At 35.2% G+C, this 57671-nt stretch carries 48 protein-coding genes (2 of these 48 cut by a window edge); 9 read left to right on the top strand and 39 right to left on the bottom strand.

Annotated elements, in window-relative coordinates; genetic code table 11:
* From CLOST_RS01225 to CLOST_RS13370, 3 genes are all read left to right on the top strand, one after another.
* Nucleotides 1-88, top strand: partial view of a baeRF7 domain-containing protein gene (locus CLOST_RS01225; protein ID WP_013360435.1) — the end only. It extends 1058 nt beyond the left edge of the window; only the last 88 of its 1146 coding nucleotides appear in the window; the start codon falls outside the window, past its left edge; its stop codon occupies nt 86-88.
* A gap of 215 nt (nt 89-303) precedes the next feature.
* Entirely contained in the window at nt 304-1560 is a 1257-nt protein-coding gene (locus CLOST_RS01220) for a DUF1343 domain-containing protein (protein ID WP_013360434.1), read from the top strand.
* 249 nt (nt 1561-1809) lie between these two features.
* A complete protein-coding gene (locus CLOST_RS13370) occupies nt 1810-2358 on the top strand; it encodes a lytic transglycosylase domain-containing protein (RefSeq protein ID WP_013360433.1) in 549 nt (182 codons plus the stop codon).
* Nucleotides 2359-2499: 141 nt separating this feature from the next.
* Here the strand turns inward: CLOST_RS13370 and CLOST_RS01210 are convergent, their stop codons facing one another.
* The 26 genes from CLOST_RS01210 to CLOST_RS01085 all read right to left on the bottom strand — a co-directional run bounded on the left by CLOST_RS01210 (nt 2500) and on the right by CLOST_RS01085 (nt 29893).
* Nucleotides 2500-3702, bottom strand: a complete 1203-nt coding sequence (locus tag CLOST_RS01210) for an ATP-binding protein (protein ID WP_013360432.1) — start codon at nt 3700-3702, stop codon at nt 2500-2502.
* Nucleotides 3703-3865: 163 nt separating this feature from the next.
* A complete protein-coding gene (gene buk, locus CLOST_RS01205) occupies nt 3866-4933 on the bottom strand; it encodes a butyrate kinase (RefSeq protein WP_013360431.1) in 1068 nt (355 codons plus the stop codon).
* Nucleotides 4923-5579 carry a hypothetical protein gene (locus tag CLOST_RS01200; protein ID WP_013360430.1) on the bottom strand — a complete coding sequence of 219 codons (657 nt, stop codon included), beginning with the start codon at nt 5577-5579 and terminating at the stop codon, nt 4923-4925. Before CLOST_RS01200 ends, buk begins: the two co-directional genes overlap by 11 nt.
* Before the next feature lie 10 nt (nt 5580-5589).
* Nucleotides 5590-6159 (bottom strand): indolepyruvate oxidoreductase subunit beta, encoded by a 570-nt coding sequence (locus CLOST_RS01195; protein WP_013360429.1) that lies wholly within the window; start codon nt 6157-6159, stop codon nt 5590-5592.
* A gap of 1 nt (nt 6160) precedes the next feature.
* Nucleotides 6161-7942 (bottom strand): indolepyruvate ferredoxin oxidoreductase subunit alpha, encoded by a 1782-nt coding sequence (gene iorA / locus CLOST_RS01190; protein ID WP_013360428.1) that lies wholly within the window; start codon nt 7940-7942, stop codon nt 6161-6163.
* Between the two features lie 23 nt (nt 7943-7965).
* Nucleotides 7966-8871 carry a bifunctional enoyl-CoA hydratase/phosphate acetyltransferase gene (locus CLOST_RS01185; protein ID WP_013360427.1) on the bottom strand — a complete coding sequence of 302 codons (906 nt, stop codon included), beginning with the start codon at nt 8869-8871 and terminating at the stop codon, nt 7966-7968.
* 81 nt (nt 8872-8952) lie between these two features.
* On the bottom strand, nt 8953-9177 hold the full coding sequence (locus CLOST_RS01180; RefSeq protein ID WP_013360426.1) for a hypothetical protein: 225 nt from the start codon (nt 9175-9177) through the stop codon (nt 8953-8955).
* A gap of 27 nt (nt 9178-9204) precedes the next feature.
* Complete coding sequence (locus CLOST_RS01175) at nt 9205-10062, bottom strand: hypothetical protein (RefSeq protein ID WP_013360425.1); 858 nt, start codon at nt 10060-10062, stop codon at nt 9205-9207.
* A gap of 28 nt (nt 10063-10090) precedes the next feature.
* Nucleotides 10091-11053, bottom strand: a complete 963-nt coding sequence (locus CLOST_RS01170) for a flavodoxin family protein (protein ID WP_013360424.1) — start codon at nt 11051-11053, stop codon at nt 10091-10093.
* Nucleotides 11054-11276: 223 nt separating this feature from the next.
* Nucleotides 11277-12818: a sigma-54 interaction domain-containing protein gene (locus CLOST_RS01165; protein ID WP_013360423.1), complete on the bottom strand. Its 1542-nt coding sequence runs from the start codon at nt 12816-12818 to the stop codon at nt 11277-11279.
* A gap of 134 nt (nt 12819-12952) precedes the next feature.
* A complete protein-coding gene (locus tag CLOST_RS01160) occupies nt 12953-13573 on the bottom strand; it encodes a hypothetical protein (protein ID WP_013360422.1) in 621 nt (206 codons plus the stop codon).
* 28 nt (nt 13574-13601) lie between these two features.
* Complete coding sequence (locus CLOST_RS01155; RefSeq protein WP_013360421.1) at nt 13602-14435, bottom strand: beta-keto acid cleavage family enzyme; 834 nt, start codon at nt 14433-14435, stop codon at nt 13602-13604.
* A 26-nt stretch (nt 14436-14461) separates the two neighbouring features.
* On the bottom strand, nt 14462-15400 hold the full coding sequence (locus tag CLOST_RS01150; protein ID WP_013360420.1) for a cyclase family protein: 939 nt from the start codon (nt 15398-15400) through the stop codon (nt 14462-14464).
* 28 nt (nt 15401-15428) lie between these two features.
* The gene (locus CLOST_RS01145) at nt 15429-16388 is read right to left on the bottom strand and encodes a 3-hydroxyacyl-CoA dehydrogenase family protein (RefSeq protein ID WP_013360419.1); all 960 of its coding nucleotides are present in this window, start codon (nt 16386-16388) and stop codon (nt 15429-15431) included.
* 21 nt (nt 16389-16409) lie between these two features.
* A complete protein-coding gene (locus CLOST_RS01140) occupies nt 16410-17198 on the bottom strand; it encodes an SDR family NAD(P)-dependent oxidoreductase (RefSeq protein WP_013360418.1) in 789 nt (262 codons plus the stop codon).
* Nucleotides 17199-17210: 12 nt separating this feature from the next.
* Complete coding sequence (locus CLOST_RS01135; RefSeq protein WP_013360417.1) at nt 17211-17558, bottom strand: cupin domain-containing protein; 348 nt, start codon at nt 17556-17558, stop codon at nt 17211-17213.
* 413 nt (nt 17559-17971) lie between these two features.
* Entirely contained in the window at nt 17972-19384 is a 1413-nt protein-coding gene (locus CLOST_RS01130; protein ID WP_041487063.1) for a hypothetical protein, read from the bottom strand.
* Nucleotides 19374-19934: a PilN domain-containing protein gene (locus CLOST_RS01125; RefSeq protein WP_013360415.1), complete on the bottom strand. Its 561-nt coding sequence runs from the start codon at nt 19932-19934 to the stop codon at nt 19374-19376. Before CLOST_RS01125 ends, CLOST_RS01130 begins: the two co-directional genes overlap by 11 nt.
* A 14-nt stretch (nt 19935-19948) precedes the next feature.
* Nucleotides 19949-20968, bottom strand: coding sequence for a type IV pilus biogenesis protein PilM (pilM, locus tag CLOST_RS01120; RefSeq protein WP_013360414.1), 1020 nt, complete (start codon nt 20966-20968; stop codon nt 19949-19951).
* A gap of 51 nt (nt 20969-21019) precedes the next feature.
* Entirely contained in the window at nt 21020-23104 is a 2085-nt protein-coding gene (locus tag CLOST_RS01115) for a prepilin-type N-terminal cleavage/methylation domain-containing protein (RefSeq protein ID WP_013360413.1), read from the bottom strand.
* Between the two features lie 25 nt (nt 23105-23129).
* Nucleotides 23130-24530: a VWA domain-containing protein gene (locus tag CLOST_RS01110; protein ID WP_013360412.1), complete on the bottom strand. Its 1401-nt coding sequence runs from the start codon at nt 24528-24530 to the stop codon at nt 23130-23132.
* 45 nt (nt 24531-24575) lie between these two features.
* Entirely contained in the window at nt 24576-25004 is a 429-nt protein-coding gene (locus CLOST_RS01105; RefSeq protein WP_013360411.1) for a type IV pilus modification PilV family protein, read from the bottom strand.
* 340 nt (nt 25005-25344) lie between these two features.
* A complete protein-coding gene (locus CLOST_RS14180; protein ID WP_013360410.1) occupies nt 25345-25734 on the bottom strand; it encodes a type II secretion system protein in 390 nt (129 codons plus the stop codon).
* A 64-nt stretch (nt 25735-25798) separates the two neighbouring features.
* The gene (locus CLOST_RS01095; RefSeq protein ID WP_013360409.1) at nt 25799-27016 is read right to left on the bottom strand and encodes a type II secretion system F family protein; all 1218 of its coding nucleotides are present in this window, start codon (nt 27014-27016) and stop codon (nt 25799-25801) included.
* Between the two features lie 12 nt (nt 27017-27028).
* Nucleotides 27029-28087: a type IV pilus twitching motility protein PilT gene (locus CLOST_RS01090; protein ID WP_013360408.1), complete on the bottom strand. Its 1059-nt coding sequence runs from the start codon at nt 28085-28087 to the stop codon at nt 27029-27031.
* A 126-nt stretch (nt 28088-28213) separates the two neighbouring features.
* Nucleotides 28214-29893, bottom strand: a complete 1680-nt coding sequence (locus tag CLOST_RS01085) for a GspE/PulE family protein (RefSeq protein WP_013360407.1) — start codon at nt 29891-29893, stop codon at nt 28214-28216.
* 347 nt (nt 29894-30240) lie between these two features.
* Between CLOST_RS01085 and CLOST_RS01080 the strand changes: the two genes are divergently transcribed.
* Nucleotides 30241-31284, top strand: coding sequence for an FAD:protein FMN transferase (locus CLOST_RS01080; protein ID WP_013360406.1), 1044 nt, complete (start codon nt 30241-30243; stop codon nt 31282-31284).
* Here CLOST_RS01080 and CLOST_RS13365 read toward each other — a convergent pair.
* From CLOST_RS13365 to CLOST_RS01060, 4 genes are all read right to left on the bottom strand, one after another.
* Nucleotides 31281-31649 carry a hypothetical protein gene (locus tag CLOST_RS13365; RefSeq protein WP_013360405.1) on the bottom strand — a complete coding sequence of 123 codons (369 nt, stop codon included), beginning with the start codon at nt 31647-31649 and terminating at the stop codon, nt 31281-31283. The two genes, CLOST_RS01080 and CLOST_RS13365, sit on opposite strands and share 4 nt — an antisense overlap.
* 131 nt (nt 31650-31780) lie before the next feature.
* Nucleotides 31781-33211 (bottom strand): YfcC family protein, encoded by a 1431-nt coding sequence (locus CLOST_RS01070; RefSeq protein WP_013360404.1) that lies wholly within the window; start codon nt 33209-33211, stop codon nt 31781-31783.
* 446 nt (nt 33212-33657) lie between these two features.
* Entirely contained in the window at nt 33658-36327 is a 2670-nt protein-coding gene (locus CLOST_RS01065; protein ID WP_013360403.1) for a M14 family metallopeptidase, read from the bottom strand.
* Nucleotides 36328-36469: 142 nt separating this feature from the next.
* Nucleotides 36470-36781 carry a hypothetical protein gene (locus CLOST_RS01060; RefSeq protein ID WP_013360402.1) on the bottom strand — a complete coding sequence of 104 codons (312 nt, stop codon included), beginning with the start codon at nt 36779-36781 and terminating at the stop codon, nt 36470-36472.
* Between the two features lie 276 nt (nt 36782-37057).
* Between CLOST_RS01060 and CLOST_RS01055 the strand changes: the two genes are divergently transcribed.
* Nucleotides 37058-37675: a glycoside hydrolase family 73 protein gene (locus tag CLOST_RS01055; RefSeq protein WP_013360401.1), complete on the top strand. Its 618-nt coding sequence runs from the start codon at nt 37058-37060 to the stop codon at nt 37673-37675.
* Between the two features lie 10 nt (nt 37676-37685).
* Here CLOST_RS01055 and ptsP read toward each other — a convergent pair whose 3' ends face one another.
* The gene (gene ptsP, locus CLOST_RS01050; protein WP_013360400.1) at nt 37686-39380 is read right to left on the bottom strand and encodes a phosphoenolpyruvate--protein phosphotransferase; all 1695 of its coding nucleotides are present in this window, start codon (nt 39378-39380) and stop codon (nt 37686-37688) included.
* 156 nt (nt 39381-39536) lie between these two features.
* Here ptsP and CLOST_RS13360 point away from each other — a divergent pair, with 156 nt between their 5' ends.
* Nucleotides 39537-41282, top strand: a complete 1746-nt coding sequence (locus CLOST_RS13360) for a methyl-accepting chemotaxis protein (RefSeq protein ID WP_013360399.1) — start codon at nt 39537-39539, stop codon at nt 41280-41282.
* Between the two features lie 212 nt (nt 41283-41494).
* Here CLOST_RS13360 and CLOST_RS01040 read toward each other — a convergent pair whose 3' ends face one another.
* The 3 genes from CLOST_RS01040 to CLOST_RS01030 form a co-directional block, all read right to left on the bottom strand.
* Entirely contained in the window at nt 41495-43456 is a 1962-nt protein-coding gene (locus CLOST_RS01040; protein WP_013360398.1) for an endonuclease MutS2, read from the bottom strand.
* Nucleotides 43457-43872: 416 nt separating this feature from the next.
* Nucleotides 43873-45372, bottom strand: coding sequence for an alpha-amylase family glycosyl hydrolase (locus CLOST_RS01035; protein WP_013360397.1), 1500 nt, complete (start codon nt 45370-45372; stop codon nt 43873-43875).
* Complete coding sequence (locus CLOST_RS01030) at nt 45365-47626, bottom strand: ATP-dependent Clp protease ATP-binding subunit (RefSeq protein WP_013360396.1); 2262 nt, start codon at nt 47624-47626, stop codon at nt 45365-45367. The genes CLOST_RS01035 and CLOST_RS01030 overlap by 8 nt, the downstream gene beginning before the upstream one ends.
* 281 nt (nt 47627-47907) lie before the next feature.
* On the opposite strand from CLOST_RS01030, the gene nox reads away from it, so the two are divergent.
* Together nox and CLOST_RS01020 are read left to right on the top strand one after the other, a co-directional pair.
* Nucleotides 47908-49242 carry a H2O-forming NADH oxidase gene (nox, locus tag CLOST_RS01025; RefSeq protein ID WP_013360395.1) on the top strand — a complete coding sequence of 445 codons (1335 nt, stop codon included), beginning with the start codon at nt 47908-47910 and terminating at the stop codon, nt 49240-49242.
* A gap of 244 nt (nt 49243-49486) precedes the next feature.
* Nucleotides 49487-50509, top strand: coding sequence for a branched-chain amino acid aminotransferase (locus CLOST_RS01020; RefSeq protein ID WP_013360394.1), 1023 nt, complete (start codon nt 49487-49489; stop codon nt 50507-50509).
* A 118-nt stretch (nt 50510-50627) separates the two neighbouring features.
* On the opposite strand, the gene CLOST_RS01015 is transcribed toward CLOST_RS01020, so the two are convergent.
* Nucleotides 50628-51209 carry a 50S ribosomal protein L25 gene (locus CLOST_RS01015; RefSeq protein ID WP_013360393.1) on the bottom strand — a complete coding sequence of 194 codons (582 nt, stop codon included), beginning with the start codon at nt 51207-51209 and terminating at the stop codon, nt 50628-50630.
* Nucleotides 51210-51388: 179 nt separating this feature from the next.
* On the opposite strand from CLOST_RS01015, the gene CLOST_RS01010 reads away from it, so the two are divergent.
* Nucleotides 51389-52885: a leucyl aminopeptidase gene (locus CLOST_RS01010; protein ID WP_013360392.1), complete on the top strand. Its 1497-nt coding sequence runs from the start codon at nt 51389-51391 to the stop codon at nt 52883-52885.
* Nucleotides 52886-53017: 132 nt separating this feature from the next.
* Here CLOST_RS01010 and CLOST_RS01005 read toward each other — a convergent pair whose 3' ends face one another.
* The 4 genes from CLOST_RS01005 to CLOST_RS00990 form a co-directional block, all read right to left on the bottom strand.
* The gene (locus tag CLOST_RS01005) at nt 53018-54754 is read right to left on the bottom strand and encodes a Crp/Fnr family transcriptional regulator (protein ID WP_013360391.1); all 1737 of its coding nucleotides are present in this window, start codon (nt 54752-54754) and stop codon (nt 53018-53020) included.
* Between the two features lie 37 nt (nt 54755-54791).
* Nucleotides 54792-55985 carry a glycosyltransferase family 4 protein gene (locus CLOST_RS01000; RefSeq protein WP_013360390.1) on the bottom strand — a complete coding sequence of 398 codons (1194 nt, stop codon included), beginning with the start codon at nt 55983-55985 and terminating at the stop codon, nt 54792-54794.
* Between the two features lie 17 nt (nt 55986-56002).
* Entirely contained in the window at nt 56003-57211 is a 1209-nt protein-coding gene (locus CLOST_RS00995) for a hypothetical protein (protein ID WP_013360389.1), read from the bottom strand.
* Nucleotides 57212-57317: 106 nt separating this feature from the next.
* Nucleotides 57318-57671, bottom strand: the 3' portion of a protein-coding gene (locus CLOST_RS00990; RefSeq protein WP_013360388.1) for a hypothetical protein. It continues 45 nt past the right edge of the window; the window shows 354 of its 399 coding nt (coding positions 46-399); its start codon lies beyond the right edge, outside the window — the gene reads right to left on this strand; the stop codon is at nt 57318-57320.

Genomic DNA, 57671 nt, shown 5'->3' with positions numbered 1-57671 from the left:
GACCTTGCTTGCTGGTGGAAAGATTTATTATCTAGATCATGCTCATATGCCAGAGCATAAACCTATAGCAGCTATACTTCGCTATTAGATTTAATTGAATTGTAATTTTATTTATCAATCTGCATGATACAATTAAAATATTAGTAAAGCGCCAAAAGCACCCAGCTTTATGGCGCTTTTTTAAATTAATTTAATGCTTCTTCTATTTATGACGAAATACTTATATGAGCTAGAAATAGCAGATTGTTTTTTTACAAAAAGGAGGTAATTATTATAAAAAAGCTATTAACCCTTTCACTTATCATGACTCTAGCTATGGGAAGCTTAGCATTTTCAAATCCCATCACAGAAGATGAATACAGCTATCTAAGAGAAGTTCTATTATCTCTTAATGATACACAAGCTACTAATCCTATAGCTGAGGCTCCTGCTCAAAACGTAGTGCCTTACTATCAGACAGTGCTTGGAAATGAAAGACTTCTCAGTGAATACTCCCATCTAATAGATGGCAAACGTGTAGGTATAGTCACAAATCATACAGGCGTGAACTCAAAGCTAGAAAGAACTGTAGATGTGCTAAGTGCCTATCCAAAGATTAGCCTTACTTCCATCTACTCACCAGAACACGGCTTAGATGGCACTGTAGCCGCTGGCAAGTACGTAGAGTCATATACGGATGCAAAATTAAACCTTCCTGTATATAGCCTCTATGGCAAAACTAGAAAGCCTAGCCCTGAAATGCTTACTAATGTAGATGTCCTAGTATTTGATATGCAAGACATCGGCTCTAGAACCTATACTTATATGTCTACGCTTAATTACTGCATGATAGCAGCTAAAGAAAATAATAAAACCCTTATAGTACTCGACAGGCCTAATCCAGTAGGTGGACTTAATGTAGAAGGCTATGTGCTAGAAGATAAATACAAAACCTTTGTAGGCGTCGATAATATGCCTATGGCTCATGGCATGACTGCCGCAGAGCTAGCTCAGTTTTTCAACAGAAACATAGGCTGCAAGTTAGAAATAGTGCCTATGAAAAATTACACTAGAGCTATGGTATGGCAAGATACTGGGCTTCCGTTTGTACAGACCTCACCAAACATCCCGAATATAGAATCAGCTTTTGCCTACATGGCTACAGGCATAGGAGATGGAACTGGACTCGGTCAAGGCGATAAATTCACCTGGGTAGGTGGCAAGGGCTTTAATAGTCAGACTCTAGCAAACGCTCTAAATGCTTATAAGCTTCCAGGAATAGTATTTGTTCCAGAAGATAAAGGCGACAAAGGCGGAGTAAAGCTACAGGTAACTGATTACCATAGCTTCAATCCAGCAAAAACTGGAGTATATATTCTAGCAACTGCAAACCTTCAAAAGAAACTGACTGTTCCAGTAGAAAAAAATGGAGTTATACCTATGTTTGAAAAAAATATGGGTGGAAGTAGATTTGGACAGGACCTACTAAACAATAGAAGTCCCGACCAGATAGTAAAAAGCTATTCTAACGAAGTTGAAAACTTTAAAAATCTCAGAAAACAATATCTAATTTATAACTAAATTTAATATTTTATTAAACCGAGTAGTGCTGATTGTAAAATTGGCACTATTTTTTTCGAAAAAAGTTACAACTTGTATCCAATGAAGAATGTGCATTTCATGGGATTTGTAGGGAAATGTTGTAAATATTCTGTTACTTCTTTGTAACTTTTTTGCTCAAAAAGGTTGATAAACGGTTTTCTTTGCACTATAATAAACAAATACTTGGCTAAGCAATTTAGAAATAATAAAAAATAGAGGAGTGAAAGAATGAGAAAGCTTATCGTAGTTTTCGCTTTCATCCTAGCATTGTTAGGTTCAAATCTTACATATGCAGAAGTACAGGATGATAGCATCAAAAGTGACGACGCCCTAAAAACTTTCATGTCGAGCAAAAATTCTAAGCTTAGCGATCAGGCATTAAACAATCTTATGAAATCGATAAACAAGGCAAGTGCTAATTACAACGTAGATAAAGAGCTAATTGTCGCAGTAATGTGGCAAGAAAGTAATTTCAACCCAAGCCTTACTTACAACAGATGTATCGGCGCAATGCAAATCCATGTCAACACAGGAAAAGCATACGGCTATACTAGCGAAGACTTATACAACTCAGATATAAATATCGATTTTGGTACGCGTTATCTTAGCGGACATATTCAGTCATATGGTGGAGATGTGCTTAAAGCACTTAGCGCATACAACCAAGGTACAACTAGAGTAAACAAAGGAAACTACTCTACGAAATACCAAAGCCAAGTATCTGCAAAAATGGAAACCATAAAAACTTATGTTGCAACTTATGTAGCAAGTCACTAAAAATCGTGTAAAAAGTTTTTTGTTTTTAATTGATTGTTTTAATTTTTAAAGGGCAAAAAAAGACGCTGTGGATTCAGCGTCTTTTTTAATTTAAGCGTAAAATTCAGCACATATATAACAAATGTCCCTTTCTTACTTACACTACTCGAGCAAAAAGTCTATGATATTTTTAACCCTAATCCCAGAGTAGTCGTTAAAGACCGTTTTGTCCATGGTCAAAATATATTTTGGATAGTTATCTGAAATAGATTCTAGAGGTCTAAGTTCTCGCTCTCTCGTTTTCTCATCCATGATTGTAGCTGAAACTTGATAGTAGATTTTTTCTTTTGGTTTTGAGGCTACAAAATCAACTTCTAACGAGCCTATTTTTCCAATAGTCACCTCATAGCCCCGTCTTAATAGTTCTAGATAAACTATGTTTTCTAAAACATGACCATAATCTGTATTACGTAGGCCAATCAGTTTATTGCGGATACCTATATCTACGATGTAATACTTTTCTAGGGTTTTTAGAAACATCTTTCCTTTTAGATCATATCTGTTTGCCTTGTATATAATAAATGCGTTTTCAAGCATCTTCATATAATTATCAATCGTGTCACTCGTTGTTTTCCTTCCACTACTGGTGAGATAGTCACTTATTTTTTTAGTGGAGACGATACTGCCAATATTAGCAGCAATAAATTTCAAAATGCTTTCAAGAAGGGCTGCATCCCTAACTCCATTTCGCTCTATAACATCCTTCATAAGCACAGTATTATATATGCCTTCTAGGAAAGGACCAATCGTATCAGGATTATCTAATAGTTCAACTATAGTTGGAAGACCTCCGTACTCTAGGTATTGATTAAATTTCTCTTGAAGACTCATTTCTTTATCTGAGTCTAAGAACTCTAAATACTCTTTAAACGATAAAGGCTGCATTTTAATCTCAACGTACCTACCAGATAGCAATGTAGACAGTTCAGAAGACAAAAGATAGGCATTTGACCCAGTTATAAAGATGTCAACATTGGCATCGACAAAGAAAGAATTAATAACTCTTTCCCATGAGGATACCTGCTGGACTTCATCAAGAAGGATATAATGTCGTTTATTGGGGTCAAGAATGCGCTTATTAATATATTCATGTAGTTCCTTGTAATTGGTAATTTCATCAAACTCAAATGACTCAAAGTTCATCCGGATAATATGGTTTCTATCAACACCACTAGTAATCAAATGATTTTTAAAAAGTGAGAGTAGGGTTGATTTACCTGAACGCCTTAAACCCGTGATTACCTTAATTAATTTTTTATCCTTGAACTGAATGAGTTGATTAAGATAAAGGTCTCTATTTTTCAAAACGTCACCTCCTAAATAGAAGTATACCCACAAAAAAAAATATTATCAATATTTATTCGATTATAGTCGAAAAACTTTTAAAAAATTATTTTTTTAAGATTATAAAAGACGATGCATCAGCATCGTCTTTATTTATACCTCTAAATAATTATTTATAGTTCTTCTACTCGCTATATTCAGATGCTTCTTCTTCTCCTTTTAGCACCCTTAGTATTCCCATAGCAAGGGACTCCATTTCATTTTCTCCTGGCATTATCTCAACTGGAGCAATAAACTCTACTCTTTTTTTAATCAAAGCTGTAATTCTCTTAGAATAAGCGATTCCTCCTGTAAGTACAATAGCATCGACTTTACCTTCAACAACTGTCGAAAGATCGCCAATACCTTTTGCAACTTGATAAGCCATCGCTTCTAAAATAAGCTTTGCTTTTTCATCATTTCTTTCAATCATTTCATCAACTTCTCTTACATCAACTGTATTTAGATAAGCTTTAAGTCCGCCATTTCCTCTTAATTTTTTGTTCATAGTTTTTTTATCAAATTCCCCTGAGTAACATAAATCTATTAGCTCTTTACAGGGCACTCTTCCTGCACGTTCAGGCGAAAATGGGCCTTCGTCATCTGCTAAAATATCCACCATTCTTCCTTTTTCATGAACACTTACAGATATTCCTCCACCAAGATGGGCAACTACAAAATTCATATCAGAATATTTCTTGCCATTCATTTTAGCTACTTTCATAGCCATAGCTCTTGAATTCAAAGCATGACTTGTACTTGTTCTAGAAATTTCAGGCATTCCAGAAATTCTTGCCACATCGTTAAGCTCATCCACCCTGACAGAATCATATATATAAGCAGAAATATTTACCTCGTTTGCTATTTCATAAGCTATTAAAGCGCCTAAATTCGATGCATGTTCTATGACAGGATTAAACTTAAGTCTATCCACCATCGTTTCATTGACTTTATAGGCTCCAGATTTCACTTTCGGAACCATGCCCCCTCTTCCGACTACTGCAGATAAGCTTTTAATGTCATATCCTTTCTCAAGGAGAGAAGAAATTACTAGATTTTTTCTCATTTCAAATTGATCTTGTATTTTATCGTATTTCTCAATTTCCTCTGCAGAATGCTCCAAAGTATTACAAAAAATTTCTTTATCATTCTCATACAAAGCTAACTTTGTAGATGTTGAACCAGGGTTTATAGCTAAAATATTATACTTCATTATGACTCTCCTTTTTCGCAAAAGCAAGCAACAAGCCAAGAGCTATTGATAAAAATGCTGATACAATAACTCTATAATGTGATGGAAGTAAAAAAACTATTGTATGGGCAGGTATCCAAAAGAAAGGGCAGGTTTTAAGCCAACTAAATTCAACTAAAGAATTCCAATCATTCTTTTCAATAAGCTCTCTCATAGTAACTTTAACTTCTTTATTATCGCATTTGCTATCTATATACATATCTGTGAACCTGTGAAATACCATCATCATAGGGCCAAAAGTGACATTCATAATACTGCTTCCAAAAAAAGCCTGTGCCAAAATTGAACCATTAAAAGGCAATTTCCCTGATGCTTGAGCTGCTGCAGCTCCACCCATAAAAACTGTAAACACAAGAGTTACCATTAATCCAATAATTCCCCATACCAAGGCTTTATACATAAGGCCTTTCGGAGCAATCCACTCACCTTTTATAACTCTAATTCCCAGCATGTCTCCCATGCTTGCTAAGATAGCAAACTTTATAAATCCTCCTGCATAAGGGTGAGCATCAGTTACACTTATAAACAAAGCTCTAGAGGAAGGCACTACTAAAATAAGCACCCAAACCAATAAAGCTGCTATCCATACAAAATCACCTTTTTTCATCTTTCACCTCTTATAATAAATTCATTCCTACTTCAATTGCTTTTAAATTTACTTCTACAAATTGAGGCTTCACATTATCTCTAACTATCTTTTCCCAATTTATAGCTTCAAGCTCCATAGCTTTAATTATGCTTCCAAGCAAAATTACATTCATTACCTTTGAATTTCCAAGTTGCAGAGCATATTTTTGAGCATCTATAACTATAGTCGAAGCTCTACTTGAAATTTCATCTATTATTCCTTGAGAATACTCTTCTTTTCCTGAAAGAATAGGCATAGAGTCAATTTCATAATCATTTACAATTACTTTTCCATTTGGTTTTAAATATTTAAACCATCTCAAGGCTTCCATTTTTTCAAATGACACAAGTATATCTGCTCCTCCAATTTCTATCACTGGTGACTGAATCTCATCTCCATATCTAACCTGAGAGGATACAGAGCCTTCCCTTTGTGACATACCATGAATTTCGCTCATTTTCACATCATAGCCTGCTTCCATAAGTCCAGTAGTCAGTAATTTACTCGCAAGAATTGTGCCTTGGCCACCTACTCCTACCAACAAAATGCTCTTTACCATTTTATACTTCCACCTTTCCAATAGCTTTTACTGGGCATACTTGAAGACATACCTCGCATCCTACACAAGAATCTGGGCTTATGCTTGATTTCTTATTATCCTTGTCAAATGATATAGCTGGACACCCAGTTCTGATACACGCTTTACACCCAATGCATTTATCTGTATCTACTTTGCACTTACTCATAAAAACTCCCTCAAACTCTTTTTCATCTTCAATTGAAAGATTTTTAAGTATGCATGGCCATCTTGTGATAATTACTGAAGGCTCATCTAAGCTAAGTGCCCAATCAAGAGCATTTTTGACCGCAGTTAAATCATTAGGATCTATCACTACTACATTATCCATGCCAAATGCTCTTACTACCTTTTCTATATCAACTTCTTTAGTTTTTTTACCTTGTAAAGTATAGCCTGTTCCTGGATTTTCTTGATGTCCAGTCATTCCAGTAATTCTATTATCCAGTATTACATTGACAGTGTTGCTAGAATTATAAACTACATCCAAAAGCGAATTCATTCCTGTATGAAAGAATGTTGAATCTCCGAGCATTGAAACAACTCTAGTATTTGAGTTTTCTTTCATATTGAAAACTTGCTGTGCTCCGTGGCCCATGCTTAGGCTTGCTCCCATAGCTATGCACCAGTCTCCTACATTATATGGGTCAGCATGACCTAGACCATAGCAACCTATATCTCCTGACACTACAACATTTTTCTTCTTTTTTAGTTCTAAGAAGAAACCTCTATGAGGACATCCGGCACATAGTGTAGGTGGTCTTGGAACTACCTTGGCACTATCGTAATCTAAAGTATCATTTGTCTTGCCATAAACAGTATTTCTGATTACATCTGGAGTCATCTCTCCTGTATATGGAAAGAAATTATTTCCTAAGCAATCAAAGCCTAATATTCTAACTTGGTCCTCTATATAGGAATCATTTTCCTCAATAACATATATTTTTTCTACTTCACTGCAAAACTCTACTAGCTTTTCGTTAGGAAGAGGATTTGTAAAGCCCAATTTCAAATAAGAAACTGAATCCCCAAAAACTTCTTTTGCATATCTGTAGCAAGCTCCTGATGCAATTACTCCAATCTTTTTATTATTCCACTCAATAAAGTTAAGCTTTGTATTATTTGAATACTCCTGTAGCTTTGTCAGTCTTTCTTCTACTCTTTTTCTCATCCCGCCAACATTTGATGGTACTGGATATCTATTTAAATCCTTAGAATATTCCTTTATTCCTGCTTCTTGTCTATCACTACACTTAACTATGCTCTTTGAATGACATACTCTAGTAGTTACTCTAAGCATAACAGGAGTGTTATAATCTTCACTTATCTCAAAAGCCAGCTTCATCATATCTTTTGATTCTTGACTATCTGATGGCTCTAGCATAGGAATTTTTGCAAATTTTGCATAGTTTCTATTGTCTTGTTCATTTTGAGAAGAATGATAACCTGGTTCATCAGCAGAAATTAAAACCATCCCTCCATTTACTCCTGTATAGGAAAATGTAAACAATGGATCTGCTGCTACATTTACTCCCACATGCTTCATAGCGGCAAAAGTTCTTGCTCCAGCAAAAGATGCTCCTATCACTGCTTCTAGTGCGACTTTTTCATTTGGTGCCCATTCAGCTAAAATATCTTCTTTATATAATGCTGTATTTTCAAGTATTTCTGTACTTGGAGTTCCTGGATATGCAGATGCAAATTTCACTCCAGCTTCCCAGGCTCCACGAGCAATAGCTTCATTTCCTGTCAGTAATTTTTTCATATATCTCTACCTTTCCTTCCATCTTATTTTACTGCTGATGCAGATAATGCTAGTGACAAGTATTTTTCTTCTGAAGTAGAACCTCTCGAGGTTAAAACTATTGGAACCTTTGCTCCAACTATAAAACCTGCCATTTTTGCTCCAGCAGAATACACTAAAGACTTTCCTAGAATATTTCCTACAGTTATATTTGGAACCACAATAATATCAGCTTCACCAGTTACAGGGCTCACAAAGCCTTTAATACTTGCTGATTCCTTGCTCATTGTTAAGTCATAGGATATAGGCCCTTCTACTATGCAGTTTTTTATTTCACCTTTTATATTCAATTTTTTAAGCATATCTGCATCCACAGATTCTTGCATTTTAGGATTCACAGTTTCAACAGCTGCCAATACAGCTACTTTGGGATTTTCATAACCAAGTGCTAAAAATGTACTTACAGCGTTTTCTAAAATCTGCTTTTTCTCATCAAGGCTTGGATACATCATCATTCCACCATCTGTTACTGCAAGAAGCTTGTGATATGTAGGAATTTCATGAATAACTATATGTGACATAACCTTTCCAGTTCTTAGTCCATTTTCTTTATTTACAACTGCTCTTAATAAATCCGCTGTTTGAATTTTACCCTTCATAATAAAATCAGCTTTATTTTCATTTATCAGCTCTACTGCTTTTTCTGCCGCTTCTGAATCACTTTCTACATTTATAATAGATTCCTCTAGCACACTTTCATGTAACCCACTTAGAATCTCTATTATTTTTTTCTTGTTTCCTATTAAAATAGGCTCTACTATATTATCTTTTTTTGCCTTAAAAACTGCTTCTAAAGTGTGTTCATCTTGAGCTGAAACTACTGCTACTTTTTTCATTGAATCTAAGTTTTGAACTTTTTTAATTAAGTCATCAAAGCTTTTATATTCCATTTATATTTTTACCCTCCATAAAAAAGACGGTTATGTTCCAAATTTTATATTCTAGAACATAACCTTCTTATCATTTTTAATTTAAGAAATCATTTTTGAATCTGATTTATTTTCCTTTGACAGATAAATCATAAATCCAATAAATGCTGCTAGAAAACCACTAATTAAGCCGCTTATTAAATTACCAAATCCATTTTGCAGTGCGTTTTGTGGCACAGGCACTAGGAAATAGTTAATAACAAAAGATATTATCCCACCGATAGCTCCACCGATTATTCCGTTAGTAATAGATATTTTTAGCTTCATAATATCGTACCCCCATATAATATTTATTTAGCGCATAGTAATATAACCACGGTACTGACTATAATTGTCACTTTCTGCAATATCAGTTAAAAATAAGCTTGCAATTTCAAACTTCGGTTTTAAATATGGAAACGCATCATATTTTGCCCATGAAGGTTTTTTGATTTCTTTTGCTTTTTCTACAGCTGATCTATACCAAGCTGATGGACAGTTAAACCACATCTCAACCACTCTGTGATACGGACATCCATTTACTTGCTGAATGATTTTACTTGATAAAATTCTAAGTACATCTGGCATACCTTTGAACTTAGGAATCATTTCCTCATAAAACCACTTATCTCCTTCTTGCATAGTAACTCCCTCTGGATATTTCATAACAAACTGCCAGCGGTAATTTGGACCATCTTCTACAGTTCGCTGAGAGCCTTTAAAATCTTCTTCCCAGCAAATAGGTACAAATGCAAAGATAAATGGAGGGCAACCATTGTCACCACCGCTTGCTCTAGCATCATCGCCTTCTAGTTTAACTACTTCTTCTCCTTCCAAAGCAGCCACCTTACTGTCATCAGGAATATTTCCTTGCCATTTTAAAATGTCTATAGGAAAAAACTCTGTAAATGCTTTATTTTTAAAGTTACTAGTAAATGGATTGACCGTCCAGTAATGCTCTGTTAACTGCATTCTTATAGTTCCAAATCTGTCACCCTCTGGTGGAGTTGGAAGTGCTGGATAAAATGCATACTTCGTTACATAGGGTCCAAATTGCGAAATGCTATCTGGAATATGATGACGATATAACCAATGCTTTAACATGTGCCTATAGTCTTCTTTTACTACATCTACATAAATAAGACTCCTCATAGGATTAAATTCAATTGACATAATTGCACTCTCTCTTTCTATTTTTTATTTAACTTATAGGTCTTGAAGGAGTTAAATAGGTTTTATATTTTTCTAACCTTTGAGGTAGTTCATGCACATTTGGTGCTGGTTTTAGTGAAACATTTTTTAGTTCATCGCAATGCTCAAATTTACCAGAAAGTCTAATATGCGAATGAGCTTTGTCTTCCTCTTTAACTTCAAACTTAACCTTATTATCAACAACGCTAAGTGTTCCTTTAACTCCACAAATTCCACATATAATAGGATAATTACTATCCCCATTTCTAACTTCTAGTAATTTTGAATGACAAAGTGGACACATACCTTCTTCTCCTATATATTCAGCTTCCTCTATAGGCTTCATCAACGTCTTTGCAACATGACGTCCAGATTTTCTAGCTCTTGCTAGCTCATCATCCTTAAGTGCTACCATACCTGGAAGAGCTACCCAGTTTACTAGCATCTTGTCTACAACTTCCATTTGCATTGATAAAGTAAACAAATGAAGCATTGGCAAGGCTAAATTATCCCATTCACTTCCTCCCACTGCTATTAGAGATGCAGCTCTAGTTTTAAAAGATCTTTCGTCTGGACCATTTCCTGTAGTTATATTTTTTTGTTCACGGATTTTTTTAGCTATCATTCTCATAGCCACATCGTGAGAAGGTCCCATTCTATCGTTTAGTATTTTTAACTGTCCGCTTGGAGTTTTTTCATATATTGGTGAGCCAACAATTATTCCGTCACAGTCCATAATTTTTTCATCTATGAACTTGAAATCATCATCTCTTATGACGCAATCTCCTGTTCCACCTTTTTCCATAAGGCTTACTACACAGGCATTACATCCTGTACAAGGCTTGAGATTCAAATCCTGTAGACGTACAAACTCTACTTCAGCGCCTAACTCTTCTGCGCCCATCAAGGCTTCTTTTACAAGAATCTCGGTATTACTCATTTTTCTTCCACAGCTTATTCCTAGTATCTTCATATGAATCCTCCTATGTAAATTTCTAATTTCTTATAATTTACTTAAAGCAACTTATATGCCAAACTGTTAAAGTTTTATCTACAAATTCTAAGCCTCTGTATTTTCCTTGCAATTACAACACAAACAAAAAATTACTTATTAAATAAAAAAAATCGCAACTCTGTAAACCATACAGAATTGCGATTTAAAATGCAAAAACGCATTAAAAAAATGCGTTTTTGCATTACCACTCAGTTATTCCTAAAGCCTTTGCTTTTCTTACTACCGTAGACTGAGTTATCCCTAATATTTTGGCCGCCTTATAGGTGCTTCCGCAACTTTTTAGAGTCTTTTCTAGAATGTTTCTTTCAAACTTATCAACTGCTTCTTTCAAAGTACCATCAATAGTTTCAGTAGATGCCTCGTAAAATTTATCCTGACCTAGTACACTCAAAATAGTATTTCTAGTTATAAGGTGTTCATCCCCTATTACAACCAATCTTTCAATTGAGTTTTCTAACTCTCTTACATTTCCTGGCCAACTGTAGTTTTCCAAAATTTCTAAAGCTGTAATATCAAAGTCTTTAGTTCTGCCATAGGCTTTATTGAATTTCCCTAAAAAATTATAAACTAGCAAGGATATATCTTCTTTTCTTTCCCTAAGTGGAGGAAGCTCGATGGGAATTACATTGAGTCTATAATATAAATCCTCCCTAAAATTGCCTTTTTTAACTTCATCTTCTAAATTCAAATTTGTGGCAGCTATTACACGCACATCTATTTTTATATTGCTTGTCCCACCTATGCGCTTTATTTCCCTCTCTTGAAGTACTCTTAGCAGTTTGGGTTGAAGCTTAACAGGAATTTCTCCTATTTCATCAAGCAAAATAGTTCCATTGTTTGCCATTTCAAAAAGTCCTAGCTTTCCATTTTGAGAAGCTCCTGTAAATGAACCTTTTTCATAACCAAATAGCTCTGATTCCAATAGATTTTCTGGTATAGCGGCACAATTCACTCTAATGTAGGGACCATTTGCTCTCTTGCTGTTTTTAAAAATGGTTCTAGCTACCACTTCTTTTCCTACTCCAGTTTCTCCAGTAATCAGTATGGTTGCATCCGTTTTGGATACATTTTCTATTAGCTTTATCACCCTGTCCATAGAGCTACTTTTAGAAATCAAATCTTTATACAATTGTCTTTCCTTGATATCTTTCTTTAGATTCTTTATTTCACTAAGGTATTTAGCTTTTTCCTTTTCGACCTCTTCTAGCTTTTCTCTCAAAACGAACAGCTCCGTCAAATCCTTTATAATAGTAAGCACCTGAACTACATTTTTGTCTTCATCTAAAAATGGCGTGCCTGTAATTAACACTCTTTTATTCATTCTATCTATAGTGGTCAAAACAGAAATGGGCTTTTTCTCTTTCAAAACCAGTAAAGCTATAGAGCATGGCTTCCTAGTTTTCAAAGTCTTTTTCTTTCCGTTATTAAACATATAAAATACATTCGCTTTGTCTTCTGGCTTAATTTCTATAAAAGCAGGATCCGAATTTAAAACTACGTTGTTCCATACCTGCTGCATATTTTTGCCTACAATATCTGCAGCCTTGATTCCCGTAATTTCTGTAAAAGCTTTATTAATAGCTGTTACTACTCCATTTTTATCTGTTATATAAATTCCGTCTGAAATTGAGTCAGCTATAGCAAGAGCATCTGCTTCTCTTTTCTTAAACAAATCCTGTTCATCTGACTTATAACCGATTTCATTCATATTTACATTATCCATATGCTTCCCCTAACTTTAACTTATAACGAATTATTGATTAGTATTTTAAGCACAATTATAACATATACTTCTGTATACATAGCAAAAAAGACTGATAAAATCATCAGCCTTTTTTATTAGTTCATATTACTCTGCTATCTTATATACTTATAGTTCAAATCTTTACCTTTGCCTTCAACAGTTAGATCTGCATACGGATTATAATCTGTGTTTGTAACAACTTGATATAAGTTGTATAGCTGAGGTAAGAAGGCTCCCCAGTTTCCAATTTCTTCAGCACAATGCTCAGACCAAGTAATCCCTTGCTCAGGAGTTTCCTTCTTTTTCATACCTATAGCTGAAGATTTCCCTACCACACCATAGTCAGTTTTTTCCCACTGGTGTATGCGATACCCCATAACCTCTTCTACCTCTAGGCTCTCTGGACCAAATCCCAGTCCTGCAACAACAACGCAGTGCTCATAAACAATATATTCCTTTACATTGGCTGGCACTGTAGCTAAATCCTCAAATCTTATATAAAGATTTTGGCGTGTTCCATCATTCCAGGTTTGTGGCGCTATATGTACAGAGCCTATGGGATTGCCATGTTTAGGTGCTACAGCCCACTCTAAAGTTTCGTGCTGAGATGGATGCCATAAAATAAAACCTTTTTCCATATTGCTCCAAAACCAGTCTATCATCTTTGGAGTAATTCCCTCATGTTTCCAATCTAAATGCGTTCCCATTGAGTCTTGCGTTACTTTCATTTCCATAACATTTTCCTCCGAATTATATATAAGTCTATTTCAATCCCAATATCTGTCTAGCTTCATCTGGAGAAGCAATTTCCTTATTAAGCTCTTTAACTATTCTCTTAGTTCTTTCTACAAACTCTACATTGGATTTTGCCAGTACTCCCTTAGAATAAAAAACATTGTCTTCCATTCCTACTCTGACATGTCCACCTAATGCAAGAGCTGCATACATTATAGGAAGATGTCCTTTTCCTATACCCAGTGCCCCCCAGGTGCAGTTTTCAGGCAGAAGGCTTTTTAAAAATACAAGATTTTCAACAGTCGCATCCATTCCACCTGCAGCTCCTAGCACAAATTGAAAATGTAGAGGAGCTTTTAATATTCCTTTTTTAAGATAATAAAGAGCATTGTAAATCATTCCTGCATCAAAAATTTCTATTTCGGGCTTCACATTATTTTCCTGCATAGCAAGTCCCAGCTTTTCTAAAAATCTAGGGCTGTTTTCAAATACTGAGCTGTGCATCCAATTCATTGAGCCACAATCATAAGAAGCAATGTCTGGTTTTAGCTCTATTACATGCTTCATTCTTGCTTCATCATCTAGACCTAGCTGTCCTGATGTAGTAAGATTTATAACTATATCACAATCAGTTTCTCTTATATATCTAACAGTCTCTTCAAACTTTTCAAAGCTCATTGAGGATTTATCTTCATCATCCCTAACATGGATATGGGCTATAGATGCTCCAGCTTTCCAGCAAGCATAGATTTCATCTGCTATTTCTCTAGGCTGTAGTGGCACGTATGGAGTTTCTTTTTTTGTCGGCCAAGCTCCAGTAGGAGCAACAGTTAAGATAACCTTATTGTCTAAATTACTCATTATTTTCTTCCTTTCAATATCGTATATTAGAATCCACCGTAGTTGTATACTCTGTCTGGAACATCATTTATATCGTCTTCATCAATTTCCGCTACACAGCGAACCATTGAACCATCACCTAGCCACCAGCGAATAGGAAATGCCATGAACTTAAATCTTTTATTAACTACCTTGTCCAAATCTCCACCTAGGTTCTCAACCCCTACAATACCATTGCCCATCATAAGCTTGTGGCAAGGCTCCCAGGTTCCTTCTAACCCATGATTTTCTAACATTCCGTAAGCTTCCATATATTTATCTTTTCCAAATACATCTATAAATGTATCCTTATTAAACTCCGCATAAGCCTCAATGCCAAATTTTTCTATATATTCATCCGTTATTGGCTTTCCAGAGTTTCCAATAAGATTCATTCCTACATATCCACCGTTTTTGCCCATAGTAGTATGAAGAGGATGGTCTAGAGCTTGCATATCCATAGCTACACATTTAGGCTTGTACTTTGCAAACCATTCTCCAGCTTCTCTTCCTGTTCCACAAGAATAGTGATAGTACTCTCTAGTATCATCAAACTTAAGATGCATACCTGTTCTAAGGCATATAACCATTCCTTCTAATTCCTCTGGCTTGATATTTGCACGCTTACAAGCATCATAAAGATGGTCTGCCGTGATAAGCCCCCATCTATCTACCTTGATATCTAGGCAAACAGCATCACCATAATAAGCATCTAGTGGCATTTCATGAGTATATCTTGCACGCTTTCCATCAAACTCATACTCCATGACATGACGAGGGGCATCAGCATGAGTACCACAGTGCATTACTACATCAATTTTCTGAGTCAAAACTCCACTTTTTGCTAAATTGTGCATAGTGTCAATCTTAGGCTTTGCAAAATAAGGCCATACTGGAATATCTGCATGAAACGGATGTGTCAAATCAACTAATACTTTCTTTGCCATTATAAAAACCTCCTAAGTTTTATCAAAATTATTTATTATAAAGTACCTTAATCAAGTATTCAGACAGCCTTTCTCTAGAGCTGTCTGCTTCTTCTTTAGTCCAGCTTTGAAAGCCTTGACCTGTCTTGAAGCCTAGCTCTTCTTTTTCCACTAGCTCCTTTAAAAGCTTTGATGGCTCATGGGAATCTTCAAGGTATTTCAATATATAACTATGAATAGATAAGGTAAGATCTAATCCCACCATGTCAGCATTTTCTATAGGTGCAAGTATAGGCAGTCTAAGTCCTGGTCCAAACTTCAAAGCCTCATCTACTGTCTTAGCATCTGCTATTCCTCTTTCTACTATAGATATAGCTTCTCTCCATAGAGCGTGCTGTAGTCTATTTGCTACAAATCCAGGTACATCCTTTTTTACATATATAGGATGCTTTCCAGCTTTTTTTAGTAGCTTCATGGTGAGGTCCATAGTTTCCTCTGATGTTTCATCACCTTTTACAACTTCTACTAGAGGAATCAGATATGGTGGATTCCAAAAATGAGCTCCTACCACCCTATCTTTCTTCTTGGTTTTCATTGCAATCTCAGAGATACTCATAACAGAGGTATTTGTAGCTAATATAGTATCTTCGCTACAATAGCTCTCAAGCTCTGCAAATAAATTTTGCTTTAGCTCCATGTTTTCTGGTATGCATTCGATAATAAAATCTGCATTCTTTGCAGATGCTTCCCTATCGTCGCTTATTCTTACTCTAGATATAAGATTAATGGCATAATCCTCAGTGTATATACCTTTATCTATAAAAGGCTTTAGATTCTGGCTCATGCTTTCATGAATCTTTGAATTAGCTATATTTCTAGTGCAAATAGTAACATTTAGATTTTCATCAGATGCAAATACTTGAGCCAAACCACTTCCCATAAGACCAGAACCATAAATAGTAATGTTTTTAATCTCTTTTTTAGCTTTTTCTTTTATTTCTTCGCTCATGCTTTCTCACCTTTCTAGGATTTAGCCTGCTGTACAGCCACCATCTACATAAATTATCTGACCAGTTATAAAGTCTGATGCTGCAGATGAAAGATATACAGTAGTTCCTACCATGTCTTGAACTAGCGCTGCTCTTCCCATAGGAATTCTATCTAAAAATATTTTCTTAAGCTTTTCATCTTCTAATACCTCTTGAGTAAGTGGTGTCCAGAAAATAGTAGGAGCTACTGAATTTACATTAATATTGTATTTAGCCCACTCTGTAGCAAGTTGCTTTGTAAGTAGTGCTACTGCACCCTTGCTGGTTCCATAAGCAGCATATCCTCCAGGATGCCCTGCAAAAGCCCTTACCGAAGATACGGTAATTATCTTTCCATGGCCTTGCTCTTTCATCACATTTCCTATAACCTTACAAGGAATAAAAGTCCCAGTAACGTTAATATCCATCACCTGCTCAAAAGCTTCTACTGGAAATTCTTCAGCCGGAAATCTCTTTGCTATGCCTGCAACAGTTACTAAAATATCTATTTTGCCAAATGCATCCACAGCTTGCTTTGCCATAGCCTTTACTTGGTCTTCATTTGTAACATCACAAGCTATAGCAAGTGCTCTTTTACCTAGTTCTTCAACTTTTTTTACTGTACTTTGAAGAGTTTCTATTGTTCTTCCTGTAACTACTACATCTGCACCATGAAGAGCTAAGCCTGTAGCTACACCTTCTCCTAGTGAACCTGCTCCACCAGTTACTACTGCTACCTTTCCTTCGAGACTAAACATATTCTTCATCTCTTGATTACTCATTTCCTTCATATACTTTCCTCCTTATGCTTCTGGATAATTGACAACCACAAGCATAGTGGCTGGCATATTAGTTTTATTAATTATTTCTCTACCTTCATTAGGTCCTATAAATATAGAGTCCATCTTTTTAAGTAAAAATTCCTCAGTTTTTGACTTAACTAGCACCTCTCCTTCCAAAACTATGTATACTTTTTCAGTAGGAGAATCTTCATATGCATACTCTGCTCCTCCACCTGGCAGAAAGTGAGTAACTCCCATCCAAAACTTAGATGCTCCAGTTTCTTCTAGTCCTTGAAGCTTAAGAGTCGCACAATCAAAATGAAGCGGTGCTTTGTAAGGCATACCATCTTTAAAATCAACTTTTTTCATTTCATACACCTCCATTTAACTTATTGAATTTCCATAAGCCTTAAATCATAAATTATTATCAATTCTTTAGCTGTAAATCCTCTTATGTCTTAAAAATATTTTTTTGATGTTAATTTCTTAACCAATGCAATTCTATACAGCAAGTCTCATGCCAAATCTTAAATTAAAATTATTTTTCAGCATTTTCATTGATATTCCAAGCTTTTTATCAGCATTTTCATACTTCTAAATCTTCTAGAAAAATAGAAAAAGTATAAATTTAAGTCATTTTTGACTTACATATAAATCAAAAAATAAAAAAAGTGCAGACTGCACTCTTTATATCTCGATTCAAATATAAATCATGGAATTTAATTGTGAATTATATAAACATATCAAAAAAGACGATGCGTCTGCATCGTCTTTTTGTATATCTACTTCATATATGCTACTTTTAATTCATCAAAAGATAGCTTTGCATTTTTTGTACTAGTATCAGAATTATCTCTTACAAATACATTTTTAACTGTAAGTGGATAAGCTATACTTTCTGGTAGTACTCCTCTTAGCTCTTTTTTATTTGTCCAGTCGATTTTGTTAGCTAAAAATACTCTGTAGTCCATACCTTTGGCGTCAGTAACAATAAGTCCGAGTATATTATCTAGCTTTTTATCAGCATTTACAAATAAAGAAAGGTACTGAGGGTGCTTATCAATGGTTAGTTTTTTGCTTTGTAAATCAAGATATACTTCTGTTTCAGCTTCTTCACCATCAAAGGTGTAAGTAATGCTATAAAGATTTTCTTCAGACTCTAAATCCTTCTCTAGCTTGCCCGAAATAGTGTTTCCTTTATCTAAGGCAAATGTCTTTAGAATCCTATCTTCAAAGCTATAAAGTAGCTTTTCATCAAATATATTAAGGGCTAACGGAAGAGGATTCTGTGCTCCTAATTCCATTGTCTTTTCCATACTTATAGGATCTTCCTTTGTTTGCTCAGGAAGATAATACATGCCTAGTTCACTAGGTCCTACTATTATCCCTTGCTGACTAACTGGAGATGTAATAACGCCAGGAATTGTAGTAATCTTGTATGACCATGAATATGCTTCAAAAGGATTGTCCTTTGATGAGCGAGGAATAAAGTTATATTCCAAAATACTAGGATCCTGAGGAACATATTTATCAACACTGTCCACGCAGTGAAAATTCATAAATATAGTGCCTGAAAGCGGTTTATCTAAATCGGATTTTAGTTGCATAGAATATGAAGAAATACGTTTATAATAGCTTCCTACCTCAACTAAATAATCCATAAGCTTGTTGTAATTGCCTTCAAACTCTACCTCTACAGGTCTAGTAGTAAAATTATCAGATACAGCTGGTGGAGCAGCTACTTGAGCCTGAGTCCCTTCAGGAGGAGCAGTATTTTCTGCTGGTGCTGGTGCCGGAGGCTGGGCCTCTCCAGAAGCTGAAGCTTCATTTGCTTTCAGCTCAGTTAGACTAGTTTTTACAGGCTCAGAAAATCTGATACCTTTGATATCCAAATCAGCTTTTTGAGCAAAGTCATCTAAAATAACTATAGTTTCTTCCTGGTCTATATCCCCAAAATAAGTTCTAGCTACAGGAAGAAGCTGGTTCTTAATAGTTTCTATTTCTAAATCTACATTACCTTCAGAGCTTATAAGTGCTTGCATCTGAGCATACTCGTTTTGTTTAGCTTGCTCTTCTTGCTTTAGGGTTTCTAGCTTTTCAGTCTGAGGCGTATACACAAAGGTAAAGAACAAATATCCACCTACAGCTATAAAAAGGAGAAGTAAGAGATTTTTCTCTCTGTTACTAATTTTCATCAGTCTCATCCCCCTTTGCCTTAAGCATGATGCTAAAATTATAGTATGCTTCTTCTTTAACCATTTCAGATACGAAAAGGTTATCAAATTCTTCTGTCTGTCTTAGATTGTGCTGAAACTGTGCTACAGCAACTTTGTTGTACGACTTGCCTTTAATGTCTATCTTGTCTTCAACTATAGATAAATCTGTAAGGTGAAGATTATCAGGTACCTGCTCAGCTATAAGTCTAACTGCCGCTTCATTTACCTTGTTTTGCTTATCCATAACTATATCTAGAGCTTCAAAGAAAACTTGGTCAGTTTTTAAAGAATTAAGCTCAGCTTGCTTTGCCTGAACATTTGCAACCTTTGCTTTAAAATCTGGCTCATTCATATTCGAATCTAGATTGGTAATAGACTTTTCAAGAGACATAAGAGTCATAGTATTAAATATCACTAAAGCCAAGCATAAAGCAAGTAATCCAGCTGCCACTATCATAAGGACATTACTACCTGAAGCTTTTTTCTTAGGCTCCTGCTCATAGGGTGCAAAAAAGTTAAAATCTCTCATATTATGTCCACCCCCTACAGCCTGATAATCGCACTGATAGCATTTAAGCTCTGTGCCAAAGTATATTCATTGCCAGCTACTATCTCTACGTTATCTATGGATTTGATTAGCTCTACAGGGATATTTACTCTTTCATGGATATATGTATCCAAGCCCTCCATCACAGAAATACCTCCATAGATAAAAATCTTATCTATAGTATTATCTACGCTTCTACTAGTATAGTACTTAAATACCTTGTCGATTTCCTCTATCCATCTGTCTACTACATCAAGATGTTGAGAAATCTCATCGATACTTTTGAACTCAAACTCAGTAGTAAGCTTTTCAAAATCTCTAGTTCCATTTTTTATAAGTCTATTAAACTTATATTGACCTTTTTCAACTATAATTACGTTGATATTCTCATGACCTAAATCCAAAAATGCTGCTGTATTTTCTTTGATACTAGCTTCGTTAAACAGTTCATACTCAGCTGCTATCTTGTCAACTGCATTTGAATGAATATCAAGTGCATATGGATCTAATCCCATCTCGATAAGCATAGAGTAGATGTTGTGAACTATTTCTTTTGGAAGGGCAGCTACAAGGAGTTCATATTTTTTTACATTTTCCTCCTCAAACTCTCTCACAATTTTGTACTGCAGTACATAACTATTGATATCAATAGGCAGGTACTGACCGATTTCATAGCTTACCATCTCTGATAAGTCTTCAGGTGCAACAGCAGGAACTACTAGCTCTCTTTTGATTGCATCTGTGGATTCAAGGGTGCAAATAACGTCTTTTAGCTTTACAGCATTTGCATTTAATGCTCCTTGAATTATGGATTTCATTTCTTGGATATTGTGCATATGTCCATTTTCATATACACCAGCTGGCAGTCTCGCTTTAAATGTCTTTTCAACCTTAAGGCGCCTGCCCATTTTTTGTCCTACAGCAAACTTTATATAGCTGCTTCCTATATCAATGGACAGGCATTTTACATCTTTTTTCTTGGATGATAAGCCTAGCTTACTCTTGTTTTGCTTCAAATAAGCCCTCCCCCTTTGCTAGATTAGTTTCCATATTTTAAATCTCCACTTCTAATTTGTTATTGTTATTGGTTTAGGAATGGCGATTTCAACTGGCATATTATTTTTATCCTTTATATATTTATCCCTTACTGTTAAAGTAGCTGAAACAGGAATTGTAGGATTATTTAAAGTTCCTGTAACAGTAAGTGTTTGACTTCCGTCAAATGATACTTGAATATCCTTCACATTACTAACATCAGTTATATCAATTTTATATTCTAAATTAGTATTCCCACTTCCAATATTTTGGAATACTCCATTTACAAAGCTACTAGTGCTTGCATCCGCATAACCAATATTTCTACCATAATTAGAAGTTATATTCATCTGATTTATTCCGATATCAGTAAGTGTCAACTCTAGTGGATTTTCTAAATCTTCAATCATACTATTTGCAAATTGAATTGAGCCAGTATTACCAAGATTTAGACTTCCAACATTGTTAACTTTAGTACCGTCATCCATTTTTTCAAATTTCAATATTGAACCATCATCTACTTTGATCGAAGAAAGACTATCCCAACTTCCACCTTTCATTAAGCTTGGGCCCTTTATAAAAGTAATCAAGTTCTTAATTATGGAGTTATCGAATATATTTCCTTCTTTAGATGAAATATTTAATATGCTACTAGGATTCTTACCATCTAGCAATGTGTCTTTTAAGAATACTATATTATTCGATAATAAATCTACTCTTTTGCCACTTGTTAGATTGTCCTCAAGTTGAATAAAGGCATTATTCATCCGAATATTTCTATTACTTAAAATGCCTAGTTTTTTTGTAGTATCAATAGTTATAGAAGTCTTTGCCTTCATAAAAGCATTGTTATCTAGCATCACTATACCATTTGCTTTGATAAATATATTATCTCCTAAGTTTATTCCACTGTATGGTTGTAAAATTATATTGCCCGCTCCTTCACTAGTAAGATAAACATCTCCCTGCGTATTTATTTTACTTCCATCATTAATATCTATAGGATTACCATTTGAGCCTAGTACAACTTGACCATTTGAATCAAACTGAATATATCTGTGTAATACTATACTTCCATTTCTAGTTAATAAATTAATATCGGACTCCCCAGTTGAATAAATATTGGTTGAAAGGAATATAGAATCATCTACCTTCCAATCAATAAAACTGATACCCACTAAATTTATATCTGATACTACTTGCGTGCCTGCATCTATTCTTCTTGGAATAAACAGAGCACTATTTTTTATATCTACACTTGTTTCAGGATTTATAAAATCTTTTAAAGGATTTTGTGTATCAAATAAACTAAACAGATATTCAGTTTTTATCCTTGCATCACCTTGGGAATCATCAAATTTTGTATCTAGATTCTTATCTGCCCATGCATTAGTTCCTGCCCTCCACTCAACTCCTACGACTAAAACAGTATTATCACTAAATACTTCACTTCCTCTAACTCCATGTTTATCTACTGGAGTAACCGAGAATCTAAGGAATCTATTTGCATATGGATTAAGGTCAGTTATTTTAATTTGATTTGGAGGTATTACGTACTGACTTATTTGCTTATAGTCATCAGGAAATAAAGGATTACTAATTCCCGGATCAGAAACATACCATTTATATACGTTTGTATACCAAGTAGAATCAGTAATTGCATCTACCTTTCCTTCTAAGCTCGGTGTTCCAGACGCTAAATTTGCAAAATCATTGCTTGTGCCTCCAACAACTTCAATCCTTACATTATTAGCTGTCAATGAACTAAATTGTTCTCTTTCTGCTAATTGCTTTGATAAAAAAATATCTATAGTTCTATTCCCAAACTTAGAAGATGTAACTTTTAAATCATATGCGTTTACATTAACTCCCAATATATTAAAATTCTGAATTGGAGAAAAATCATTTATTGTTTTTGTTTTATCTCTTAGTTCAGTCCTTTTGCTTACTACTTCATTTTCAACTTTACTCTGAGAGTCAAATGAGTCAACTGTTATATTTTTAGTCTTATGCACCATACTATACTGAGCTGAAATAGCAGGTAATATTCCGAATGCAATAATCCCTATTAGAGCAATAGAAATAATAATTTCTATTAATGTCATACCTCTTCTCATATGATCTCTCCTTTCCATCAAATTATTAATCATCACTTTCATCGTCTACATATGGTCCATAAATATGCCACATTTCTTTCAATATAGTCCCACCTATTTCATCAAATACTGCTTCTAATTCTACATCACTATTCGCACTGTGATATTCTGCATTAATATAATTTGCAATGGTTTGAGCATTAGTAGCATCATTTGAAAAACCAATAACATGAGACTTTATTTCTAAATCTCCTCCTACAACTAAGTTCTGACCAATATATTCAGAATATCCCATAGAACTCCATTGACTTGTATTTTTGGATTCACTGTCATCTGATATTCTATCAGAAATAACATATCCAGAATCTTGTTTATATCCACTATATTCATAATGACCAAATATCCACCATCCAACCCATTCTCTCGTTGTAGCACTAAAAACTGTTGGATCTCCATCTGATAGTAAAATCATGTATGGTATAACTTTCGTGTCTGTTGGCAACGTATTATCAATTGAATTTGGACTATCTTTAAATTGTTTTGTTGCATAATAAGATACTCTCATAGCATCTCCTGTATTAGTCATCCCTTGTGCTGTCAATGAGTCAATTTTATTTTTTATGGTATTTACATTAGTTCCATTTGCAAGGACAAAACTTTTCGTTCCAGAAATATAAGCATCATCAGAATATGGTATTATACCTACATAAATATTCCCTAACCCAGAAAATTGATCAATCAATGCTTTAGCTCTATTTCTTAATATAGATATTCTGCTTGGATTACTAGAAGTAACCCTTCCCCCTGACATGTTGTTAGCCATACTTCCAGATTCATCTAATACCAAAGTAATTGCTGCTACCACTTTTTTTCCAGCTTTAGTCTGAGGCCCTGGAGTGTCATCTGTTCTGTATGCTAGCGCTGTTGCTGGATATGATGGACTTCCGCCATCTTCAACCACTACAGAGTTAAATGCCTCTATCTCAGATTTAATTGTCATTTTAGGATCTGTTTTCCCATCTATATAGCCTTGTAAAGTGAATTCAATCAACTTTGAATTAGGAGTAAGTTGTTTAAACATAAGGTTAAGAGAAATGTCTTGGTCTGATTTATATAGTTCTATTCTGTCATGTCTACTATCAGCTTCATTCCAAGTATATTGAACTAGAGTTTTAGAATCTTCCAACCCTAGATAGTTCCACATTGCTTTTTTATTATTAAACGTGTCTTGTGGCACAGCAAAGACAACAGTGCTATTTCTTATTTCATTATTAACAACTTGAGAACTTTGTCTCATTTCGGATTGAAAATCAAATTCTTCTAGGGTCTTAGCTTGAGCATTTCTAGAAAAAAGTATCATATTCACTGCTATCCCAATACCAAAGGTAAGTAATGCCAATACTATAACTAATTCTAATAAGGTCACACCTTTATTTGATTTTTTCATGGTTAGCCCTCCTTTACTTTAAGATTTCTATATTTACATATGGAATCAATATATCCACCTTATATCTCCATATGTACTAGCGTCAAATTCTAAATAAATTGTCTTTGTTACGTTGTTTAATTTACCTGTCGATTCTATTTTTATTCTCTTAACAGTGTCTATGTTATATGAGGTTACTTTAATATCTGCATTTCCTTCTCCTATTACTATATTGTTCTGTGTAAGTGTATGTGTGTTTCCAGAATTACTCGAGGAAGTAAATGGAATAAGCAAACTAGGGCTAGATGTAATCAATGCTTCATAAGTTAGCTCTGCTCCAGATCTCGCTATATAATATGCTTGAAGTGTATCATCTTGTCTTTTTGCTTGAAGTATATTTGATTGAGCTATCGTTGAGATAGACATAGTCATTATGCTTACAAAGACTAATGCTATGATAACCCAAATTAAGCTAACTCCTTTTCTATTTTTCATTGCTAACACTCCTTAATATTTATAAATGAATTTGTCCATATATATTTTTCATCAATCAATAACTTTCTGTTATAGAGTATATTTCAGAGGAATAATTAATAAAAAATATATAAATACAAACTTTATATTCCTAGAGCAGAGAGGAAAATCTCTGCTCTAGAAAATTCAAGAAATTAGTCTTTGATAAATTAGTGCAAGACGCTTATGATTTAGAATCCCACCCACTATTTGATTAGTCCTTATCTTGACGCACTATCTTACACTCAATACTTTCCAAGTTACATGAGGAAAGAAAATAGCCTTAGTACTCCAATGACTTAAAGTCCGTGCTAAGTATACTTTATTTTGAGGTGGATACAATAGCACTATCAGTGATGGTTACAGTCCATCCTTTGAAAACATATGTCATGTCAATGGATCCATTAGTGCTATCTGTAACAGTAAATGTTCCATTTAGTTTTCCTGTTAAATCTGTAACTGCTGTTGTTGCCTCTGTATACCCTTCAATTGCTGTATCAGTAGTAGTAGTTGGATCTTCTGCATAAATTGTAGATAATGCAGTTATAACAGTTCTAGCTTCTGCTTCAGCAGTTGCTTTATTTGCAGTGTCTGTAAACCCTCCTAATCTAGGAATCGCTATCGCAGCCAAAATCCCCAAAATTACAATTACTACAATAAGTTCAATAAGAGTAAAACCTTTCTTCTTTTTGTTTCTCATTTTTTCCATCATACAAATCTTCCTCCTTTAAAATATAAGTATAATATTGCAATATATTTTAACGCTATTTCTTTTATTACTGCACCGTAGATGATAAATCAAAAATCGGCAGCATCATAGAAATAACGATAAAACCAACTATAACACCCATAAAAAGTATGAGCATAGGTTCTAGTAACGAAAGCATTTTCTGAATAGAAGCATCTAGCTCTTCATCATAGTAGTCAGCAGTTTTTGAGAGCATTTCTTCTAGGGAGCCTGATTCTTCTCCTATTCCTACCATAGATATAACCATAGGAGGAAAGAAGTGCATGCTTTTTAACAAAAAGCTTATGCTCAGTCCCTTTTTTACATCCTCTATTACTTTGTTCATTCCATCTATTACCACTTGATTGTTTGTTACATTTGCTGCGGCTTCCATAGCTGGCACTATAGGAATACCACTTGCCATAAGTGTAGATAGAGTTCTAGTAAATCTAGATGTAGCTATTTTTGTAACTGAGGTGCCTATTACAGGAATCCTAAGTTTTAGTGTGTCATATTGTCTTTTCCCTGCGGAAGTCTTTATATATCCCCTAAACAGAACTATTATTGTACCTATTACAGCTATGAATATATACCAGTAATTTTTAAGTGCGTCACTTATGCTCATAAGTAGCTTAGTTGGCCCTGGTAGCTCTACTCCAGACGATGTAAACATCTCTGTAAATGTTGGCATTATGAAAGTGAGTAGAAAGATTACTACTCCGACAGCTGCCACGCTTAGGATAGCTGGATATACCATAGCTCCTTTTATTTTTGAATTTATTTTATTCTCTTTTTCATAATGCTCTGACATTTTGGCGAGCACGTTGTCTAGGTTTCCTGTCATCTCTCCAGCTTCTACCATGGTTATTAAAAGATTTGGGAATACTTTCTTATGCTTTTTCATAGCTTGTGATAGGATAAGTCCAGTTTGCACTTCTGAATATACTTCTTTTACTGTTCTTCTAAGTACTTTGTTTTCAGTCTGGTCACCTAGCACATCTAGTGCGTTTGAAAGTGGCATACCCGCGTTTAGCATAGTGTATAGCTGTTTACAAAATACTGAAATGTCTTTTATTTTTACTCTACTTTGAAACAGACTCATATCTCCTACATCCTTTGATTTTTGCTCTTCTGCCTGAATTCTTATAGGAGTGAAGCCTTTTTCTCTTATCATCTTAAGAACTTCTTCTTTTGTATTTGCTTGATGAGTATATTCCACTACTCTACCCGAAGCATCTACTGCTTTGTATTTAAAACTAGTCGCCAATTTTATCCCCCCTTAGTAGTAGCCTATCTGCTTGTTTATCATATCTATATCAACTGCATATTTTCTAAGGTTTTCATTGTCTATTACACCATCTTTATACAGCTTGATAAGAGCTGAATCCATGGTGTTCATACCAAATTTCGAACCAGTTTCTAGCGAGGTCATCAGTTGATGAGTTTTGCCCTCTCTGATTAAGTTTCTAACAGCTGGTGTAGCTATTAGTAGTTCAAATGCCGCTACTCTTCCGTTTCCATCAGCTCTAGGTATAATCTGCTGAGATATGATTCCCTCTAGTACTGATGCTAGCTGAGTGCGTATCTGTTGCTGCTGATATGGCGGAAATACGTCTATGATACGGTCAGTGGTTTTTGTTGCTCCTACTGTATGTAGAGTTGATAGTACTAAGTGACCTGTTTCTGCAGCTGTTATAGCTGTAGATATGGTTTCTAGGTCTCTCATCTCGCCTACTAGTATTACATCTGGATCTTGCCTTAGAGCGGCTCTTAGTGCATTTGAAAATGTTTTTGTGTCATTCCCTATTTCTCTTTGATTTATCATGCACTTATTATGTCTATGAAGATACTCAATAGGATCCTCTATCGTTATGACATGAGAGCCTCTATTGTTATTCATATGATTTATCATTGCTGCTAGTGTAGTTGATTTACCACTTCCTGTAGGTCCAGTAACTAGTATTAATCCTCTTTGCTTCATAGATAAATCCTTTAGTATTGGTGGAAGATTTAATCCCTCTATAGTAGGCACATACATAGGTACTACTCTAAGTGCTACACCATAGCTTCCTCTTTGTTTGTAAATATTAGCTCTAAACCTTCCTATACTTTGCTCAGAGTAGGAAAAATCTATCTCTCCTTTTTCTTCAAGCTCGTCTCTTTGCTTGCTTTTTAGCATTTGATTTACTATGTTTAGGCTATCTCTAGGGGTGCATGGAGTTTCTTGCATCTTGATAAGTGCTCCGTTCACCCTCATTATAGGAGGTAGTCCTACTGTAATGTGAATATCAGAAGCATTTTCGCTTATGGCTTTATCTAGTAACTCTAAAACATTCACATCCATCCCCCATTTCACTTTAAAATCAATATATATTAGGAATTAAGTTTTATTATATAAATATTTATACCCATATTTTTTAATTTAAATTAAGTCAAACGTTCTTCTCTTATAAACTTTTGTTTTTTATATATCGACACTATAGGTAATTTTTATTAGCTGCTCCATAGTGGTGATTCCAGAAAGCACTAGCTCTTTGCAAGATTCATTCAGTGTCTTTAGTCCCTTGCTTCTAGCTTTATCTTTAATTTCATCTATACTTTTCTTTTCATTGATTAGATTTCTTATTTCTCTATCCATTACTAGCACTTCATGAATGGCAGTTCTTCCAGAGTATCCAGTGCCTGAGCAGGCATTACATCCCTTTCCTTTATGAAGAGTTACTTTTTCATTTATTCCTAGAAAATGAAGTTCTTCATCTGTTGCCTCATATGATTCCTTACATTTGGTACAGATTTTTTTTACTAGTCTTTGAGCTATGATTCCCATAACTGATGAGGATACCATGTAGGTTTCTATCCCCATGTCTATCAGTCTTGATATAGAGCTAGCTGTGTCATTGGTATGCAGAGTTGAGAGCACAAGGTGACCTGTTATCGCTGCTCTAGTCGCTATTTGCGCAGTCTCAGCATCTCTTATCTCTCCTACCATTACTATATCTGGATCCTGTCTTAATATAGATCTAAGACCTGATGCAAAAGTAAGTCCTGCCTTGGTGTTGACCTGTACTTGATTGACTCCATGAAGTCTATATTCTACTGGGTCTTCCACTGTGATTATGTTTTTGTTAATTTGGTTTAGTTCTTTTAATATGGTATACAGTGTAGTGGTTTTACCGCTTCCTGTAGGCCCTGTAAGTAATATTATTCCTTCTGGAGCTTTGATTATCTTGTCAAAAAGCTCTAGGTTATGAGCTGTAAATCCTAGCTCCTCTTTTCCAACTATTATTGCATTTCTATCTAGTAGCCTTATTACTATTTTTTCTCCATAAACTGTAGGCAGTACAGATATTCTCATATCTATTGCATGGTTTTCGATTATGGTCTCTACCCTACCGTCCTGTGGGATACGCTTTTCTGAGATGTCCATTTTTCCCATGATTTTTATTCTAGTAACTAGAGCAGAGTGTGTAGATTTTGCCGGTGACATTACTTCTTTTAGTTCTCCATCTACTCTGTATCTGATTCTTACGTTTTTTTCAAACGGCTCTATATGTATATCACTAGCTTTTGAGCGCACTGCTTGGCTTATTATTGTGTTTACGAGTCTAACCATAGGTGCATTTATTATATCTTCATCTTCTATATCGTCATCTATTTCTTGAACATCTGACTGAGATTTGAACTCTTCTACTGCTTTTTCTGCTAGCTCTGTAGAGTCATAGTATATATTTATTGCTTTTTTGATGTCATTTTTGGAACTGATTACTAAATCTAACTCAAGCCCCGTAGTAATACGAATGTCATCCGTAGCTATCATGTCGAGTGGATCTGACATGGCTAGCATAAGCTTTCCTCTATTCATCCCTATAGGTATGAGGTTGTGTTTTTTTGCTAGTGATTCTGATATTATCTTTGGTGCTTTTGGATCTATGTAATATTTATTTAAATCCACATAAGGAATTCCTAGCTGATATTCAAGTACTCCTAGAATCTGCTCTTCTGTTAGAATTTTTTCATCTATTAAAAGCTCTCCGAGCTTTTTATTTTTTTGTTTTTGAAGTACAAGAGCATCTTCTAGCTGGTCTATAGTTAAAATCCCAGCTTCGATTAAAATATCTCCTAGTCTCATTTTTTTATTTGGCATATTGTCCTCCCTGCTGATTTTAAATCAGTTAATTAACAAGAATTAATTTATAGTTTTTTAGTGTTTAATTATAAAGATTTTAATAAAACTTATTAATTAGGCATAAAAAAAACCGTACTGATTTATAATTCAGCCGGTTACGCCACTGCATCCCTATAGCGTAAGGCGTCCATATCTAGCTATAGTTCATCTGCTCTTATTATGTATATAAGGCTAAAGCCCTATATTCTAGTTTTTATGTCTTTATTATATTATAAAATTGTCAAAGAATAAAGAATTAAATAAAAATTTTATATTATTATTTTTTGGTATAATAATTCTATCACTAAAAAAACGAGGTAGATTCAATGAAAAAAAGATTATTTTTATTTGTATTATTATTTGTTTTTTCTATATTAACAACAGGATGCCAAATGAAACCAGAGCAAAAGCTCATATCTACTGGTCCCAATTTCTTTTTGAATTCTGTATTGGATGTAAAGATTTTGGATGAAGGAAAGGATATAGAGAAGATAAACGAAGACATTACAATGAAAGTTCAGAGCCTTGAAAATGTTCTTACTTCAAAAACTTCAAGCAGTGAGGTTTCTAAAATAAATCAAAATGCTGGGATTTCTCCTGTTTCCGTATCAGATGAAACTTTTTTAGTTATATCAGAGGGTATCAAGTATAGCGAGCTAGCTGATGGAAGCTTTGACATCACTGTAGGTCCACTTGCTAATCTCTGGGGTATAGGAACTGAAGCTGCAAAGGTTCCAACTGAAGATGAATTAAAAAAAGCCCTTTCACTTGTAGGATACGAAAAGGTGGTTTTGGATAAAAATGCAAAAACTGTATACCTGACAGAAAAAGGTATGGCTCTTGATGTAGGCGCTATAGCAAAGGGCTATGTAACTGATGAAATAAATAGTATCTTGGCAAAATACGAGGTGAAATCTGCAATTATCAATCTAGGCGGCAATATCTATGCTAGAGGAGATAAAAACGGCAGTCCATTTAGTATAGGTATTCAAAACCCTTACTCTGAGCACGGAGATTATTTAGGTATCTACAGAGATACTGATTTTTCTATGGTTACTTCTGGAACCTATGAGAGATATTTCGAGCAAGATGGTAAAAAATACCACCATATTCTATCAACTACTGACGGCTACCCTGTGGAAAATGAAATAGCCGCTGTTACAATAATTTCTAAAAACTCCATGATGGCAGATGCTTTATCGACTTCTGTTTTTGCTTTAGGAACAGAAAAAGGCTTTGAGCTTATCGACTCTCTGCCTGATTCAGATGCTATAGTTATAACCAAGGATAAGAAAATAATTCTTTCAAAATCAATGGCTGATTCATTTGAATTAAAAAATACTGAGTTTACTATAGAATATAGGGATTAATCTTCAACTAGAGAGCCTTCTTCTTCAAAGCCATGATAATCTAGCACTGGAAGTACAAACATAAAGCCTTTGCCTGTTTCACTTTCTAAATGAAGCTCAGTTTTTATCATGGCAACTGCTTCATCTAGCACAGACTTTGTTCTTATCACGCTAAAAACTGTTTTGTTGTATGGTCTGTTGCCCTCTACCATCTGCTGGATGGTCCCAAAGAATGGAATCTTAATATCTGACTCTAAGAGAAATTTTCCCATTCCCATGCTGTCTACTGAGGTCGCACCTATACCCATATCAAACAGTTTTTTTAATATCGTTTCATATTTTGCTATATCATTTATCACTAGCACCATGCAATATGCACTATTCATAACGTTTCCCTCCTTTAAAAAAGCAGCAAGGCTATCCCTGCTGCTTTTAATTATACACCCTTTTTATTTAGTTTGACCATACTGCGCATAGCCACATATATTTAAGTTAATATCATAATGGTTTTTTATAACTACAATATTCCAAGCGCTCCTATAGCAAGTGCAGCCACAGTTATAAGGAAGATTATAACCATGAATTTTCCTACGAATTTCAGCCACTTATCATATGGCACTCTTCCTATAGCAAGACCACCCATAACAACAGCACTAGTAGGAGTAATGAGGTTTACTATACCAGATGCTGACTGATAAGCTGTGATTACTACATCTCTTGCTACTCCTGCAAAATCTCCTAAAGGAGCCATGATAGGCATAGAAAGTGTAGCAAGTCCTGAAGTCGATGGAATAAGGAATGACATAGGAATATAGAATAAATAGGTCAATATAGTAAAGGCTACGCTTCCTGTGCTAGCAAGAGTTCTTTCACCTAAATTAAGCACTGTAGCAGTCATATTACCTGCGTTCATAACTACTGTGATACCTCTTGATAGACCAACTATAAGAGCAACTCCTAGTAAATCCCTAGAGCCATCTACAAAAGCCCCAATCAATTCCTTTTCGCTTAGTCCAGCTACTAGCCCTATAATTATAGACATAATTAAGAATAATGAAGCTAGCTCTGTAAACCACCACCAAAGAGTAGGAATAGCTGTGATTCCCATATCTTCAAAAGGAATAACTCCGTAAATCATAATTGCAAAAGTAAGAGCGAATAATCCAAGAATCAGTTTACGCTTTCCTGTAAGCTCTGGGAAAGACGTTCCTTCTTGCTGAGCTCCAAAATGTTTTATATCCTCTTCTCTAGTAGCATAAGTTATAGATTTAGTTGGATCTTTTCTTACTTTTTCTGCATATCTCATGACATAAAGTATAGCCGCTATTTCTCCTACTACTAGAATTAATAATCTAAGCACTATACCCTGTCCTAGAGAAACTCCTGCAAATCCAGATGCTATACCTGTAGCAAAAGGGTTTACTGTAGAGCCTAAAACTCCAACACCTGCTCCAAGAAGTATTACAGCAACTGCTGTCACTGTATCATAACCTGCCGCTACAAACACTGGTATCAGTAGCGGATAAAAGGCTATGGTTTCCTCTGCCATACCATAGGAAGTACCGCCTACTCCAAAGAGGACCATCAATATAGGAATCATGATTTTCTCTTTACCTTTTAGCTTGTTTGTAACCTGAGCAATTCCTGCATCGATAGCTCCAGTTTTCATTACTACTCCTAGGAATCCTCCTATGATTAGAATAAATAATGCAACGTCAACAGCATCCTGATAACCTTTTGCTGGAGATGTTATTATGTCAAATATACCTTGAGGTGTTCTTTCAACCTGCTGATATGTTCCTGGTACTGGTACTTCTTTGCCGTTTAGCTCTGTCATCTCGTACTGTCCAGCCGGCACTATCCATGTTAAGATAGCTACAACTACAATAATTGCAAATAAAATAGTGTAGGCTGAAGGCATAGAAAATTTCTTCTTATTTTGTTCCATAAGTCTTACCTCCTTTAAAATAGAAACGATTTCACACATATAGCAATAAGACCACTCATAGGCATTTTAAATAAACATAATTAAAAGCTCACCTCATAATAATTACCCATAACAAAACACTAACCACATCAGTAGTCATTAAAGCTACATATTAATTATACCTCTCTTAACTGGTCTATAAAACTTTTTTTGCATAAATTAATATATTTTAACTTTTGCAAATATTTCCAATTTTGTGTTAATTGAGTTTATTTTATAAATTTATTTGCTTAAATTACATTAAAGCTTAATAAATTAAGTTTATAAACTTAATTGTAAAATACAAAAGAGACTAATCTAAAAAGAAGAATATAATATGTTTAATTTTGCTATAGACAAAACCAACATATTATATTCAATTTTCTTTTCATAATAGTCTCTTTTTATTTTTTGATTCTTATAAGCTCTTACTGAAGTTCATAAACTGCATTACTAATCCATCTATATAGATACTGAGTATGAAGTCTATTTGTTAGGTTTCCAGCATATAGAACTGTTTTTTGTCCATTTACCATTCCTACTGTTGACATAACCTTGCCTTTAACTTGTTCATGTCCTGGCCACCAACCTGCTACAAAGTAATCTCCAGTATTTTTAACAGTTGATAATGCCGTAAAGCCTGCTGGTAATTTTTCTAGCCATGTTCCAGAAGAGCTATACATAGTATCATCTGAAGAATAGCCTAGGCTATACATACTAGAAGCGTTATTTGTAGATTTTAGTAGACCTTCGTGATAGAAATCGGTAGTTTTAACTTCTAAACCTGCTATCTTTCCACTTTCGCCTATAGCTGCCATAGCAGAGCCACCGATAGCTACCATCGGCTTTGTTCCGATTAACTCTGGATCTAATGAGCCTGAATCCGTAACTAAAACATCAGCCTCATTCGCATCAGTTACTACATCAAAGCCCATAGCCTCTAGAGCAAAATAAGCTGTACTCATAGCTGGTGCATATACTGTTTTTGAAGTTATTTCTTTGCCTTCAGGCATTTTATCAAGAGCTTCAAATTTAAGCGCATGCTTGTCAACTAGCATCTCTAGGCAAGCTTTATCAACTGCAAAGCCTTCTTTGCCCTGTCCTAAATCTGCTCTTACAACTTTATGTCCCATTTCAATTGCATGGTTTACAGCCTTTACTGTTTCCAGTGAATTGTTGTGAATCAAGTAGAAATCAGCATCTGTAATACTGCTTGATGGAGCTTTACTAATAGTTACATCTCCTAGTTTTCCTGTGAATAAATTTGCATCTCTAACTTCCATCACATCAAAGCCTCTTTGCGCAGGAAAATTAGTTACTATTTCTGCATACATCTCTGCCCATTCTGACTCGTCTACTCCAGAATAAAGCACTTGATTTGCATAGCCACGTTTAGCTTGAGCCATATCTACTACTATGTCGCCTTTTTTGTAAGCTCCAGCATCTGATTTTAGCTCATGAACCTTAACTCCATTTCTTTCAAGATATGCTATCATATCAAATGCAGCTACTGCATTTTTCTGAGCATCTAATCCCATAGGAATTACATAGTAATCAGGGAAGAAGCTTTCGTTACTTCCTCTTGGACGACCTTTTATTTCGTTTTGAGCATTAACGATTGCTTTATCAGCTTCTCTTGAATCTAGTTTTTCTACTCCACGCTTATAGTATTCTAGTTTGTTTAGCATAAGCACGTCTTTGTTATTGATTGCATAATCTGCCGCTGCATATCCTGTATGGATAGCTGCTTTAAAAGAATCTTCATTCATTTCTGGAACTTCTATAGTATGTCCTAGAGCTCCATGATGCATAGCGTAAGTTGCTGTATAGGCTGAAGTTGCATCATCCCATCCAGTTCCATAGTCTATCATAGGAATAATATAATCTTCGTATTTAGAGTTTTCAACTCCTGCTCTACCCATGATATTAGCAAGCTCTAGCATAGTAGAGTAAAGTAAATCTGTCTCATAGTTAGGGTCATGAGGTGGTGTACAAGGCTCAATTAAAAACTCCTGTACAAATCCGTGATAGTCTAAGAATATTAGAGGATTGTACTTAGAAATCTGCGCTACCATAGCCTGAGTCTCAGGTTGAGTTTGGAAGCCATTATCTCTATTTAAATCCAAGTTGTTAGCATTTGCACGAGTATTTGCTACTCTACCATCTGGATTTTGAGTAAAGCTAAATACTAGTATAAAATCCTCAAGTAAATTATCTACATTTATTCTCTTATTTACTTTCTTACCATTTTCGTCAGTAGTTGCATAATCAATGAAATCTTCCTTAGCATAGTCATTAAATAGCTTCACCACTGCGTCTACTCCAGGCTGCTCGTCTGGGTGGATATTGTTCATAAAGATAACGGTTTTGTAATCAGCTTTATTTGCTTTGATATCAGCTATCATTTTTTCAGGGTTTTCAAGCATCATAGGTGTAGTTTCATTAAGATATTTATCTACAGCTTCTTTATCTTTTGCTATGATACCTAAATCCATAGGTCTTCCCTGAACAGTAGTCCCATAAACCTCTAGATTTACAAATCTATCTGCTTTAGCAGAATTTTTTATATCCGCTACAGCCGCTTTCATCTGGTCATAGCTCATATAGCTTTCATAAGGAACTAGGGAAACATCGAGTTTCGCTTGCTGCTGTCCTGCTTCATTTACAGCTTTAAGCTCGTAGGTTCCTATGAACTCAGGATATTTAAGTCTGATGTTATATGGTCTTCTTTGGCTTAAATCCGTAGTGTCAAATAATCTGTCAAAACTAATAGTTGCCTTAAGTAAACCATTTTCAATAACTGGCTCTTTAGTAAATGTAATAAATGGTCCTGCTGTGAAATCACCAGTTTCCATACTCCATTTCTTCCAAGCTGACAGCTCCTTGTCACCAAAATACCATTTTAAATCTGAAACCTTTGTATCTGTTGACATCCTTGCCTCAAAAACCACTTCCTTCGGCTCAGTCATAGACACAACTGGTCCAGATACAGCCTTGGTATCCTGTGCAAATGCAGGAACTGCAAGAGATACTACCATAAGTAATGCTACGATAAGTGCTACAGCTTTTCCAAGCTTACCAACCTTCTTACTCTTCATTTTCTAACCTCCTTATTATTTAAATATTGCCGTGAATATCACGGCTAGTTACCATAATTGTAACCCAAAATATTCCAATATAAAAGATATTCTGAATAATTAGTCAATCTTTTGTGAATATTTCGAATTGTCGAAGCTGAATTTAAGTAAGTACACCACTTAGCTTCCACATTTCCTCTTCCTTCACAAATAATATATTTGCAAAGCTCTCATGGTCAGATTTTGACTCCTGCTTCACTCTTAGCATCATTTTTTCATCGCTCGCTTCATATATATGCACAAGACAAAGTGGTAAACTCAAATTAAGCCTATATTTTTCAAGTCTTAAATAATGGTCCATGCCTACTCTAGATTTAAAATCATGAGTCATAAGGTCGTATATAGCCTTATTATCCTCTTGTTTTAAAAGGTCTTCTAAATGATGAAGTACTTTTAAGGCTTCACTGTTTTCCATAGCTTCCTATTATGATTAACCTCTCGGCTAAGTCATACTCTCCTTTCTCCTTATTTTTAGATTTCTAATATAATTTGACAAAGTTGCCTTTTATTTTTATATCCCAGTTATGATTTTCGAACCAAAAATTGTATAATTAAAGAAAGGAGTCTGCTAATTAACGTAGTGAATATTACTTACCAAGTCCAAAGACCTTGATATAATAAACAACGATGTACTAAATTATGCATTAAATATACTAGCAAATAAAAAAATAATATATTGGAGAATAACTATATGAAAAAAAGAAAAAGAAGAAAAAAAAAGCTACCCAAAAACTTTTATATCTTTTTGAGATTTGCCTCTACCGGCTTAATTACCATATCTATAATGATGATAATTATATTTGCAGGAAGAGAAATCGCAAGCCTTCCTGAAAAAAAACGTATCCACGACGATGAAATAAGAAAAGAGAATTTTATTGAGGCTATGCTTCCCTATGCTGAGGAAAATCAACAGAAGTACAGAATATTTCCAAGCATAACCATAGCTCAAGCAATACTAGAAAGCAATTGGGGGGAATCTACTCTTTCAAAGAACTACAGTAACTATTTCGGAATAAAAAGCATCAGAGAAACTGATCAGAGGATTGTATTTCAAACGAACGAGTATATTGATGGAAAATTAGTTCAAATACCAGGTGCCTTTAGAGCCTATGATAATCTTGCCGCATCCATGGCTCATCATGGACTGCTAGTTGGAACTGCTGATAGGTATAAACCTGTAGTTGAATCCGTCACTTATCAAGAAGCGGCGAAAGCTCTTTATGCTTGTGGCTACTCCACAGACCCAAATTATCCCGATAAGCTCATAGAGCTTATCGAGAAGTATAAATTATATGATTATGATAGCTAATTTTGCTTAGCTATCTCATGTATTTTTTCAAATGATTTTTTATTTCTCCAGCTGTTTCTAACGCCATTACCTCCTCGGATATGGTCTTTAGAAGCTTCAGCTGGAACTCTCCTACTTTTTTTCTAAGAGGCAGAATTTCTCCTGCGCTCATACTTAAGCTATTTATTCCCATAGCAAGAAATAGAGGAAGAAGGGCTTCCTCTGAGGCTGCTTCTCCACATATAGATACAGGTATATTATTTTTGCGAGCATTTTCAGCTGTTAGCTTTATCAGTCTAAGTACAGCAGGATCATAAGGGCTATATAGATTCAAAAGCTGTTCATTCATTCTGTCAACTGCTACCGTGTACTGAATCAGGTCATTTGTTCCTATACTGAAAAAATCCGTATGCTTTGCAAGTATATCTGAATTTATAGCCGCAGATGGAACTTCCACCATCATACCTACCTTTATGTTTCTCTTATATGGGATGTTTTCTTCATCTAGCTCTAGCATGCATTCTTCGAGAATATAATTTGCAGTTTGAAGCTCTTCTAACGACGAAATCATAGGATACATAATTTTCATTTCCCCATGCATACTCGCTCTTAGAAGCGCTCTTAAATGAGTTTTGAACATTTCCTTGTTCACAAGACACAGCCTTATGCCTCTTAATCCTAAAAAAGGATTGTCTTCTTTTGGGATATCTATGTAATCTAGCTGCTTGTCAGCTCCGATATCAACCGTTCTTATTACTACTTCCTTACCTTTCATGAGTTTTAAAACAGATTTGTAAATTTCATACTGGTACTGCTCACTAGGAAGTTCTGATTGATTTAGATATATAAACTCTGTTCTAAAAAGCCCTATTCCTTCAGCTTTATTTTCAGCTGCATATTTTGCATCCTCTATGCTTCCTATGTTTGCATATAGGCCTATGTGATGGCTGTCTTTTGTTGCTGTGACATCAGGTAACATTCTAAGTAGCTCTCTTTGAAGCCTCATCGCTTCCATCTGCTTTTCAAAGTCAGTTATCAGGGCTTCATCTGGATTTACATAAACCATGCCCTTTGATCCGTCTATCGCTAGCATATCATCGGTTTTTAGCTGGGTAACCACATCTTTAAGCCCTATTATCATAGGCTTTTGCATGCTTCTAGCTATAATAGAGCTATGCGAATTCACTCCTCCCTTGCTAGAAATAAAGCCAACTACTTTTGTCTGATCGAGCTGGGTCATATACGATGGTAATATTTCATCTGCCACTATGATGCAGTCGTGGTCTAGCTCAATAGCATCCATTCTAGTTCGCCTAGTCATTGTAAGCAAAACCCTAGTTTTTATATCCTTTATATCCACAGCTCTTTGGCTCATGTACTCATCTGGCATCTGCTCAAACATAGCAATGTATGCATCCAAAATTTTGTCTATAGCTGATTCTGCATTTACAGAGTTATCTTTAATATAATTATCTATTTCCTTCAAAAGCTCTGGATCTTCTAACATCATAAGCTGAGTGTTTATTATGTTTTTTTCTTCTTCGTTTGTAAGTGTGCTTATAAACTCTTCTATTTCTAGCTTCGCCTTATGGAAAGCCAAGGTCACTCTTTGCGATTCAGATTTTACATCTTCTACCTCGTAGGTTTTTACTGATATTTCTTGATTGGATATAACCAGTGCTCTTGCTATAGCAAGCCCTCTAGAGACTCCAGTTCCTTTGTACATATCCATCCTCCAATCAGAACATTAATGTTAAGCTTATGTTACTAATCATAAAATAAAAATTATAGTATTGTAAATACATATATTCATTATATAATGTAATTTGTGATTATTTTTAACTAAATGTTATGTAAAACAATAAATAGGTGGGGGTAAAATTTGAAAAGTATAAAAAATAAAATGATAGCAATAATGCTCGGTTTAGTAATTGTTTCTTTGGTATCAACTCTTACTTTGAGTTTGCTAAGTAGCTTCAAGGTAACAGAAGACATAATAAATTCTCAGTTTGAAGAAAAGCTTATTGCCGCAGATAACATGCTAGAGATATACCTCAAAGAGCAGTTTGGAGAATTAAAAAGCAATTCAAGTGGAAATCTCGTAGACAGCAATGGCATAGCTATAGCTGGACAATACGATTATATAGATAAATTATCGGATAGCATGAGCATTGTTGCTACAGTGTTCGAAAAGCAAGGAAATGAATATGTAAGAGTTTTGACCACTGTTAAAGATGAGGCTGGAAAGCGCGCTGTAGGAACTACCCTAGATTCAAATGGCAAAGCATATGAAGCCATTTCAAAGGGCGAATCTTACTTTGGAGAAGCTGATATTCTAGGTGTTCAGTATATGACCCATTATTCACCTATTTTAGGCGAAAACAAAGAAGTAATAGGCATATATTTTACTGGAAAAACAATAGCTGATGTTGAAAAAATTGCACAAGACGGCAAAATGGATACAATAAAATCTGTAGCCATGATCGTCGCACTTATTTTGCTTATAATAGCTGCTCTTAGCTACTACATAGGTAATTCTATTTCAAAACCTATAGTAGCTTTGACTACGGCTCTTGACACTCAGGCTGAGCTGGATTTTAGTGCAAATGAAAATAATCAGCTTAATAAATTTACAACTAGAAGAGACGAGCTAGGAAAAATGTGCAAAGCTCTCATAGTAATGCAGGAAAATGTGGCTGAATTCATCAGAAAAACCTCTGAATCTGCCCAAAGCGTAGCTTCAGCTTCTGATGATATGACTGCAAAAACTCAGCAAGCTGCCACAACCTCTGAGGAAATAGCAAATACTATAGAAGAAATAGCTAGAGGAGCTAGCGATCAAGCTAAAGATACAGAAATAACAGCTCAAAATATAGATGATTTAGGAAATCTTTTAGATGAGGACAGTCGTAAGCTTATGCAGCTTAACGATGCAGCTAAAAGCATAGAAACTCAAAAAGAAGAAGGCTTTGTAATAATCCATGAGCTAATTGACAAGACCATGCAAAATAACGAAGCTACCGAAACAGTATATAGCATCATCATGAGCAATGATGAAAGTGCCAAAAAAATCCAAGAAGCAAGTGAAATGATTCAAAGCATAGCTGATCAAACCAATCTTCTAGCTCTAAACGCGGCTATAGAGGCTGCTAGAGCTGGAGAGGCAGGAAGAGGCTTTGCTGTAGTAGCTGATGAAATACGAAAGCTCGCTGAGCAATCAAATTCCTTCACAAATGATATCAAGCTCGTAATAGAAGAGCTACGTTCTAAATCACAAGCTGCTGTTACTACTATGCAGGGAGTAAAGTTAATGTTTGATGATCAGTCTAAAAGCGTAAATCAAACAGGTGATAAGTTCGAAATGATAGCAAAAGCTATAGATTCTATAAAGCTTATAATAGATAGCTTAAATGAATCATCTATGCAAATGACTGATAACAAAAACTCTATTATAGATTTGGTCTCTAATCTTTCTGCTATTTCCGAAGAAAATGCAGCTGGCACTCAGGAGGTCGCAGCCTCTACTCAGCAACAAGCCGCAACTATAGCAGAGCTAGCAAATGCTGGCGATAGCTTGGCAAGCGTGGCTGAAGAGCTAAGAGCTTTAGTTTACAAATTCAAAGTATAAATCATGGCAAGTTTAAAGCATAAATAAATCCCTGTCAGAAAATAATGTTTTTTGACAAATAACCCTTAAAATTTAGAAATCCTAGATTACTCAATGCTTACATCAATGTATGCATTTTAAGTAATCTAGGATTTTTTAGTATTTATGCTTATTGTTTAATATCGTTTTCTTAATATTGTTTCTTTAATATCCTTTCTTTAATTTCTTATTTTTTACCTATTTTTTCCTCTCATGTCCTTTTGGATTTTCTTAAGAGCTCTCTTCGAGCCTCTTTTTATATCGTGGTCTAGCTTTCTAGCAGAATAGTCCGTAAAAAGCGTGTCTAGGTCATAGTCACTTGGATAAAGATTTTGGGCTTTTTCCATAAGCGAAAGTCTTTTCCTTAGGATTTTTTTATACTCATTCGAAAGGTATACAGTGACATTGTCGTTTTTATCTGCCTCTTCATAAACTAGCCCTATCTCGTCTGTATCTAGAAGTCTTACTCTATCACCTTTTGAGTAGTCTACTTTTCTTTCTTCTATACTACTTAGTCTTTCTTCTTTTAGGGTTTGCTTTTCAAGCTGTCTTTGTTTGTTTTTTTCAAATTCACTCTGTAGTTTTTCCTTGTCTTTTTCAGTGATATAGGATGCCGCTTTATTTTTTTCATTTGTCATAAGGTAGCGCTTTGCATTATTAATTACTCCAGATGGAAATGCAAATTTTTCCACTATCCAAAAAGCATTGCTCTCTCCACTTTCACCCATAATAAGCTCATACAAAGGTGACAGAGTTTCTTTATCAAATAGTACAGATGCATTTCTAAACAGAGGATGCCTCACAGCAAATTCTTTTATTTCTCCATAATGAGTAGTTGCTATGGTAAGGCTTCCTTTTCTGCTGAGTTCTTCAAGTATAGCCGCTGCTATAGCTGCTCCCTCTGCAGGGTCTGTACCTGTTCCTATTTCGTCTATTAGAACCAAGGTGTTGTTTGATGATTTCTTGAGTATGATTCCAAGGTTTTGCATATGGGATGAAAACGTACTAAGGGCATTTTCTATGCTTTGATTGTCCCCTATGTCTACTAGCACATCATCTAAAACTGGTATCTGGCTACTCTCATCTGCTGGTATAAATAGTCCGCACTGAGTCATGAGGATAAGAAGGCCCACTGTTTTTAGCGTCACAGTCTTTCCTCCTGCATTTGGTCCTGTTATCACTAGAGTATTAAAATCCGGCCCTACCTCTATATTAAGCGGCACCACTCTTCCCTCTAGCAGAGGATGTCTTCCATTTACTATTCTTATATGTCTTTTTAGATTTATTTCAGGCATTGCTGCATTTATGCTGATTGCATATCTAGCTTTTGCAAATATTAAATCATAAGTCGCCATGAGCTCCATGTTTTGCTTGATACTGCTTATATTTTCATATATAAGTCCAGTGAGTCCTGCTAGTATCTGATACTGTTCTGCCATTTCTTCGGCTTCCAGCATCTGCATCTCTCCTGCGAGCTTTGATATTGCTTTTGGCTCTATAAACACTGTAGAGCCTGTAGATGAGGTCTCAATTATGCTCCCCTCTACATGATTTTTATATGCTGATTTTATAGGTATGGTGTAATGACCATTTTTTTCGCTTATAAAAAACTCCTGAATAAGAGATTTGTTTGAGTTAGATGATAAAAATGCCTGAAGGGTCTTTTCAATCTTCTCTTTTTGATTTTCCTTTAGTCTTCTTATTCTTCCTAGGTTTTTGGATGCCTGAGAAAGAACTAGTGCTCCGCTTACACTGTAGGAAATTTCCTCTTCTATATCCTTATAGCTTTTCATAGAGAGTATATACTCAGATATGAGGGGTATCAGCTCTTTATGCTTATTCATAAATTGCTCTAGGTTTCTGCAGGCTCTTAGAAAGTCATTGATAGCAGTTAGCTCACTAGCTTCTAATATCATGCCTTTTTCAGTTTTTTCAAGTAGCATTGATATATTGCTAAGCCCACCAAGAGGTGGTATCATTCCAGCCTTTAGAAGCCTCACTGCTTCTTTTGTCTCTTTGAGTCTAGTTTCTACTGCTTTTATATTTACAGCAGGATATAGGTTATCTACTAGTTGCTTACCTAATGAGCTTTGGCAAAATTCACTTAGTCTTTCTTTTATTTTATTAAATTCTAATGTTTGTATCGCTTTATTCATGTTTATCTCCTCAAAAATAAAATTATGGGTTATTTCAAAAACAAAAAAACTGCAGACTAAATAGCTGCAGTTAATAACCATGCTAAAATCAAAGGCAATTTAGCCTTTTGCTTTACAAGGTTCATACAGTTAGTATCGTCTTTTATCAGTGAAATCCAAACAAGTCAAATAGACATATAGCAAATGCTCATATGACCTCGTACCTGTTAGATTTTATTTAATTCACTATAAAAGAACAATCACACTCATAAAACACCTCATAATTTTATCCTGAGTACCTATAGTAACTCTAGTTTTATCTGAAAATATTATATACCAATTTTCCAATTTATTCAAGAACCTGATTTTGCTTATTGCTAATACAACAAGATTCCATTATCCGCGAGCAGTCTTTACCCCTCTAATTAGATTAACTCCTACTTTAATGAAATTACCAATGTAGAATATCCGCTCAGCTGAACCTTGCTGAGATTTTTGTCCATGACATCATGATTTGATGTGGAATGAATTATATTCTTTTCATCATAGGATTTAAGCTCTCTTATATAGGCTGACTGAGTATCATCAGAAAGATTATGTATCACTAAAAGATTCTCTTTTTCTTTTGAATCGTATCTGATATACGAAAGTACATGTACATTGTCATCTGAGGTTTCAATTAGGCTTCCTGTTTTTAATGCAGGATGAAGCTGTCTTAGCCTTATCAAATCCGTGTAGTGATTGTATATAGTAGAGTCTGGGTTTTGGATTTTTTCATCATTCATGCCTAGCTCATCTCCATAGTAGATAAATGGATTACCAGGTAGCGTCATCATTATGCTCGCTGCCAGCTTTGATTTTTTAGCATGATTTCCTACCTTGCTCATTATAGTTCCTGACTCATCAGATAAGTAAATTCCGTCTATAGGATTTTTGCCATATTTTTTATATGATGAGCTTATATTATCCATCTGCTTTGCAAACATGCCATTATCTGCTGACATATCTTTGCCAGATTTAATCATATATGGAATAGCTCTTTCACCTGCAAAAACATTCATAACCGTGTTAAACTCTTTGAAATATGGCGCTATAACTGCAGCTCTATCATTTACATCAGCTATTAAATAAACATCTGGGTCTACTTCTTTACAAGCTAATCTAAAGGACTGCCACCAGTCCAAATTTTTCTCAAGCCTAGAATCTTCATTAGGCTCTTCATAATAGGTATAGATATTGTTGGCATTTTTCAGCTTAAGTCCATTTAGTCCAGTTTCAAGGTAAAATATAGCTATTTCCTTGATATCATTTCTAAGCTCAGCACTTTCATAATTTAAATCAGCTGTCATATAATCTTTGTAGCTAAAGTATTTTACTCCGTTTAATCTGTGCCATAGAGACTCTTCATTGACAAGCCTTGACTCAGTTCTAGGTTGATAATCTAAGCCTTTCAGATTGTAATAGCTTCTAAATGGGCTTTTTGCGCTTGATAAAGCCTGCCTAAACCACTCATGGTCTATGCTGGTATGATTAAATTCCATTTCCATGATGACCTTCATTCCACGCTTGTTTGCCTCTGAAATAAGCTCTTCTAAGTCAATTAGGTTCCCGTACTCAGGGTCGATTTTATAATAATCTAAAGGCTCGCTTTTATTTGCTCCTTTTGCTAGGTAGACTGGGCTAATTACTATCCCATTTACTCCAAGATCCGTACTGGTATTTGGATTTGAATCATTAAGGCTGTCTAGGTTTCCAATTATTCCTTGGATATCTCCTACTCCATCTCCATTTGAATCGATGTAATCTCCTACAGGTATGTAGTAGTACACGCCCTCTTTGCTAAGAAGCTTTTCAGGGCGTGTATATCCAAATATTCCAACAAGTACAGCTAGAGCTATCATTCCTATGCTAATAAAACGAGCTTTTTTTTCATTCATGGCTTTTTACTATACTTACCTGTGCATTTAGCATGATTGCTGATATTGAATCTTTATCCAGAATCTCTTTACGCAAGTATAGCTCCGATATTTCATCTTCAATATATCTTTGTATCACTCGTCTTAGAGGTCTTGCTCCATATTTGTCATCATAGCCTTTTTCTAGTAAGAATTCTTTTACTTCATCACTCACATGAAGACTAATTCCTTTTTCTGCTAGCTCAGTTTGAACTTCCTTTATCATAAGGTCTACTATTTCTCTTAGCTGAGGCTTTGAAAGTCTAGTAAACACAACTATATCGTCCACACGATTTAAAAATTCAGGTCTGAAAACTTCCTTAAGGGCATCCTTGATATGCTCGCTCTCTTCTAGAGTGTTTGCATTTCCAAAGCCCATGCTCTTGCTTTTATATGAGGTTCCAGCATTTGATGTCATAACTATAATAGTATTTTCAAAGAATACTGTTCTGCCCTGTGCATCAGTAAGTCTTCCATCCTCTAAAATCTGAAGTAGCATGTTAAATACATCTGCATGAGCTTTTTCTATCTCATCAAATAAAATTACAGAGTAAGGTCTTCTTCTTACTTTTTCTGTCAGCTGTCCACCCTCATCATAGCCTACATATCCAGGAGGTGAGCCTATGAGCTTTGATACTGTATGTCTTTCCATATACTCACTCATATCGATTCTTATCATGTCGTCTTCGCTTCCAAACATCTCTTTTGCTAAAGCTCTTACTACCTCTGTCTTTCCTACTCCTGTAGGGCCTACAAATATAAAGGATGCTGGCTTTCTTCTTTTTCTAAAGCCAGAACGATTTCTTCTTACAGTTCTTGAAATGCTAGATATAGCTTCATCTTGGCCTATTACTCTTTGGTGAAGCCTTTGCTCTAGATTAAGAAGCTTTATAGCCTCTTCCTCAGTTATGGATTTAAGAGGAATCTTAGTCCATGCTTCTATGATATGAGCTACATCTTCTATAGTAAGAGGTGTCTTTGCACTCTTTTCAAGCAGTTCAATTTTTTGAGTAAGACGAATTTCTTCAGCCTTGTAATAAGCTGCTCCTTCAAAATCACCTTTTTCTGAAGCTTGATCTTTTAGGTAGGTGCTTTGCATCAGCTGAGTTTTGTAATCCTCGATGCTAGTTAGTACTTCATTTACAAGATTGGCTCTAGAGCCTGCCTCATCTATTACATCTATGGCTTTGTCAGGCAAAAATCTATCTGTGATATATCTATTAGACATCTTTACAGCCGCTTCTATGACTTCATCAGAAATACTCACTTGATGATAATCCTCGTAGTAGCCTTTTATTCCTTTTAATATTTCTATGCTTTCTTCTTCACTAGGTTCATCTACCATTACAGGCTGAAAGCGTCTTTCAAGTGCAGAATCCTTTTCGATATGCTTTCTGTACTCTGATAAAGTAGTTGCTCCGATGATTTGGACATCTCCTCTTGCAAGAGCTGGCTTTAGGATATTGGCAGCGTTCATAGTTCCACCATGAACCTCTCCTGCACCCATGATATTGTGAAGCTCATCTATTACTAAAATGATATTGCCGTAGCTTTGTGCTTCAGTGATGATAGACTTCATTCTACCTTCGAACTGGCCTCTAAACTGAGTCCCAGCAACAACAGCAGTCATATCCAGCAGATATACCTCTGCATTTAGTAGCTTTGATGGCACTTGCTTTTCAGCTATCCTAACAGCTAGTCCTTCTGCAATAGCAGTTTTTCCTACTCCTGGCTCTCCTACTAGTACTGGATTGTTTTTTGCTCTTCTATTTAATATTTGAATTACTCTTTGAATTTCTTTGTCTCTTCCTATAACCTTATCTATTTGATTTTTTGAAGCTTTGTCAGTAAGGTTAGTTCCAAAGGTATCTAGGTATTTCTTTTTCTTCTTCTTTTTCTTAGACGGCTCTTTATCTTCTACTTCATCTTGATGAGCCTCAGCTTCTTCATTCTCTTCTATTTGAATCTCGTCTTCCTTATCAGCATCCTTAAAATTTGATAAAAAATCCATCTCGCTATCCTCATCAAACATACTCATAGAGTCATTCATCTGGTCAGTTATTGCGGATAGTTCTTCCTCTGACATACCTGTCTGCTTTATAAGATCATCTATCCCTGGGATATTCATCTTCTTAGCACAGTTAAGGCATAGCCCTTTCATTTCTGGTTTACCATTTTCATATGTCGAAGCAAAAAGCATAGCTATATTCTTCTTACATACTGAACATTTTTTCATCAAGTTTCATCTCCATTGTTTCATATCAATTTATAAATTTTTAACTGAATATATTTTATACCCACAATTTCATCATTCAACTCTAGATTATACCATTTTTGGATATTTTTTAAAATTTTTTTAAAAACCTATTGCTATTTTTTTAACCAGTGATATAATAAATTCAAATTGTAATCAATACTATTTTAGTATACTTTTTAATTTTAAAATATAATCATTTTTAACTTTAGTTTTAACTAATTTTAATTCTTAATTGTTTTTAATTTGAGAGGAGAGTAAACATGAACAAAATCGTAATCGTAGGTGCTAATCACGCTGGAACTGCTGCTGCTAACACTATTATGGGGAACTACAAAGATGCCAAGGTAACTATATTTGATGCCAATTCAAATATAAGCTTTTTAGGTTGTGGTATGGCTCTTTGGATAGGTGAGCAGATAGCTGGAGCTGAAGGCTTATTTTATTCAAACAAAGAAAAGTTAGAAGCTCAAGGTGCTGTAGTTCACATGGAGGCTCCAGTTGAAAGCATCGACTTTGATAAAAAAATAGTTTATGCTACCCTAAAAGACGGCTCTAAGGTAGAAGAAAGCTACGATAAAATCATCTTAGCAACTGGCTCTATGCCTATAATCCCAGATATTCCTGGCAGAGATTTAGAAAATGTTCAAAAAGTAAAGCTATACCAGCACGCTGACGAGGTAATCCAAAAACTTAAAACAGAAGATATAAAGGATGTCGTAGTAGTAGGTGCTGGCTATATAGGCGTAGAGCTTGCTGAAGCTTTTGAAAGAAATGGAAAAAATGTTACTCTAATAGATATCGCAGATACTTGTCTTCCTGCATATTACGATGAAGAATTTACTGAGCTTATGAAGCAGAACCTAAAAGACCACGGTATTAAACTCGCTTTTGGAGAAAAAGTGCTTGAACTAAAAGGCGATACAAAGGTCAAAGAGGTAGTTACTGATAAAGGCACTCATAAAGCAGATATGGTAGTTCTTTCTATAGGCTTTAGACCAAATAACGAGCTAGGAAAAGACAAGCTTGAGCTATTTAGAAATGGTGCCTATGTTGTAAATAAAAATCAAGAAACAAGCATCAAGGATGTTTACGCTATAGGTGACTGCGCTACTGTTTACGACAACAGCATCCAAGGCACTAACTATATAGCTCTAGCAACAAATGCTGTACGTTCAGGTATAGTTGCCGCTCACAACGCAGGAGGTACTGCTTTAGAATCTGCTGGCGTTCAAGGCTCAAACGGTATCTGCATCTACGACTTAAAAATGGTATCTACTGGACTTACTCTTGCAAAAGCAAAATCACTAGGAATAGATGCTCTAGCTACTGATTACGACGACCTTCAAAAACCAGAGTTTATAGAGTCAGAAAATCCATCAGTAAAAATCAGAATAGTATATGATAAAAACACAAGAGTTATAATAGGTGCTCAGATGGCATCAACTTATGATATGTCTATGGGTATCCATATGTTCTCACTTGCTATTCAGGAAAAAGTTACTATAGATAAGCTTGCTCTTACTGACATTTTCTTCCTTCCTCACTTTAACAAGCCATATAACTATATAACTATGGCAGCTATATCAGCAAAATAATAAAATCAACTTTAGTAATCAAATAAAGCTTTAGCTTGGTTTTATAATCTAACATTTTATAATCTAATGTTTTACCATTATCTTATAAGGGATTGTCTTTAAAATACGAGACAATCTCTTTTTTGATTGAAAAAACTTCAGGAAATTGTATTTCTAATTATTTTGAATATTCTAATCTTTAGGCAAACGTTTTTTCTATGCTATAATATATTTAATGATATTAAATTTGAAGGAGGGATAATCTATGCAAATTGAGAACATAGATTGGGGCAAACTAGGTTTTAACTACATGAAAACTGACTTTAGCTACATATCATACTACAAGGATGGCCAATGGGATGAGGGTAAGCTTATCGAAGAAAACACTCTAACTATCAGCCAGTCTGCTGCAGCATTACATTATGGACAACAAACATTTGAAGGCTTAAAAGCATATAGAACTAAAAATGGGGATATTCAATTATTCAGACCAGATGAAAATGCTAAGCGTATGATTAAAAGCTGTAATCGTATCATGATGCCTGAGTTTCCTGTAGAGAGATTCGTAGATGCCTGTAAAAAGGTTGTAAAGGCTAATGAAAGATTTATGCCTCCATACGGAAGCGGCGCTACTATGTATCTACGTCCTTTCCTAATCGGTGTAGGTGACAACATAGGTGTTAAGCCAGCTCCAGAATATATCTTCTGTATTTTCTGTATGCCAGTTGGTCCATACTTCAAGGGTGGAATGACTCCTGTAAACTTTATTACTTCTGAGTATGACCGTGCAGCTCCTTATGGAACTGGTGCAGCAAAAGTTGGAGGAAACTATGCAGGAAGCCTTTATCCTCATGAACTAGCTGTAAAATCAGGCTTTGCTGATTGTATCTACCTAGATCCAGCTACTCATACTAAAATAGAAGAGGTAGGTGCTGCTAACTTCTTTGGTATAACTAAAGACGATAAGTTTGTAACTCCTATATCTCCATCTATTCTTCCAAGTATCACTAAATATTCTCTGCTACACATTGCTAAGGAATATCTAGGTATGGAAGTAGAAGAAAGAGACTGCTTAATCGACAACATAGATGAGTTCAAAGAGGCTGGTGCTTGTGGTACTGCAGCTGTAATCACTCCAATCGGAGGTATTTCACACAATGGCAAGCTTCATGTATTCCACAGTGAAACTGAAGTAGGTCCTGTGACTAAAAAATTATACGATACTCTTTACGGCATCCAATTCGGAGATGTTGACGGTCCAGAAGGTTGGGTAGTAAAGGTTGACTAAATAAATGCATTTAAAAAGCGAGCCAAACGGCTCGCTTTAGTTTTGTACATAATATAAAATTTCTAAAATCCAAGAGCATTCTGAATTACTCTAGTGGATTTAGTTTATTATTTGCCTATTACTCTACTAGAGGTACTTCTGCTACTTCTTCACCCTCTACAGGCTCTGCTTCTACTTTAGGATGAGCAATAGATGCAACCAGCATATCCATATCTTCTAGAACATCCACATAATCTGGCACTTTTATGTCAGATACTTTTAGCATATCTCCATCTTTAAAATTAACTATATCAATCTCAATAGACTCAAGTCCTTTTCCTACTTGATATTTTACATCGATATCATTTAGACTCTGCTGAACAATCAGCCCTTGTCTTTCGATATTCTCTCTTCCTAAAAGAACTATCGGCAATCTGGTATGGATTTTGTCAGATGATGATACTTTTAAAAGGTCAAAGTGAGTAATTTTTTCTGGATTAAGTACATCTCTTTGAACATCTTTGATATAAACTTGATGAGGACTTTGATCTATCTCACAATTGAAGGTTTTTGTCTGTCTGAATTTTTCATAGGATTTTACAAACTCTTTTCTTGGAACCTTAACGCTAATTGCATCGATTCCATGTCCATAAACTACCCCTGGTATCATATCCTGTTTTCTCAGTGCACCAGCTTTTTCGTCTCTTTTCATTAGTTTCATTTGTATTGCTCCTTTCAAAATTTTAGACTCCTATATATTACTACCCATTAGTTGCTAAAATTTAACATTTTAATTTTTATTATATTAATCTTTGTGGTGGGTGATTGTTTCTTGGGGTATAATTTAGGTATGTGAAAAACACATTATATGTATTACTTATATTATTAGGAGGGGAAACTATGGATATTAGAATTTCCAAGCACGGCGAATCCACTGTACTTTGTGATACAGCTATAATCCCATTTACTGAGGGAATAGAAATATCAGAAGGTCTGCTCTATCTAGATTCAGATGTAGAGGCTATGATTAGCTATCTAGTTAAGGACAAGATATTTACAGGAAAAAAAGAACAGATAGAATCCTTTAGACTTGCAAGAGAAGAAAACCCTCGAAACATAATTTTGGTAGGCCTGGGCGATGACCAGTGCATAGACCAAGAAACAGTAAAGCTAGCTATAAGCTCAGCTATAAGAAAAGCTAAACAATTAAAATCAAAGGTTGTAGAAATTCATCAGATTTTCAATTCATGCAGTACATCTTCTAAGGAAATGGTGAGCCTAGTTGCCAAGTACACCATACTTTCAGATTATGATTTTGGAGACTACAAAACTCCTAAAGAAGACAGCGTAGATATACTAGAAGTAAATATTCTAGTTGGTCCTGATGAGGATATGAGTATTTTAGAAAAAGCTCTAGACGAAGGGGTAATGGAAGGTCAAAGCATCTGTGTGGCAAGAACTCTAGTAAATGAACCTGCCAATATCATGACTCCTACTATGCTTGCTGAAGAAGCTAAAAAATACGGCAAGGAATATGGATTTGATGTTAAGGTGATGGACGAAGCAGATATAAAAGCTCTAGATATGCAAGCCTTTCTTTCAGTTGGAAAAGGCTCAGCAGAGCCAATGAAGCTCATCACTATGAAGTACCATGGCAATCCTAACGACCCTGAAATCTACGGTCTTATAGGAAAGGGACTAACTTATGACAGTGGTGGTTACTCAATCAAGCCTACTGATGGAATGCACACTATGAAATCAGATATGGGCGGAGCGGCCGCAGTTATAGGTGCTATGATAATGGTAGCCTCTCAGAAATTAAAAATTAACGTTACAGCAGTAGTTGCAAGCTGTGAAAATATGATTTCTGGTCATGCTTACAAGCCAGGAGACATAATAGGATCTATGGCTGGAAAATATATAGAAATCACTAATACAGATGCAGAAGGAAGACTTACTCTTGCTGATGCATTAACCTATGCAGTAAAAGAGGAAAAAGCTACTAAGCTAATAGACATAGCTACGCTTACGGGAGCAGCTATAGTTGCACTTGGAGAAAAAGTAATAGCTACACTTTCTTCTGATGACGATATGTTTGCCCAGTTTGATGCTGCTTCAAAGCTAGCAAGCGAAAAAATCTGGAGACTTCCTCTTGAAAAGGAATACAAAAAAATGCTTAAATCTGAAGTTGCTGACCTTAAAAACTCTCCTGGAAGACCAGCTGGTACTATTACAGCTTCCCTATTTTTAGAAGAGTTTACAAGTGGGCTTCCTTGGGTTCACTTAGATATAGCAGGACCTTCATGGACAGACAAAGCAAGTAGTCTATGCCCATACGGTGGAACTGGTGCTGGAGTTTCTCTCCTTTATCATTTCTTCAAAAAATCTAGCTACTAATTAAAAGCTATCTATTACTAATTAAAAGCTATCTATTACTAATTAAAGAATTTATAGCTTAAAGGTAGTAAATTCAAGCTTAATAATGTTTATATTCTATATATTAGAAAAGATGGGCTTAGCCCATCTTTTTTAATATATACTGCTTCCTCTATCTGAAAGCAAGGTATAGCGTTCGTTTAAAGTTTTTAGCTTGAGCGATAGCTTCGCATTTAGCATCTGAAGTATTCTAATGCCTAGCATTGGCTGAGATTCTATGAGGCTCACAAGGTCCGCATGCTCTATTTCTATAAGCTCGCAATCCTCTTCAGCTATTATATCCACATAGGAAGTAAAGTTCTTATCAAAGCTCTCTCCGAAATAATCTCCCTTTTCAAGTATAGCAAGATCTACAGAATCTCCTGACAAGGTTTCCTTCTGAATTCTAACCACACCTTTATAGATGATTCTCATTCTGACTACTTTTTCATTGGACTTGCCTATGAAAGTATTTTCAGGATATTCCTTCATCTTTGCTATGGCCGCAAGGGTATTTATTTCGTCATCTTCGAGATTTTTAAAGAAATCCATGGATTTAAGAAGAGTTTCCATCTCATCTCTAGACATAGATACTAGCTCAGATTTTTTGTCGTATTTTTTGACATAACCAAACTCTGCCATATCCATAATAGCTCTTATATCAATCATGTACTGCTTTGTAAAACTCAACAGACTTTTCCAGTCTTTTTGAAGTTCTATAAAGGCATCAAAAACATTGAATTTTGGCATAGCATCGTATTTTGAAAGATAGATATTGTTCATTGTTTCTTTTGCCGATTCTATATCTCCATTGCTTAGATAATCCATTGCTAGCATTATATTTGCTTTAAATATCATATCTTCTAGTTCATTTGTAAGAAAATTTCCTGGATATGGGTCAAAATCGTGACTCGTTACCTTGTTCATATTTGGAAGGTCTCTTTGTGAATCTATCTTGGCTTTTTCATAGAGGAATCTATATATATCCTCTCTAAATCTCTTCCAGACTGGATGAGTTTTCTTAGGAGGAAGATGCTTAATAGAAAGCTCTCTATCTAGGAAAAAATGAAACCCAAACATCTTTGCATTTATAAGATAATCTATATCCTCTCCTCTAGTTACATTCGGGTCAAATGGCACTGTTTTAAAAAGATTTCTATGAATTATCATTGCTCCACCAAATGCAAATGGAGTAAGTTTTATTCTAGGCTCTTGCCCGATTATTTTATCAAAAGCTTTTCCTTTAAAACCAAATCTATCCCAGTAAGTCATCCACGGCTCTATATCTACATCATCATAGTAGTTGCCATATTTGTTGAGATAGTATCCAGCTACTCCATCTATGGTCTTGCCATAAAGCCTTCCACCTATATACTGAGAAGCCAAATCGACAAAATCCTCTTTTTCAAATAGCTCATCATCATCAATGAGCATAGCCATTTCTGCGCCTAGTATATATGCAGTATAAATGCACATGTTTCTAACATTTGCATACCCTCTTATATTCATAAGCTTAATAACGCTTTGGTCTACATCTTGCTCTGCCGCTAGCGCTTTAATTTTTTCAAGCTCTGCAGGAGTAAAAATAAAAGTCTGAATGTCTAGATTCACCTCAGATAGAATTTTGTTTACCTTCTCCTTTGCTCTATCTGTAAGCTCTTCACTTGTAGGCGAAACTAATATAACTAGCTGAAAATCTTGATTTTTAATGATTCTAATACTTTCTAAGGTCCGCTTTAAGGTACCATCTTCATCTATAGGTGTGGGGTGGTCATATACCGAATCTCCGTCTTGATGCCCTTCCGATTTCGACCTAGAATAATAAACCGGTATCACCATTACTCGTCTCATAGAATCTCTCCTTTCACAAAAGTTTATACTTTATTGCCTATTCATTTATAGCTTTTTCATAGACATCTATCACTTCATTTATAACTCTATTCCAAGAAAACTGCTTCATAGCAAACTCATGAGCTCTTTTTCTCTTGGCTTTTTTGTCAGGGTTTTTTATTTCTGAAATTATGGATTTTGCTAGAGCTTCATAGTCCTCTTCATCTATTACGCTTCCTATCGTATCATCTACAAAATCCACCAGTCCTCCTCCATTTGTAACTACGACTGGAGTTCCGCAGGCTAATGCTTCTATAGCCACAAGTCCAAAAGGCTCTTGTCTCGAAGGAACTGTAGATACATCAGCTATGTTGTAGATATCAGCTACTTTTTCTTGATGTTGATGCCCTAACATATATACGTGTTTTAGCCCTAGGCTTCTTCTTAGATTATTAAGCTCATCATATAGCTCTCCATGACCTACAATAAGTGTCATTACATCTTCCACTTCTTCCTCGTAAATCTTTGCAGCTTTTAGAAGTAAGTCTACACCTTTGAAATGAGCTAGCTTGCCTACAAAAGAAACTACATGGCCTGCATCAGGCAGTCCAAAGCTAGCAAGAACTTCTTTTCTGCTTACAGGCTTTAGATTGAATATGCTCTCATCAAATCCATTTAAAATCAGCCTCCTTAAAGAATCAGGAACTGAGTATTTTTCGCCTACTTCATAATCCACTTGCTTGGAGATAGTTATTATTTTTTTAGATTTTTGAGCTCCTTCAAGGGCATAAGGCACATATCTTGAATCGAGTACAAGACCTTTTAAATCTGTCCCATGAGCTGTAGCTACATAAGGAACTCCTGTCTTGCTAGCACAATAAGGCGCTATCCACAGATGCTGACAATGTATGATATCAGGCTTAAATGTAGCTACAGCTTCATCTACAGCTATCTGCATCAAATCTATATACTGGTGCATCTGCTCATCTGTAAGCTGATAAAAGGTGTTATTGCTTTTAGGGTGCGTCGTAAAGCAAGGAAAGTTAAACTCTGCATCTACCTTTTCACCTTTATTTGCTTCGCTTCGAAACAGTATGCTCTTGGTTATATAAGGTTTACTGATATTTGTATGTTCTGGAAGAATCACCATTACCTCATGACCTAGCTCAGTAAGTTTGGAAGCAATATTTTTGGTATAAATACCACTTCCTGAACCCTCAAGAGGAAAATGATTTACAAGTAATACCTTCATTTTTGGAATCCTCCTTTTTAAATAAGCTTCATTTTGATGTGATCAAAGCCTTCCATAGAAAGCTCATATTCATCTATTACCCTGTTAAAGCTTTTCATAGCACTGTCTATTGCAGTTGGCATAATCAAAAACCTTCTGTCCTTTAGGTATCTAGCTGTATGGACACTACTTTTTACAAGGAGTTCTTTTTGTTTTTCGTAAAGAGCCTTGTAGTCATTTCCATTGATATAGTTCATAAATGGATTTCTACCTATCCAGCCTAGAGATGCATAATAGAATCTATCCTTTATAGCCACGCTGTTTACAATGTCAGGTACTTTAGGAAAATCCGAATAGGTGTTATGAAATATCAAAGTATCTATATCTACAGCTTTTAGCTGATTGTTTTTTGCAAATGTTCCCATAAGGGTATCCTCGCCTCTAGTTAATACCAGTTCATCTCCTGCCATATAGGTAGTGGAAAAAAATGGCGGAAGTTCCTTAAAGGCTTTGAGCTTTATTGCCATATTTCCACCTAAAAACTTATCTGTGCTATATGGCTTTTCTTCCTCAGAAGCAAAATTTATGCAGCCCGTTCCACTGCAGCTCTTTACAAAATCTATTGCCGATTCTTTTTGAAGTCCTCCTAGATACTCATCTAGATGTGAATATTCCATAGGTGGAATGATGTAATAGCCTGAATAGTCACTAGTTGTGACCATTACATCTTTTTGACTCAGATATTTAAAATGTCTTTCGAAGAAATCAATTTCTTCTAGTTCATAGTCTTCAAGCTCTTTGGTATCTTTTAGTGATATATAATCTGGAAGGTTTGACTTTCTATGACTTGGTTTCAGAAGTAGTGGATAAACGTCCGTATCTACGAAGAATAATGCGTCCATTTCTAAGAGCATTGCTTTGATTAGAACTGTATTTCTATAGGTGCTATATGGTAAAAGTCCATAGTTTTCCAAGGTTTCTGCATAGATAAGAGGCATAAAATCCTTGGCTCTGATTCCTCTTTTTCTAAGATCTCTTTCCATATCATAGCTATGGTTGACCTTGATTAAATAGGTCTTTGGAAATTCTCTTTCCAATTTCTCAACAAAGGGTCTGTCATATCCATGGGAATAGCAGATTATCAGAGCATCGATTTCATGTCCGAATTTATTGGCATTTTTTAAGAAGTCTAAAATAGAAATATTGGCATTGATATATTTTGTAATTAATCCTAATGCTACTTTCATACTTTCTCCTTTCCACTAAAAAAACTTCTATCGCTCTTGATAGAAGTTTTTACCCAAAATTAACAAAAATTAACATATTATGTTTTGATTTAGAGTTGGATGGAGTCTAGACTTGACTAAGTAGCCTCTTCATAACATCAGGAAGTTTTCTTCTTCCATTTGAAATATGCATGATTCCGCTTACAAGGAGGATTTCGTTTTTTACCTCATCGTACGTATAGGCATAGCTTTTTTGAATTGCAAATTTAAGTCCTAAATTTTCCATTTGAGAATTGCTCATCTCGTCTGCAAGTATCATTAGATGATTGATTTCTGTATCGTCCTCAATGTAATCCTTTGCTGTAGGATCTAATTTTTTCACTGGTATGCTCAGCTTAAATGCAAGTGCATCATCGCGCTTTGTTCTCTTGCTCATATCTTCTCTTACTGTAAAGCTAGTGTACTGCTCAATCTTCTTTGC

Source organism: Acetoanaerobium sticklandii, assembly GCF_000196455.1.
GTDB classification, from domain to species: Bacteria; Bacillota; Clostridia; order Peptostreptococcales; family Filifactoraceae; genus Acetoanaerobium; species Acetoanaerobium sticklandii.
The sequence above is the reverse complement of the archived record's forward strand: the minus strand, read 5'-3'. Positions and strand labels throughout refer to the sequence as shown.

What these genes read in the sequence shown, in the direction of transcription:
- ptsP (WP_013360400.1), bottom strand. Translation starts at nt 39,380, where the DNA reads ATGTACAAAGGAACTGGAGTCTCTAGAGGGCTTGCTATAGCAAGAGCA.
- CLOST_RS01055 (WP_013360401.1), top strand. Translation starts at nt 37,058, where the DNA reads ATGAAAAAAAGAAAAAGAAGAAAAAAAAAGCTACCCAAAAACTTTTAT.
- CLOST_RS01040 (WP_013360398.1), bottom strand. Translation starts at nt 43,456, where the DNA reads ATGAATAAAGCGATACAAACATTAGAATTTAATAAAATAAAAGAAAGA.
- CLOST_RS01125 (WP_013360415.1), bottom strand. Translation starts at nt 19,934, where the DNA reads ATGAGAGATTTTAACTTTTTTGCACCCTATGAGCAGGAGCCTAAGAAA.
- buk (WP_013360431.1), bottom strand. Translation starts at nt 4,933, where the DNA reads ATGAAGTATAATATTTTAGCTATAAACCCTGGTTCAACATCTACAAAG.
- CLOST_RS01170 (WP_013360424.1), bottom strand. Translation starts at nt 11,053, where the DNA reads ATGAAGATACTAGGAATAAGCTGTGGAAGAAAAATGAGTAATACCGAG.
- CLOST_RS00995 (WP_013360389.1), bottom strand. Translation starts at nt 57,211, where the DNA reads ATGAAAGTAGCATTAGGATTAATTACAAAATATATCAATGCCAATATT.
- CLOST_RS01110 (WP_013360412.1), bottom strand. Translation starts at nt 24,530, where the DNA reads ATGAAAAAATCAAATAAAGGTGTGACCTTATTAGAATTAGTTATAGTA.
- CLOST_RS01030 (WP_013360396.1), bottom strand. Translation starts at nt 47,626, where the DNA reads ATGAAAAAATGTTCAGTATGTAAGAAGAATATAGCTATGCTTTTTGCT.
- CLOST_RS01005 (WP_013360391.1), bottom strand. Translation starts at nt 54,754, where the DNA reads ATGAGACGAGTAATGGTGATACCGGTTTATTATTCTAGGTCGAAATCG.
- CLOST_RS01080 (WP_013360406.1), top strand. Translation starts at nt 30,241, where the DNA reads ATGAAAAAAAGATTATTTTTATTTGTATTATTATTTGTTTTTTCTATA.
- CLOST_RS01130 (WP_041487063.1), bottom strand. Translation starts at nt 19,384, where the DNA reads ATGAAAATTAGTAACAGAGAGAAAAATCTCTTACTTCTCCTTTTTATA.
- CLOST_RS01035 (WP_013360397.1), bottom strand. Translation starts at nt 45,372, where the DNA reads ATGAATGAAAAAAAAGCTCGTTTTATTAGCATAGGAATGATAGCTCTA.
- CLOST_RS01155 (WP_013360421.1), bottom strand. Translation starts at nt 14,435, where the DNA reads ATGAGTAATTTAGACAATAAGGTTATCTTAACTGTTGCTCCTACTGGA.
- CLOST_RS01070 (WP_013360404.1), bottom strand. Translation starts at nt 33,211, where the DNA reads ATGGAACAAAATAAGAAGAAATTTTCTATGCCTTCAGCCTACACTATT.
- CLOST_RS01135 (WP_013360417.1), bottom strand. Translation starts at nt 17,558, where the DNA reads ATGAAAAAAGTTGATTTTAAAGATGGTATGCCTTACAAAGCACCGCTT.
- CLOST_RS01180 (WP_013360426.1), bottom strand. Translation starts at nt 9,177, where the DNA reads ATGAAGCTAAAAATATCTATTACTAACGGAATAATCGGTGGAGCTATC.
- CLOST_RS13365 (WP_013360405.1), bottom strand. Translation starts at nt 31,649, where the DNA reads ATGAATAGTGCATATTGCATGGTGCTAGTGATAAATGATATAGCAAAA.
- CLOST_RS01000 (WP_013360390.1), bottom strand. Translation starts at nt 55,985, where the DNA reads ATGAAGGTATTACTTGTAAATCATTTTCCTCTTGAGGGTTCAGGAAGT.
- CLOST_RS01060 (WP_013360402.1), bottom strand. Translation starts at nt 36,781, where the DNA reads ATGGAAAACAGTGAAGCCTTAAAAGTACTTCATCATTTAGAAGACCTT.
- CLOST_RS01085 (WP_013360407.1), bottom strand. Translation starts at nt 29,893, where the DNA reads ATGCCAAATAAAAAAATGAGACTAGGAGATATTTTAATCGAAGCTGGG.
- CLOST_RS01010 (WP_013360392.1), top strand. Translation starts at nt 51,389, where the DNA reads ATGGATATTAGAATTTCCAAGCACGGCGAATCCACTGTACTTTGTGAT.
- CLOST_RS01015 (WP_013360393.1), bottom strand. Translation starts at nt 51,209, where the DNA reads ATGAAACTAATGAAAAGAGACGAAAAAGCTGGTGCACTGAGAAAACAG.
- CLOST_RS01160 (WP_013360422.1), bottom strand. Translation starts at nt 13,573, where the DNA reads ATGGAAATGAAAGTAACGCAAGACTCAATGGGAACGCATTTAGATTGG.
- CLOST_RS01195 (WP_013360429.1), bottom strand. Translation starts at nt 6,159, where the DNA reads ATGGTAAAGAGCATTTTGTTGGTAGGAGTAGGTGGCCAAGGCACAATT.
- CLOST_RS01165 (WP_013360423.1), bottom strand. Translation starts at nt 12,818, where the DNA reads ATGGATAATGTAAATATGAATGAAATCGGTTATAAGTCAGATGAACAG.
- CLOST_RS01115 (WP_013360413.1), bottom strand. Translation starts at nt 23,104, where the DNA reads ATGAGAAGAGGTATGACATTAATAGAAATTATTATTTCTATTGCTCTA.
- nox (WP_013360395.1), top strand. Translation starts at nt 47,908, where the DNA reads ATGAACAAAATCGTAATCGTAGGTGCTAATCACGCTGGAACTGCTGCT.
- CLOST_RS01065 (WP_013360403.1), bottom strand. Translation starts at nt 36,327, where the DNA reads ATGAAGAGTAAGAAGGTTGGTAAGCTTGGAAAAGCTGTAGCACTTATC.
- CLOST_RS14180 (WP_013360410.1), bottom strand. Translation starts at nt 25,734, where the DNA reads ATGATGGAAAAAATGAGAAACAAAAAGAAGAAAGGTTTTACTCTTATT.
- CLOST_RS01140 (WP_013360418.1), bottom strand. Translation starts at nt 17,198, where the DNA reads ATGAAGGAAATGAGTAATCAAGAGATGAAGAATATGTTTAGTCTCGAA.
- CLOST_RS13370 (WP_013360433.1), top strand. Translation starts at nt 1,810, where the DNA reads ATGAGAAAGCTTATCGTAGTTTTCGCTTTCATCCTAGCATTGTTAGGT.
- CLOST_RS01105 (WP_013360411.1), bottom strand. Translation starts at nt 25,004, where the DNA reads ATGAAAAATAGAAAAGGAGTTAGCTTAATTTGGGTTATCATAGCATTA.
- iorA (WP_013360428.1), bottom strand. Translation starts at nt 7,942, where the DNA reads ATGAAAAAATTACTGACAGGAAATGAAGCTATTGCTCGTGGAGCCTGG.
- CLOST_RS01220 (WP_013360434.1), top strand. Translation starts at nt 304, where the DNA reads ATGACTCTAGCTATGGGAAGCTTAGCATTTTCAAATCCCATCACAGAA.
- CLOST_RS01020 (WP_013360394.1), top strand. Translation starts at nt 49,487, where the DNA reads ATGCAAATTGAGAACATAGATTGGGGCAAACTAGGTTTTAACTACATG.
- CLOST_RS01150 (WP_013360420.1), bottom strand. Translation starts at nt 15,400, where the DNA reads ATGGCAAAGAAAGTATTAGTTGATTTGACACATCCGTTTCATGCAGAT.
- CLOST_RS01145 (WP_013360419.1), bottom strand. Translation starts at nt 16,388, where the DNA reads ATGAGCGAAGAAATAAAAGAAAAAGCTAAAAAAGAGATTAAAAACATT.
- CLOST_RS01175 (WP_013360425.1), bottom strand. Translation starts at nt 10,062, where the DNA reads ATGTCAATTGAATTTAATCCTATGAGGAGTCTTATTTATGTAGATGTA.
- CLOST_RS01200 (WP_013360430.1), bottom strand. Translation starts at nt 5,579, where the DNA reads ATGAAAAAAGGTGATTTTGTATGGATAGCAGCTTTATTGGTTTGGGTG.
- CLOST_RS01185 (WP_013360427.1), bottom strand. Translation starts at nt 8,871, where the DNA reads ATGGAATATAAAAGCTTTGATGACTTAATTAAAAAAGTTCAAAACTTA.